Annotated in this window: 53 protein-coding genes (1 of these 53 cut by a window edge); 22 read left to right on the top strand and 31 right to left on the bottom strand. The window is 65.6% G+C overall.

Translation table 11 applies throughout. The features are described 5' to 3' along the window. The 5 genes from QO033_RS19100 to QO033_RS19080 form a co-directional block, all read right to left on the bottom strand. Positions 1-465: the 5' portion of an alpha/beta fold hydrolase gene (locus tag QO033_RS19100; protein ID WP_284482567.1), read on the bottom strand. It extends 1425 nt beyond the left edge of the window; 465 of the gene's 1890 nt are visible here — the first part of the coding sequence; its start codon is at positions 463-465; its stop codon lies beyond the left edge, outside the window. Then, positions 465-1352 (bottom strand): branched-chain amino acid ABC transporter permease, encoded by an 888-nt coding sequence (locus QO033_RS19095; RefSeq protein ID WP_284482566.1) that lies wholly within the window; start codon positions 1350-1352, stop codon positions 465-467. Before QO033_RS19095 ends, QO033_RS19100 begins: the two co-directional genes overlap by 1 nt. Beyond that, positions 1352-2131, bottom strand: a complete 780-nt coding sequence (locus QO033_RS19090) for an ABC transporter ATP-binding protein (RefSeq protein ID WP_284482565.1) — start codon at positions 2129-2131, stop codon at positions 1352-1354. The genes QO033_RS19095 and QO033_RS19090 overlap by 1 nt, the downstream gene beginning before the upstream one ends. Continuing rightward, positions 2124-2861: an ABC transporter ATP-binding protein gene (locus QO033_RS19085; protein WP_284482564.1), complete on the bottom strand. Its 738-nt coding sequence runs from the start codon at positions 2859-2861 to the stop codon at positions 2124-2126. Before QO033_RS19085 ends, QO033_RS19090 begins: the two co-directional genes overlap by 8 nt. Before the next feature lie 100 nt (positions 2862-2961). Beyond that, positions 2962-4194, bottom strand: a complete 1233-nt coding sequence (locus tag QO033_RS19080; RefSeq protein ID WP_284482563.1) for an ABC transporter substrate-binding protein — start codon at positions 4192-4194, stop codon at positions 2962-2964. Between the two features lie 135 nt (positions 4195-4329). Here QO033_RS19080 and QO033_RS19075 point away from each other — a divergent pair, with 135 nt between their 5' ends. Beyond that, positions 4330-5055: a helix-turn-helix transcriptional regulator gene (locus QO033_RS19075; protein ID WP_284482562.1), complete on the top strand. Its 726-nt coding sequence runs from the start codon at positions 4330-4332 to the stop codon at positions 5053-5055. Between the two features lie 25 nt (positions 5056-5080). Here the strand turns inward: QO033_RS19075 and QO033_RS19070 are convergent, their stop codons facing one another. The 12 genes from QO033_RS19070 to QO033_RS19015 all read right to left on the bottom strand — a co-directional run bounded on the left by QO033_RS19070 (position 5081) and on the right by QO033_RS19015 (position 19666). Next, the gene (locus tag QO033_RS19070) at positions 5081-5899 is read right to left on the bottom strand and encodes an ABC transporter ATP-binding protein (protein WP_284482561.1); all 819 of its coding nucleotides are present in this window, start codon (positions 5897-5899) and stop codon (positions 5081-5083) included. Further along, positions 5892-6866 (bottom strand): ABC transporter ATP-binding protein, encoded by a 975-nt coding sequence (locus QO033_RS19065; protein ID WP_284482560.1) that lies wholly within the window; start codon positions 6864-6866, stop codon positions 5892-5894. The genes QO033_RS19070 and QO033_RS19065 overlap by 8 nt, the downstream gene beginning before the upstream one ends. Beyond that, a complete protein-coding gene (locus QO033_RS19060) occupies positions 6866-7705 on the bottom strand; it encodes an ABC transporter permease (RefSeq protein WP_284482559.1) in 840 nt (279 codons plus the stop codon). Before QO033_RS19060 ends, QO033_RS19065 begins: the two co-directional genes overlap by 1 nt. A 4-nt stretch (positions 7706-7709) precedes the next feature. Continuing rightward, complete coding sequence (locus QO033_RS19055) at positions 7710-8738, bottom strand: ABC transporter permease (protein ID WP_284482558.1); 1029 nt, start codon at positions 8736-8738, stop codon at positions 7710-7712. Between the two features lie 68 nt (positions 8739-8806). Beyond that, the gene (locus QO033_RS19050) at positions 8807-10417 is read right to left on the bottom strand and encodes an ABC transporter substrate-binding protein (RefSeq protein ID WP_284482557.1); all 1611 of its coding nucleotides are present in this window, start codon (positions 10415-10417) and stop codon (positions 8807-8809) included. Positions 10418-10468: 51 nt separating this feature from the next. Next, positions 10469-12049 carry a hydantoinase B/oxoprolinase family protein gene (locus tag QO033_RS19045; RefSeq protein WP_284482556.1) on the bottom strand — a complete coding sequence of 527 codons (1581 nt, stop codon included), beginning with the start codon at positions 12047-12049 and terminating at the stop codon, positions 10469-10471. Positions 12050-12060: 11 nt separating this feature from the next. Beyond that, positions 12061-14073, bottom strand: a complete 2013-nt coding sequence (locus QO033_RS19040; RefSeq protein WP_284482555.1) for a hydantoinase/oxoprolinase family protein — start codon at positions 14071-14073, stop codon at positions 12061-12063. Positions 14074-14393: 320 nt separating this feature from the next. Beyond that, the gene (locus QO033_RS19035; RefSeq protein ID WP_284482554.1) at positions 14394-15152 is read right to left on the bottom strand and encodes an IclR family transcriptional regulator; all 759 of its coding nucleotides are present in this window, start codon (positions 15150-15152) and stop codon (positions 14394-14396) included. A gap of 163 nt (positions 15153-15315) precedes the next feature. Next, positions 15316-15696: a nuclear transport factor 2 family protein gene (locus tag QO033_RS19030; protein WP_284482553.1), complete on the bottom strand. Its 381-nt coding sequence runs from the start codon at positions 15694-15696 to the stop codon at positions 15316-15318. Between the two features lie 14 nt (positions 15697-15710). Continuing rightward, entirely contained in the window at positions 15711-17015 is a 1305-nt protein-coding gene (locus QO033_RS19025) for an aminotransferase class III-fold pyridoxal phosphate-dependent enzyme (RefSeq protein WP_284482552.1), read from the bottom strand. A 5-nt stretch (positions 17016-17020) separates the two neighbouring features. Further along, entirely contained in the window at positions 17021-18448 is a 1428-nt protein-coding gene (locus QO033_RS19020; protein WP_284482551.1) for an enoyl-CoA hydratase-related protein, read from the bottom strand. A gap of 3 nt (positions 18449-18451) precedes the next feature. After that, on the bottom strand, positions 18452-19666 hold the full coding sequence (locus QO033_RS19015) for an acetyl-CoA C-acetyltransferase (RefSeq protein ID WP_284482550.1): 1215 nt from the start codon (positions 19664-19666) through the stop codon (positions 18452-18454). A gap of 172 nt (positions 19667-19838) precedes the next feature. On the opposite strand from QO033_RS19015, the gene QO033_RS19010 reads away from it, so the two are divergent. From QO033_RS19010 to QO033_RS19000, 3 genes are all read left to right on the top strand, one after another. Next, positions 19839-21491, top strand: coding sequence for an AMP-binding protein (locus QO033_RS19010; protein WP_284482549.1), 1653 nt, complete (start codon positions 19839-19841; stop codon positions 21489-21491). 288 nt (positions 21492-21779) lie between these two features. After that, complete coding sequence (locus QO033_RS19005) at positions 21780-22574, top strand: HAD-IIB family hydrolase (RefSeq protein WP_284482548.1); 795 nt, start codon at positions 21780-21782, stop codon at positions 22572-22574. Beyond that, positions 22567-23796: a glycosyltransferase family protein gene (locus QO033_RS19000; RefSeq protein ID WP_284482547.1), complete on the top strand. Its 1230-nt coding sequence runs from the start codon at positions 22567-22569 to the stop codon at positions 23794-23796. The genes QO033_RS19005 and QO033_RS19000 overlap by 8 nt, the downstream gene beginning before the upstream one ends. A 19-nt stretch (positions 23797-23815) precedes the next feature. Here the strand turns inward: QO033_RS19000 and QO033_RS18995 are convergent, their stop codons facing one another. Beyond that, positions 23816-25555: a sugar phosphorylase gene (locus QO033_RS18995; RefSeq protein ID WP_284482546.1), complete on the bottom strand. Its 1740-nt coding sequence runs from the start codon at positions 25553-25555 to the stop codon at positions 23816-23818. A gap of 176 nt (positions 25556-25731) precedes the next feature. Continuing rightward, complete coding sequence (locus QO033_RS18990; RefSeq protein ID WP_284482545.1) at positions 25732-26658, bottom strand: LysR family transcriptional regulator; 927 nt, start codon at positions 26656-26658, stop codon at positions 25732-25734. Between the two features lie 90 nt (positions 26659-26748). On the opposite strand from QO033_RS18990, the gene QO033_RS18985 reads away from it, so the two are divergent. The 4 genes from QO033_RS18985 to QO033_RS18970 are packed head-to-tail and all read left to right on the top strand — an operon-like array spanning position 26749 to position 30318. Then, positions 26749-27735: a TIGR03571 family LLM class oxidoreductase gene (locus tag QO033_RS18985; RefSeq protein WP_284482544.1), complete on the top strand. Its 987-nt coding sequence runs from the start codon at positions 26749-26751 to the stop codon at positions 27733-27735. Positions 27736-27750: 15 nt separating this feature from the next. Continuing rightward, positions 27751-28869: an alkene reductase gene (locus QO033_RS18980; protein WP_284482543.1), complete on the top strand. Its 1119-nt coding sequence runs from the start codon at positions 27751-27753 to the stop codon at positions 28867-28869. Further along, a complete protein-coding gene (locus QO033_RS18975; RefSeq protein WP_284482542.1) occupies positions 28862-29353 on the top strand; it encodes a nuclear transport factor 2 family protein in 492 nt (163 codons plus the stop codon). The genes QO033_RS18980 and QO033_RS18975 overlap by 8 nt, the downstream gene beginning before the upstream one ends. 11 nt (positions 29354-29364) lie before the next feature. Then, positions 29365-30318 (top strand): TIGR03571 family LLM class oxidoreductase, encoded by a 954-nt coding sequence (locus tag QO033_RS18970; protein ID WP_284482541.1) that lies wholly within the window; start codon positions 29365-29367, stop codon positions 30316-30318. A 12-nt stretch (positions 30319-30330) separates the two neighbouring features. Here the strand turns inward: QO033_RS18970 and QO033_RS18965 are convergent, their stop codons facing one another. Then, positions 30331-30969 carry a DsbA family protein gene (locus tag QO033_RS18965; protein WP_284482540.1) on the bottom strand — a complete coding sequence of 213 codons (639 nt, stop codon included), beginning with the start codon at positions 30967-30969 and terminating at the stop codon, positions 30331-30333. Positions 30970-31472: 503 nt separating this feature from the next. On the opposite strand from QO033_RS18965, the gene hpaR reads away from it, so the two are divergent. Then, positions 31473-31931 carry a homoprotocatechuate degradation operon regulator HpaR gene (hpaR, locus tag QO033_RS18960; protein WP_284482539.1) on the top strand — a complete coding sequence of 153 codons (459 nt, stop codon included), beginning with the start codon at positions 31473-31475 and terminating at the stop codon, positions 31929-31931. Positions 31932-32002: 71 nt separating this feature from the next. Here hpaR and QO033_RS18955 read toward each other — a convergent pair whose 3' ends face one another. Together QO033_RS18955 and QO033_RS18950 are read right to left on the bottom strand one after the other, a co-directional pair. Beyond that, complete coding sequence (locus tag QO033_RS18955; RefSeq protein ID WP_284482538.1) at positions 32003-33601, bottom strand: GMC family oxidoreductase; 1599 nt, start codon at positions 33599-33601, stop codon at positions 32003-32005. Between the two features lie 22 nt (positions 33602-33623). Then, entirely contained in the window at positions 33624-35024 is a 1401-nt protein-coding gene (locus QO033_RS18950) for an aldehyde dehydrogenase family protein (RefSeq protein ID WP_284482537.1), read from the bottom strand. Between the two features lie 117 nt (positions 35025-35141). On the opposite strand from QO033_RS18950, the gene QO033_RS18945 reads away from it, so the two are divergent. The 10 genes from QO033_RS18945 to QO033_RS18900 all read left to right on the top strand — a co-directional run bounded on the left by QO033_RS18945 (position 35142) and on the right by QO033_RS18900 (position 44318). Beyond that, a complete protein-coding gene (locus tag QO033_RS18945) occupies positions 35142-36104 on the top strand; it encodes a helix-turn-helix domain-containing protein (RefSeq protein WP_284482536.1) in 963 nt (320 codons plus the stop codon). Between the two features lie 418 nt (positions 36105-36522). Next, entirely contained in the window at positions 36523-37266 is a 744-nt protein-coding gene (locus QO033_RS18940; RefSeq protein ID WP_284482535.1) for a GntR family transcriptional regulator, read from the top strand. 15 nt (positions 37267-37281) lie between these two features. Further along, positions 37282-37815 carry a 2,4'-dihydroxyacetophenone dioxygenase family protein gene (locus tag QO033_RS18935; RefSeq protein ID WP_284482534.1) on the top strand — a complete coding sequence of 178 codons (534 nt, stop codon included), beginning with the start codon at positions 37282-37284 and terminating at the stop codon, positions 37813-37815. After that, complete coding sequence (locus QO033_RS18930; protein WP_284482533.1) at positions 37815-38870, top strand: 2,3-butanediol dehydrogenase; 1056 nt, start codon at positions 37815-37817, stop codon at positions 38868-38870. Before QO033_RS18935 ends, QO033_RS18930 begins: the two co-directional genes overlap by 1 nt. Next, positions 38867-39634: an SDR family NAD(P)-dependent oxidoreductase gene (locus QO033_RS18925; RefSeq protein WP_284482532.1), complete on the top strand. Its 768-nt coding sequence runs from the start codon at positions 38867-38869 to the stop codon at positions 39632-39634. The genes QO033_RS18930 and QO033_RS18925 overlap by 4 nt, the downstream gene beginning before the upstream one ends. Before the next feature lie 50 nt (positions 39635-39684). Next, entirely contained in the window at positions 39685-40965 is a 1281-nt protein-coding gene (locus tag QO033_RS18920) for an ABC transporter substrate-binding protein (RefSeq protein WP_284482531.1), read from the top strand. 87 nt (positions 40966-41052) lie between these two features. Further along, on the top strand, positions 41053-41781 hold the full coding sequence (locus QO033_RS18915) for an ABC transporter ATP-binding protein (protein ID WP_284482530.1): 729 nt from the start codon (positions 41053-41055) through the stop codon (positions 41779-41781). Then, the gene (locus QO033_RS18910; RefSeq protein ID WP_284482529.1) at positions 41778-42488 is read left to right on the top strand and encodes an ABC transporter ATP-binding protein; all 711 of its coding nucleotides are present in this window, start codon (positions 41778-41780) and stop codon (positions 42486-42488) included. Before QO033_RS18915 ends, QO033_RS18910 begins: the two co-directional genes overlap by 4 nt. Before the next feature lie 2 nt (positions 42489-42490). Continuing rightward, complete coding sequence (locus QO033_RS18905) at positions 42491-43357, top strand: branched-chain amino acid ABC transporter permease (protein ID WP_284482528.1); 867 nt, start codon at positions 42491-42493, stop codon at positions 43355-43357. Positions 43358-43361: 4 nt separating this feature from the next. Continuing rightward, a complete protein-coding gene (locus QO033_RS18900; protein ID WP_284482527.1) occupies positions 43362-44318 on the top strand; it encodes a branched-chain amino acid ABC transporter permease in 957 nt (318 codons plus the stop codon). Between the two features lie 172 nt (positions 44319-44490). Here QO033_RS18900 and QO033_RS18895 read toward each other — a convergent pair whose 3' ends face one another. The 9 genes from QO033_RS18895 to QO033_RS18855 are packed head-to-tail and all read right to left on the bottom strand — an operon-like array spanning position 44491 to position 53623. Continuing rightward, positions 44491-45165, bottom strand: coding sequence for a GntR family transcriptional regulator (locus QO033_RS18895; RefSeq protein ID WP_284482526.1), 675 nt, complete (start codon positions 45163-45165; stop codon positions 44491-44493). A gap of 37 nt (positions 45166-45202) precedes the next feature. Then, entirely contained in the window at positions 45203-45748 is a 546-nt protein-coding gene (locus QO033_RS18890) for a VOC family protein (protein ID WP_284482525.1), read from the bottom strand. Further along, positions 45745-47385, bottom strand: coding sequence for a dipeptide ABC transporter ATP-binding protein (locus QO033_RS18885; protein WP_284482524.1), 1641 nt, complete (start codon positions 47383-47385; stop codon positions 45745-45747). The genes QO033_RS18890 and QO033_RS18885 overlap by 4 nt, the downstream gene beginning before the upstream one ends. Continuing rightward, positions 47382-48212: an ABC transporter permease gene (locus QO033_RS18880; RefSeq protein WP_284482523.1), complete on the bottom strand. Its 831-nt coding sequence runs from the start codon at positions 48210-48212 to the stop codon at positions 47382-47384. Before QO033_RS18880 ends, QO033_RS18885 begins: the two co-directional genes overlap by 4 nt. A gap of 5 nt (positions 48213-48217) precedes the next feature. Then, entirely contained in the window at positions 48218-49198 is a 981-nt protein-coding gene (locus QO033_RS18875; RefSeq protein WP_284482522.1) for an ABC transporter permease, read from the bottom strand. Positions 49199-49253: 55 nt separating this feature from the next. Further along, positions 49254-50846, bottom strand: coding sequence for an ABC transporter substrate-binding protein (locus tag QO033_RS18870; RefSeq protein WP_284482521.1), 1593 nt, complete (start codon positions 50844-50846; stop codon positions 49254-49256). Positions 50847-50889: 43 nt separating this feature from the next. Then, on the bottom strand, positions 50890-51645 hold the full coding sequence (locus QO033_RS18865) for an SDR family NAD(P)-dependent oxidoreductase (protein WP_284482520.1): 756 nt from the start codon (positions 51643-51645) through the stop codon (positions 50890-50892). Further along, positions 51642-52574, bottom strand: coding sequence for an aminotransferase class IV (locus tag QO033_RS18860; protein ID WP_284482519.1), 933 nt, complete (start codon positions 52572-52574; stop codon positions 51642-51644). The genes QO033_RS18865 and QO033_RS18860 overlap by 4 nt, the downstream gene beginning before the upstream one ends. A gap of 23 nt (positions 52575-52597) precedes the next feature. Continuing rightward, positions 52598-53623, bottom strand: a complete 1026-nt coding sequence (locus tag QO033_RS18855) for a histone deacetylase family protein (protein ID WP_284482518.1) — start codon at positions 53621-53623, stop codon at positions 52598-52600. Between the two features lie 552 nt (positions 53624-54175). Here QO033_RS18855 and QO033_RS18850 point away from each other — a divergent pair. The 3 genes from QO033_RS18850 to QO033_RS18840 are packed head-to-tail and all read left to right on the top strand — an operon-like array spanning position 54176 to position 56802. Further along, on the top strand, positions 54176-54580 hold the full coding sequence (locus tag QO033_RS18850; protein ID WP_284482517.1) for a RidA family protein: 405 nt from the start codon (positions 54176-54178) through the stop codon (positions 54578-54580). Further along, positions 54577-55995, top strand: a complete 1419-nt coding sequence (locus QO033_RS18845) for an amidase (RefSeq protein WP_284482516.1) — start codon at positions 54577-54579, stop codon at positions 55993-55995. The genes QO033_RS18850 and QO033_RS18845 overlap by 4 nt, the downstream gene beginning before the upstream one ends. Positions 55996-55998: 3 nt before the next feature. Next, positions 55999-56802, top strand: a complete 804-nt coding sequence (locus QO033_RS18840) for a shikimate dehydrogenase family protein (RefSeq protein WP_284482515.1) — start codon at positions 55999-56001, stop codon at positions 56800-56802. The last annotated feature ends 277 nt before the right edge of the window (positions 56803-57079 follow it).

Here is a 57079-nt window from a genome sequence, read left to right as displayed (position 1 = left end):
GCCGATTTTCAGCGTCGGCAGTGTCACCATGCCGGATGTGCCGCCGGTGACGTCGGACCAGGAGATCACCACCAGATAGATCAGCTGGCTGAGCGCGATGGTGACGAGGATCACATATATCCCGTCGAGCCGGAGCACCGGCAGCGCGATCAGCAGCGCCACGATCGCGGCGGTGCCGCCGCCGGCGAGGATCGCCAGCCAGGGCGATACCCCCAGCGTCTTGGCCAGGATCGCATAGGTGTAGATACCCACCGCGAACAGCGCCACATGGCCGAAGTTGAAGAGACCAGCATAGCCCAGCGACAGATCCCAGTTGGTCGCGACGATGGCGAAGATGAAGGCCAGGATCATCACATGGCGGAAGTAGGTGGCCTCGAAGACCAGCGGGTAGACCAACAGCGCCACCGCGGCGAGGATCAGCGGCAAGAGGCCTTGGGTCTTGTGAAGGGGAGGATCGTAACGCATCACAGGGTCCTCTGATATTTGCCGAAGAGACCCTCGGGCTTGATCAGAAGCACGACGATCATGGTGAAGAAGAGCACCGCCGGCGCCCAGTAGAGGCCGACGAAATAGACCGAGAAGGCCTCGATCTGGCCGATGATCAGCGCCGCGTAGATCGGCGAGGAGAACCGCGCCACGCCGCCGAAGATCACTACGATCAGCGCTTTCATCAGCGGCTCCGACCCCATCGAGGGGCTCATGAAGCGGATGGTGCCGACAAAGACGCCGGCCAGCCCGGCGGTCAGGGCGGCAATGCCGAAGACCATGGAGAAATAGAGCGGCACGTTCAGCCCCAGCAGTGCTGCTGCGTCCTGGTTCTGCGCCACCGCGCGCATCGACCGGCCGGGTCTGGAGTAGCGCAGGAACAGCCCGACGCAGAGCAGGATCGCCAGGACCAGCCCCATCAGGATCAACTCGGAATTGCGAAGCGACAGGGCGCCGAACTCGACCGCGCCCTCGGCGAGCGGCGGGATCTGCTTGGAGCGGGCGCCCCAGATCAGCTGCAGGCCGTTTTCCAGGATCACCGCGCCGGCCAGCGTGGTGATGACCGAGATCAGCACGATGTCCTGGCGCCGCTCAAAGGGTTTGACCAGCAGGAAATGCAGCAGCGCGCCGATGGCGAACATCACCGCACAGCTGAGCAGGATGGCCGGAACCATCGGCAACCCCCAGGCATCGGCCGAGGAAAACTGCCAGGCCAGATAGGCGCCGAGCGCGATGAAGGCGCCATGGGCGAAGTTGAAAATGCCAAGCGTGGTCCAGACCAGCGACAGGCCGGTCGCCATCAGCGCATAGAGCGCGCCCAGAACCAGGCCGGATTTGACGATATCGATCAGAATGGCCGTATCCATCAGTGTGCCTCTCCGAAAAGCATGTCCATCAGGGTTTGATGATCGGGCATCTCCTCTTTTCCCATGCGGCCGGAGAAGCGGCCGTGGTCGAAGAGGTAGAGGGTGTCGATGATCTGTTCGAGAAAGGCGACGTCCTGGTCGATCAGCACCACCGGCAGCCCCAGCCTGCGGACGCTCAGGATCGCGTCGCAGAGCTCCTGACGCACCTTGGGTGACAGTCCCAGCGTCGGCTCGTCGAGGATCAGCAGCTTCGGCGCCGCCATCAGCCCGGCGGCCATGGAGACCATCTGCCGTTCGCCGCCCGACAGGAAGCGGATCTTGTGGCTGCCGCGTTCGCCCAGCCGCGGGAACAGCTCGCGCACCTCCGCCAGGGTCCAGCCCTTGCGGCCGCGCGCGGCGGTGGAGGCGATCGACAGGGTTTCGTCGACGGTCAGTTCCGGGAACAGCAGGTTGCCCTGCTGCACATGGATCAGCCCGGCGCGGGCCACCGCCTTGGGGTCGATCCGCCTCCGGGTGACCGCACCGTAGTTGAAGTTGCGCATCTTGCGGCTGCCGCGCTCGCCTTCGCGGTTCATGCGCTGGCCGCAGAAGAAGATGTCGCCCGACCAGGGATCGATCAGCCCGGACAGCGTTTTCAGAAAGGTCGTCTTGCCATGGCCGTTGGGGCCGAAGATGCCGATGCTCTCGCCCTCGGCGATCTGCAGGCTGATGTCGGAGAAGATCTGGGTGGTGTCATAGCCGCCAGACAGCCCCCGCACGTCGAGAATGAGATCACTCATGGGCCACCCCCAGATAGGCTTCGATGACGATGGGATCGCGGGTCACCGCCACCGGGTCGCCGCTGGCGATCATGGTGCCCTGATCCAGCACCATCAGCTGGTCGGAGACCTCCATCAGCAGGCCCAGCACATGTTCGATCAGGATCACGGTCATGCCGTTGTCGCGGACCCGCAGGATGATCTGTTTCATCCGCTCGATTTCCGGCCCGGTGAGGGAGGAGGCCGGTTCGTCCAGCAGCAGCACCTTGGGTTGCAGCGCCAGGGCCGAGGCGATCATCAGCTGCTTGCGGTAGAAGATCGGCACGCTGCCGGCGGGGGAGTTGTGCATATTGGCGGGAAAGCCCACCAGGTTCAGCGCCTCTTCGGCGCGTTCGATCTGTTCGGCGAAGGGGGCGGTGGGCAGATAGCTTTCGACCGCCACCAGCACGTTGTCGATGGCCGAGAGCGAGGCGAAGACATTCTCGCGCTGGAAGGTGCGGGCGACGCCGGACAGGGCGATCCTGTGGGCGGACAGCCCCTGGATCGGCCGGCCGTTCAGCAGCACGTCGCCATGGGTGGGGCCGAAGGGCACCTTGGTGATCACGTTGAACAGGGTGGATTTGCCGCTGCCGTTGGGTCCGGCAATGCCGAAGATCTGCTGCGGCAGGACGTCGAAACTCACATCGTTGACGGCCTTGAGCCCGCCAAAATGCTTCGCCACGCCCCGGGCGGACAGGATGGGGTCGACCATGCGCTGGCTCCGGAAAAAGGGGCCTCTCCGCCGGTGCCGGCACCTGCGCTGGGGCGGGTGCCGGTCCGGTGCGGAGAGGCAGTTGGGGGAGGTGTCGCGGTTATTTCTTGAGCCAGGGCGGCGTCTGGAAATCGGCGTCGGCGAAGGTCTCGGGCGCGATCATGTAGCGCTGACCATCCCAGATCTGCCAGAAGGTGGTCGGCGAGCGGTCATCGCCCTGGGTCGCCACATGGGTGGCCGGATCGAATTCCAGAAAGCCCGAGGCGACCTCTTTGCTGGTCCGGCCGATGGCGGCGCCGATGGCGGCGTGATCGGTGGGATCGCCGACTTCGCGCAGGGCGTCGAAATAGACGTTGGCCTCTTCATAGAGCCCGACGCCGTATGCGCCCGAGTCGATGCCGTAGCGGGCCTTGTATTCGGCCATCAGCTTCTGACCGCGCGGCCATTTCGAGGTGTTGAGCGGTGCCGAGATCAGGTTGTAGAGCACCCCGGTCGAGGCCTCGCCGGTCAGCTCCAGGAATTCGGGAACCGAGGGGGCGTATTGCAGGAACACCAGGCTGTCGGTCGGCTCTTCGAGGAACTGCTTCATGAACAGCGCCGAGTTGCCGGGGATATAGTCGGTGTTGACCACCAGGTCGGGGTTGGTTTCCTTCACCTTGGTCAGGATCACGGTCCAGTCGCTGACCTCGCCGAAGGGGACGAGTTCATCCACCACCACGTCCCAGCCACCCTCGGCGAAGCTTTTCTTCATGCCTTCGGAGATGGTCTTCGAATAAGGGTTGTCGGAGGAGATGATCGCCACCGTCTTGCTGTCGACGGTGATCTTGTCCGCGGCGGCGAGCCCGTCGACCAGCGGCAGGAGATCGGTTTCATAGCCCTTGAAGCTGGCGGTATAGGACCAGCAGCAATTGTAGTATTCCGGATCCTGCGACACGATGGCGGCAAAGGCGGGCGAGGGGCCGGCGGCGATATAGGGCATGTTCTCCTCGGCCATCAGGTCGACCTCGAACATCGACAGGCTGGCATAGCCGGTCAGGATCACCCCGACGCCATCGGTGCCCAGCAGCCGTTCCACCGCGCTCGACACATTGGCGGCGGAATGGTCTTTGACGTCGGCCACCTCCAGTTCGAACGTATGGCCGGCGATACCGCCGTTGGCATTGGCCTCTTCGACCGCCCATTTGGCGCCGCGCACGAATTCCTCACCATCCGAGGCGGTGGCCCCGGTCAGCGGGGCGAGCACGCCGATCTTGACCACATCGGCCAGCGCCGAGCTGCCCATCAGGGCGGCGGCCAGGCTGAGCGCGGCCCCCAAAGTCTTGTGTTTCGTCATGATGACCTCCTTGTTGTGGCCTGAAACCTGCCAGAGCGGGAGGTGGGCTGTGTACTGGTAAATCTTGCAAAAGGAGCGCCGTTTCGGCAGGATTTGTCGGGTTTCAGGACTGCCAGCAAGCAAGGGGATCGAGTCGTGTCACTGGGGGACATCGACTATTTGCCACAAGGCCCGGTGCAGGATCGCGACGGGTTTCTCGGGGAGGTTGAGCGCTTTCTCGAACCGATCGGCCTGAAGCGGTTTTCCTATGCGGCCTTCAGCGGCGCCGGCGAGGCGGCCAGCGAGAATTTCTTCAAGCTGGAGACCAATTATCACATCGACTGGGCGACCCGCTATCAGGGGCTGCACTACGACCAGATCGACCCGGTGATCGAAGTGGCCCGCGCCTCCCGCGCGCCGTTTCTCTGGGGGGCGGGCAGCTTCCTGAAACAGTTCCGCAAACGCCAGCGTCAGGTGTTCCACGAGGCCAGCGAATTCGGCATCGCCCATGGGGTGTCGATCCCGATCAACGGGCGGCTCGGGCTGGAACTGGTGACCTTCACCGCCGAGAACCGTGGCGTGGTGCGCCAGGCCTTCGCCGAACATGGCGGCAAGCTGATCGTGGCGGGCTATCACATCGCCGATGCGCTGAACGCGCTGGACCCGGTGCCAGAGGCGGCGGGGGAGAAGACGCCGCTGACCCCGCGTGAGAGGGAGAGCCTGATCTGGGTGGCCGAGGGGCTGACCAGCCAGGAAATCGCCGAAAAAATGAACATCTCCGCCTCGGCGGTGAATTATCATCTGAACAACGCCGGCCAGAAGCTTTCGGCCCGCAATCGCCATCACGCGGCATTGCTGGCGCTGAAGAAACAGTGGATCTGAAACCGCCGCGCCGGTGCCCCGGTGCTCAGACGGGGGTGCGTCCGGTCCGGTCGATGCGGCGCTGGCCCAGCTGCGGGATCGCGGCGATCAGCTCGCGGGTATAGGCCTCTTTCGGGGTGTCGAAGATCTGCCGTGCCGGCCCCTGTTCGACCAGTCTGCCCTTCTGCATCACCAGGATGCGATCCGCGATCAGTCGCACCAGGTTCAGGTCGTGGGTGACGAAGATATAGGTCAGATCCAGATCGGCGCGCAGCTGCATCAGCGTCTGCACCACATGCGCCTGCAGCGAGGCATCGAGCGCCGAGGTCGGCTCGTCCAGGATCAACAGCTTCGGCCTGAGCACGATGGCGCGGGCGATATCGACCCGTGCGCGCTGCCCGCCGGAAAGCTGATGTGGAAAGCTGTTCAGCAGCGCCGCCGGCAGGCCGGAGCGTTCCGCCGCCTCCGCCACCAGCGCGGGGCGTTTCTGCTTCTCCTCCGCCGTACCCAGCCGGCGGATCGGGTCGCCGATGATCTGCCCGGCGCGCCAGCGCGGATTGAGGCTGGCGAGGGGATCCTGAAACACCATCTGGATGTCGCGTCGTTCCGCCATCCGCGCGAACCGCGGTCCGCTGAACGAGGCGAGGCTGGCCTTGTCGAACCAGATCGCCCCTTCGGTCTGCGGCAGCAGTCGGGCGAGGATGCGGGCCAGCGTTGATTTCCCGGAGCCGCTTTCGCCGACCAGCCCGAGGATTTCGCCGGTCCGCAGCTTGAACGAGACCTGATCGACCGCGCGCAGCACCTTGCCGCGCCCGAGGGGGAAATCTTTGACGATGGCGCCGGCTTCCAGAAGAATCTCAGTCATGGGGGAAAAAGCACCTCACGGTATGATCGTCACGGAGGGCGGTCTGCGGCACCGCCGCCGTGCGGCAGCAGGGCTGGACACGTGGGCAGCGGTCGGCGAAGCGGCAGCTGGGCAGGTCGTCGCGGCGCAGGTCGGGCAGGTTGCCCCCCATTGGTTTCAGTTCCTCGGCTGCGTCCTTGCCGTAGGGCATCGAGTCGAGCAGCATCCGCGAATAGGGGTGGCGCGGCCGGACGAAGACCTCATCCGCCGGTCCGTCCTCCAGCATCTGGCCGGCATGCATCACCACCGCCCGGTCGCAATAGGCCGAGGCCAGCGCCAGATCGTGGGTGATGAACAGGACCGCGACGCCACGGGTGCGGCAGGCCGACATCAGCAGATCCATCACCTTCGCCTGCGTCGTCACGTCGAGCGCGGAGGTCGGTTCGTCGGCGATGATCAGCTCCGGTTCGCAGACCAGCGCGGCGGCGATCATGATCCGCTGGCACATGCCGCCCGACAGCTCTGCCGGATAGGCCAGCATGCGATCCTCGGCCTGGTGGATGCCGATCTGTTCCAGGACCTCCTGCACCCGGGCGCGGGCGGCTCGGCGTGTGAGCTTCTCTGGCGCATGGGCGCGCAGGATGTCGGTCAGCGTGTCGCCGACCTTGCGCAGCGGGTTCAGCGCCGATTTGGCGTTCTGGAAGATCATCGCGATGCGGCGGCCGCGCACGGTCTGGAACGCCCGGTCGCTCAGCCCCTGCAGGTCGCCGCCGTCCAGCGCGATCTGGTCTGCCGCGATGCGCGCATTGGCGCCGTTCAGCCGCAGGATCGACATGCCGGTGATCGACTTGCCCGAGCCGCTCTCGCCGACCAGGGCCACGCATTCGCCGCGCTCCACCGACAGGTTGACCCGGTCCAGCGCATGGACCAGCCCGCCCGGGGTCTCGAATTCCAGCGTCAGGTCGCGGATATCCAGCATGGCATTCATCAGCTGCGTCTCCTCGGATCGGCGATGTCGCGCAGCCCGTCGCCCAGCAGGCTGAAACAGAAGACCGACAGCACCAGCGCCAGCCCGGGAAACAGCACGGTCCACCATTCGCCCGACATCATCATCGAGGCGCCCTCCTGGATCATGATGCCCCATTCCGGCGTCGGCGGCGCCACCCCGAGCCCGATGAAGGCGAGACCGGAGGTGTTCAGGATCGCCCAGCCGAGGTTGAGCGAGATTTGCACGATCACCGGCGGCAGCGAGTTCGGCAGCAGGAAGCGGAAGATCACCGAGCCGGTGGAATTGCCGTTGATGATCGCCGCCTCGACATAGCCGATCTCGCGCCGGGCGGCGGCCTCGATCCGGGCGAGGCGGAAGTAGAAGGGAAAGTTGATGATCGAGGTGGCCAGCACCACCGACTGCACCGAATTGCCGAAGACCGCGACCAGCGCCATGGCGGCGACGAAGAGCGGGAAGGCCATCATCACGTCGACCACGCGGCTCATCACCCCGTCGAACCAGCCACCGACATAGCCCGACATCGCCCCCACGGTGATGCCGGCCAGGGCGGAGATCGCAACGGCGGCGACGGCGATGGCGAAGTCCAGCCGGGTCGCCACGATCACCCGGCTGAAGATGTCCCGGCCCAGCTGGTCGGTGCCGAACCAGTGCGCGGCCGAGGGCGGGGCAAGGACATTCTGCATCTCGGTCGCCAGCGGGTCGTAGGGTACCAACGCCGGCCCCAGCAGGGCGACCAGGAACAGGCCGACGATGATCACCGCCGCCAGCGCCGTCGCGGTGTTGCGGCGCAGATGATAGAGGAGCAGGGAGCCGGTCATGATCTCAGCCCTTCAGCTTGTAGCGCGGGTCGATCGCGGCGGAGAGGATGTCGATCGCCAGTGTCATCAGCACGAAGAGTACGGCGACGATCAGGACGAAGGCCTGCACCGGCGCGTAATCCACCCCGATCAGCGCATTGACCGAATAGGAACCGATGCCGGGCCAGGCGAAGAGCTTCTCGATCATGATATTGGCGCCGAGCATGGTCGACAGCACCATGCCCATGGTCGCCAACACCGGCAGCATGGCGTTGGGCAGCGCGTATTGCAGCAGGATCTTCCAGCCCGGCACGCCATAGGCACGGGCCGCCTTGATGTAATCGCTGTCGAGCGCGTCGATCATGCCGCCGCGCATCATCCGCATCAGCGGCGCCACCGCGAAGATCGCCATCGAGGCCGCCGGCATCAGCATCTTGACGATGGCCTCGCGGACCACTTCCCAATCGCCGATCAGGGCGGCGTCGATGGTCATGAAACCGGTGACGGTGGGCGGCGCGATGGTCCAGCCCGACAGCCGGCCGATGGGCTCGGGCGCCAGGCTCAGCACGAAATAGAAGATGAAGATCAGGATCAGCCCGAAGAAGAACCCCGGCATCGCCGCCGAGATCGAGGTGATCACGCGGGAGAGCTGATCGATCCAGCTGTCGCGATAGACGGCGGCCAGCACCCCCACCGGCAGCGCCACGATCAGCGACATCGCAAAGGCGACGATGGCCAGTTCGATGGTCGCCGGCAGCCGTTCGGCGAAATCCTGCAGCACCGGCTGGCCGGTGATCATCGAGGTGCCGAAATTCAGATGGGCGATATTGGACAGGTAGATCAGGAATTGCTGAAAGACGGATTTATCCAGCCCCATCGCCCGGCGGATCGCCTCGATATCTTCCTGATCCATGCTGGGGCCCGAGGCATAGGCGATGGCCGGATCGCCCGGCAGCGCCCGGATCAGCACGAAGGTGACGACGATCACCCCGAAGAGGATCGGCAGCGCCATCAGCAAGCGCCAGAGGATCAGGCGAAGGGTGCGGTACTTCATGAAAGGCTCCGGGCCGCGGGCAGGGAGGGGGCCGGCGCACCGGCCCCGCAGAAGGCAGTCGGTCAGGCTCAGGCCTTGTAGAGCGGCCGCATCTCCAGCTGACCGTGGAACATGTAGGTGTAGCCGTGGATCGCATCGCTCAGCACGGTGTCCTGATAGGGCGACCACAGTGCGATCAGCGGCACGTCGTCCTTGGCCAGTTCGATCATCCGCAGCACCTTGGCCTTGTAGACCGCCGGATCGCTCTCAAACCGGGTCTCTTCTACCAGCTGTGCCATCTCCGGGTTCTGGTAGTTGCCGTAGTTCCAGCGGCGGGCGGAGTTGTAGAAGATGCGGAAGAAGTAATCCGGGTCGGCCAGCCAGGCGCCGCCCATGGCGATGAACATCGGCAGGGCCCGGTCGGTCTGCAGCTGCCCCATCTGGCCGGAGGGCACCTTTTCGATCTTCACCCTGATGCCGATCTTGCCCAGTGCCTCCTGCATCAGGATCGCCACCGGTTCGCTGGTCGCGGTATAGGAGCTGTCGATGGTGAAGGTCGTGTCGAACCCGTCGGCGAGGCCGGCCTCGGCCAGCAGTGCCTTGGCCTTCTCCAGATCCTGGGTGTAGGGCAGGGGCTGCGGATAGATCGCCTCGGTCGTCTCGGCGGTGCCTCCGAAGAGCGGTGTGCCGCGGCCATAGAGCACCGACTGGAACATCTCCTCATAGGGCACCGAATAGGCCACCGCCTGCCGCACCCGCTTGTCGTTGAAGGGCGGCATTTCCGAGTTCATGGCGATCGCCACCATCCGTGCCGGGTTGGAGATGCCCAGCACCCGGCGCTGGCCCTCGTCCATCACGTCCTTGATGTCGCGGCCCGACAGGGCGCGGACCAGATCGGCCTCGCCCTTCTCGGCGGTGGCGCGGCGCGAGGAGGCGACCGGCACGATCTGTGCCAGCACACGCGCCTGGCCCGGCACCTCGCCGTTCTTCCAGTCGTCGAAGCGTTCCAGCACGAATTGCTGATCGGCGACATAGCGGCTCATCACGAAGGGGCCGCCGCCGGCTTCGTTGGTCTTCAGCCAGTTCAGCGCCCAGGGGTCGTCCTCGGTCGCGTGCTCCTTGGCCAGTTCCGAATTGATGATGGCGGGGAACAGGATGCAGAGGTTCGGCAGGGTGAAGCGGTCGGCCTGCGGCACGGTGATCTGCAGCGTCATGTCGTCGAGGACGACGAACTGATCCGGGCTGGTCAGCGAGCCGGTGGACAGCTGCGCCTTGGAGGTCGGCACCGACACGGCGCGGTCCAGCGACCATTTGGCGTCATGCGCGGTGACCGGGCGGCCATCGTGAAAGGTGGCGCCTTCGCGCATCTTGAAGGTCAGGACGGTGCCGTCCTCGGAGACCTCATAGCTCTCTGCCGCCTGGCCGACGATGGTGTCGTAATCGTAGATGAAGGCATCGTCTTCGCCCGCCACCGGCTTGGAGGCATAGGTCACCAGCCGGTCGTAGACGTTCCATGAGATATTGCAGGAGGCCGGGTTATAGCCGGTGCCGGAGGGGTCGAAGGTATTGGGGCTGTCTTCCAGCAGAATGCGGATGACATCGTTGCGCCCGGCGGCCGCCGCCGGTCCGGCGCCGAGCTTGAGGCCCAGAAGCGAAACGCCGGAGAGCGCGGCCGCGTTCAGAAAATCACGTCTTTTCATTCTTCCGTCTACCTTTTCCTGTTGGGATATTATGATGATCTTGGGGGCGCCTCAGACGGGCTTGACCCCGTAGCCGCCGCCGCCGCAGGTCAGAACGGTGACCCGGTCGTCCCTGTCGATGGTGACATTGTGTTTTCCGGGCAGCTTTTCCTGCGTGCCTTCTTTCCTTGTCAGGGTCACTTCGAAGAGCGCCCCGTCGTCGCCGCCTTCCAGCCCGTAGGCGGGAACCACGGCGCGTTCGAACATGGTGGTGAGCGAGACGCGATCGGCCATCATCCGATAGACCCGGTGCAGGCCGTCGCCGCCGCGATGGGCGCCGTCCCCGCCCGAGTGCGGCCGCAGCGCCTGGCGTTCGACCATGATCGGATATTCCGTCTCGATCACCTCGGCCGGGGTGCTCATCACATTGGCCAGATGCACCCGGGTCACGGCCATGCCGTCGCGGTCGATCCGGGCGCCCTCGCCACCTCCGTGGACTTCGTAGAAGGTTGAATAATCCCCCTCGTCGTTGCGGGCGGAGAAGATCAGCAGCCCCGCCGTGGTCGGGCCGCCGGCGGAAAGCTTCTCGGCCGCGACCGGGACCAGCGCCTTGAAGATCGCATCGGCGACCCGCTGGCAGGTCTCGTGGTTGCCGCCGACCACCGGCACGTTGCTGCGCGGATCGAGCAGTGACCCCGGCCGGGTGATCACCGACAGCGGCCGGTAGCAGCCGGCAGAGGGCTGGATATCCGGGCCGTAGAGCGCCTTCATCACATAGAAGACCCCGGCGGCGGCGATGAAGGGGGTGGTGTTCAGTGCGCCCGGCACCGCATCGTCGGTCCCGGTGAAGTCGAAACTGGCGGTTTCCCCCGAGATGGTGACCCTGACCCTGAGCGCCACCGGCGCCCCGCCGTGGCCATCGTCATCGAGAAAATCCTCGCCGGCGTAGGTGCCATCCGGGATCGCCGCGATCGCCTCGCGCATCTGCCGTTCCGCGCGGTCGTGGATGGCCTCGAAGGCGGCCGTCAGGAAATCGACGCCATAGGTCTGGCGCAGCTCCTCCAGCCGGCGTCCGGCGACCGTGGTGGCCGAGATCTGCGCCAGGATATCGCCGCGCCGTTCCGCCGGGCCGCGCACGTTGGCGAGGATCAGGCCCATCTTCTCCTCGTCGATCTCGTCACCCGCGACCAGGCGGACCGGCGGGATGCGTAGCCCCTCCTGCCAGCAGTCGAAGGCGGCGGCGTAATAGCTGCCGGGCATGGCGCCGCCGACATCGGCCCAATGCGCCAGGCTGATCGAGAAGGCATAGAGCGCGCCGTCGTGAAAGACCGGGCGGATCAGCTTGACGTCGGGCAGGTGGTTGCCGCCGACATCGGGCAGGTTGAGGATCCAGACATCGCCCGGTTTCAGCGCCGCGCGGCCGACCACGCGGATGAATTCCCGCACGGTGAAGCTGAGCACGCCCAGATGAACCGGCACATCGCGCCCCTGCGCCACCAGATAGCCATCGGTATCGGTCAGGGCGGAGGAATGATCGCCGGCCTCGCGCAGGAGCGGCGAGCGCGCGGCGCGCATCACCACGCTCGACATCTCTTCCGCCACCGCGCTCAGGGCGTTGCGGATCACTTCGAGGGACACGGGGTCGAGTTTCACAGGCACGTCCTTCATTGCGGCAGCTCCACCTCGATATGCAGGTTGCCGGTGGCGTCGCGGCGCAGGCTGTCCCGCGGCGGGATGACCACGGTGGACCAGTCGTCCTCGACGATCAGCGGCCCCGGCATCACCGCATCGACCACCAGTGCGTCGCGGGCATAGACCGGGGTCCGGGCGCTTTCGCCGGTCTCGAAGGTCACCTCGCGCCAGCCCACCGGGGCGGGGGTGGCCAGACCGCCGGCGATCTTGGCCGCGTCGCCGCCCCGGGCGGGGCCGGTCACTTCGGTCCGTACTGTCATCAGCTCCCAGGTCTCGCCGGTGGCATAGCCATAGACCGCGCGGTGGGCGGCATCGAACTGGGCCCCCAACTGCTCGGGATCGGTGAAGGCGGGGCCATGGATCGGCGTCTCGTAGCTCTGGCCGGAATAGCGGATGCCGGCGGTATGGCTGATCCGCAGGCTGTCCCAGTCGTGGCCGGCCTCGATCAGCGCCTTCGACAGGGTGTCGATCTCTTCTTTCAGAAGCGCGTCCAGCCGCGTCTGGTCCCAGTCTCGCGACTTCATGTTCACGGTGAACTGACGCGAATAGCTCATCGCCGCATCGACACAGCCGAGCGCCGAGAAGCCAGAGGAGAACATCGGCACCACGATCCGCCGAATGCCGCAGATGCGGGCGACCTCGACCGCGTGCATCGGGCCGGCGCCGCCGAAGGCGACCAGATCGAAGCTGCGGATATCGAGCCCGCGTTCCACCGTCGCCTTGCGCAGCGCACGTGCCATGGTGGCATGTACGACGCGGGTGATGCCGACGGCAGCCTCTCTGACGTCGAAACCCATCTCGGCGCCGAGCGCGCCGATCACCTCTTCGGCCAGCTGCGGTTGCAGGGGCACCGACCCGCCCAGCGTGCGCGCGGGGTTGAGATAGCCCAGCACCATATCGGCGTCGGACACCGTCGGTAGGCTGCCGCCCTTGCCATAGCAGGCCGGCCCCGGGGTGGCGCCGGCGCTGCGCGGGCCGACCTCCAGCGCGCCGGAGACCAGCCGGGCGATGGAGCCGCCACCGGCGCCGATGGAATCCACCGCCACCATCGGCAGCCGGATCCGCTGGCCGCCGAGCTCGCGGTTCGCCGCCACTTCGGCGCGGCCGTCGACGATCAGGCAGACATCGGTGGTGGTGCCACCCATGTCGAAGGTCAGCGCGTTGCCGATCCCCAGCGCGCGGGCCATCTCTGTGGTGGCGAGCGCGCCGGCGGCGGGGCCGGACATCGCCAGCATCAGCGGGCGTTCCGCGATCAGCTCCGGTGTCGCCATGCCGGAGGCCGAGTGCATCAGGTGCACCCGGCTGTTGGGCGCCTTGGTCTCCTCGATCCGCTGCAGATGGGCGCGGATCTTGCCCATCATCATCGCGTTCAGCACCGTCGTGCTCATCCGTTCGAATTCGCGAATCTCGGGGGAAATATCGTGGCTGAGGGAGACATTGGGAAAATGCTGCGCCAGCCGTTCGCCCAGCTTGATCTCATGCGCCGGGTTCTGGAAGGCGTGCAGCAGGCAGACGGCCACGGTATCGACACCGGACTGCCTGATTGCGGCGATCACCCGGTCGATCTCGCTGTCGGCCAGTTCGGTCAGAACCGTGCCATCGGCCAACAAACGCTCCTCAACCTCGAACCTGAGGTCCGCGGGCACCAGCGGTGTCACCTTGGGCGGCAGATCCAGCCGGTAAAGCGCCCGGCGCGAAGTGCGGCCGATCTCGATACTGTCGGAAAACCCGGTTGTGGCGATCAGGGCGCAGGGGCGAAAGTTATGCTCGACAATATCGTTTGTGACGAGGGTGGTGCCATGGACGATCTCGCTGACCTCGTCCCAGGCCAGATCCACCGCCGCGATCGCCTCGACGATGGCCTGCACCGGCTCGGCGGGTTTGCTGGGGACCTTGGCAGACCGCCGGTTCGTGCCGTCGGGGGAAACGGCGATCACATCCGTGAAGGTGCCCCCGATATCAATTCCTAGACGCCAGTCCGACACAGGCTGCCCTCACTTTCGGTATTCGATAAGTTTTCTCGTTTTTTCGAATGATCGGGCTGTGAGGGATTCTGTCAATGGATCGGCAGGGGGGAGGGGGCGGAAACCGCCACAAACCCCTGCCGCACGGCAGGGATGCCCAAAGAAGAAGCGAATTTTTCGAGGAACGAGAGCGAATTTCCGAAAATCGGAAATCCGTGGCGCTGCCCTGAGATGCGGTCAGGGGCCGGTCATGTGGATGATTGCCAGAGGTCTCAGGTCAATGCACCCATCCATCGGGCTTGAGGGGGCGGCTCGTTTTCCGAAATCCGGAAAAGACGTGGTCAGCCGATCCCGCGCAGGGACAGCGACAGCCGATGTGCGGCGTTCAGCAACTGGGTCTCGACGGTGCCACGGTCGATGGTGGAAAACCGGTCGGCCAGCCCGAAGACGGCCAGCGCATAGGTGATGCCGGTGCGCCTGTCCTCCACCGCCGCGGCATAGGACAGGATGCCGGGGTCGAATTCATTGTTGCAGACGGCAACCTGACGGCTGCGGATATCGCCGATCTCGGCGCGGATATCGGCCTCCTCCACCTTGGTGTTCGCGGTGAAGGCCTTGCGGGGCAGGGTCAGGTAATCGTCGATGAAACTGTCGGAGCTCTGGGCCAGGAGGATCTTGCCGGTGGCCGCCGCATAGAGCGGCATGCCGCGGCCGGGCTGGACAAAGGACTGGCCGAAGGCGGTGGGGGTGCAGGTCGACATTACCTCAACCGTCTGGCCGACCAGCCGCGCCAGAAAGGCGGTCTCGCCAAAGCGGTCGGCAAGGTCCTTCAGCACCGGCGCGGCGGAATGGGTGATATCGGCGCCATTGGTCATCTGGCTCGCCATCATCCACATGCGTTCGCCCAGCACGAAGGCCTTGGTGTTCAGCTTGCGCACGGCGCCGACGCTGATCAGCGTGTTGAGTTGGCGGTGCACCGTCGCGACCACCAGATCGGTCGCGGCGGCGATCTCGGAGAGAGTCAGCCCGTCGGGGTGGGCGGAAAGGGTTTCCATAATCCGGAAAGCGCGACCAAAGGGGCTATCGTCTGCGTTACTCACTTTTCGTCCCTCCGTCGGCGCGTTTCCGAAGAAACCCGGCTCAAAAACATAACGCTTGATGGCGATTCCTTGGGTGACGCTAAATAGCGCCAACTGGGCTAACTAGGTCCCCCTGCGGCGTTCTGTCAATGATATATTCCGGATTTCGAAAGGATCGCGCGGCTCAGGACAGCACGTGCCAGGCCTTGACGATCACCCACCAGCGGCCGTCTTCCTTCATGAAAGTCAGCTCGTTCACGAAGCGATGCGGGGCATAGATATCCTTGACCCGGGCGGAGGCAGTGGTCGGGCTGGCAAGGCTGAGCGTGACGATCTGATCGTCGCGTGCATCCCCGCGCGACGCGCCGGAGGGCCGGCCGGCGACACGTTCCATGTAGGGATCGTGATCGAAGGCAGTGATCTTGCCCTCGATCACCGCAAACAGCCGGCAGAGCGGGTGAAACACCTGCCGCACGCGGGCGATGTCGCCCTCGTATATGGCATCGAAATACTCCTGGATCAGGTCTTTCAGCTGCTCTTCGTCGCTTTTGACGGGGGTGGTCATGACAGGTCCTTTCCTTAACCCGCGGTGCGGGCGAATTCCTCGTCCGCGGCGGTCAGCGCGTGGTCGAGCACTTGCAGCAGCTGGTCCAGCTCTGCGTCGGAGATGATCAGCGGCGGCGCCAGGAACAGCGAGGTCTGCTCTCCGCTGGTGCCGATGGAGACGCCCTGGGCCATGGCGGCGGCTACCACCTTTGAGGCGATCGGGGTCTCCCGGGTGGCGGCGGTCCAGTCGGCCCAGTGCGGGCCGTGGAACTCCACCGTCCAGTGCAGGCCACGGCCATCGACGCGCGACACGCTGGGGTGACGCTGAGCGATCTCGACCAGCCGCTTGCCGATCACCGGTTCCAGCGCCGCCACCCGGTCGAGGAGCCCGTCGCGTCGGAGCACCCTGAGATAGGTGGAGACGCCGGCCATGGCGGTGGGGTGGCCGCGATAGGTGGAGTAGTTCTGCCAGGCGGCATCCTTCAGCTCGTCGCAGATGTCGCGCGACAGGATCACCGCCCCGATCGGACCGGCGCCGCCGGCCAGCGCCTTGCCCATGGTGACGATATCGGGGCGCGACTGGCCGCCCTGGAAGGCGAACCAGCGGCCGGAGCGGCCGGCGCCGGTCACCACCTCATCCGCGATCCACAGGGCGCCGGCCCGTTTCGCGGCGGCGGCGACCTGATCCTGATAACCGGCCTCGTGATAGATGCCGCCCTGGGTGTAATCGACGATGACAGAGGCCGCATCGGAGAGCACCGCGGTCATCTCCTCCGGGCTCATCTGCGGGTGCTGCACCACCCGCTGACCGTAGAGCGAGCTGTCAGGGGCGGAGATCACCCGAACCTCGCAATTGGGCGCCGCCGGGCTGACACTGCCATCGCCGCGCGACAGGCCGCCATGCCATTGCGGCTGGGTGGTGACCTCACGCGACAGGCCGGTCAGCCCGTGATAGGCGCGTTCGCGGGTGCCGATGGCGGCGCGCCCGGTCAGCGCCTGGCTCAGCGACAGCGCCATATCGTTGATTTCCGAGCCCGACAGGCCGAAGCGCACCGCACCGACCCAGTCGCCTTCGCCGTCGAAGGCGATATCGATCAGATCCTCGGCGGCCTGGGTGCGTCCCTTCCAGGCCCAGCCCTCCGAGATCGCGGGATATTCGGCGGCCTTGCGGATCGTTTCCACCATATCGGGGTGGCGATGGCCGAGCGCGCCGGCGGAGTTCGAGCCGTCGAGCACCCGGCGCCCGTCGGAAAGCTCGTACCAGCAGCCCTCGCCGCCGACGACATAGACCGGCGCCTCGTCATTGGTGGTCAGGCTGGTGTTCAGAAGTCGCGACATGTCTTTCATCCCCGTTGTTCGGTCTCTGGTTCGGTGTCGAAGTCCCGCGCCCGGTCGAGCGCGGCCTGAAGTGCGGCGGCGGTCGCGAAGGGCGGGGTGAAATGGTCTGCCCCCGGGGAGGCTTCCGCGGCCCACTGGCGGCACTGGGCGAGGACGGCGGCAGGCCCCCGGGCGGTGATCCAGCGCAGCGGGCCACCGGTCCAGGCGGGAAAACCCGCCGCGTTCACCGGACCGCTGTTGGCCAGCGCGGCGGAGTGGAGGCGGCCGGCCACCAGATCGCGCAGGACCGGCAGGCTCTGCGCCGTCAGCAGGCGGTCCCCAATCTCGGCAAGGTCGAGCGTGGCTGCGTCGGGCCGCGCGGTGGCGGTGTCCGGGGCCAGGTCCAGTACCTCGGGATCATATCCGGCCTGTCGGGCGGCCTTGCCGATCCGCGCGGCGGAGAGACCCCGGGCCCGCAGCGCGGCCGCCTCGTCCCGCAGGCTCTGACGCAGGCGCTGCAGGAGGTCCTGATCCAGCGCCTGGCCGCTGCGCTTGAGGACGGAGCGGTCCTTCAGTCGCAGGCCGATCCGGGCCTCGGCCTCGGCGCTGATCGCCTGCCGGGCGAAGAGGCGGCTTTCGATCACCTCGCCATCGGCAAAGCCGCAGGCGGCCACCTCGCAAATCCCCGACAGGGCGGTGCGTTCGGCGCAGGGCCGGCCGCCGCCCGTCGCAATCAGCCCGGCGGTTTTGGCCTGCAGCGACAGATAGCGGTCGCGCCGGTCGAACAACCCGCCGCCCGGCACTCGGTGGCCTTTGCGGTCCCAGGGCTGATGCGGGGCCGGATGCGCGGCGATCCAGTCCCGCGCTGCCGCCAGCAGCGCCGCCCGGTCGGGTCCGAGCCCGGTGATCAGCCCCAGTTCCGCCGCGCGGGCGGGCGGGATCAGGCGCGCCTCGACGATCAGTGGGATCGAGGCCTCAAGGCCCAGCCGATGCACGCAGCGCACCAGCCCGCCGGCGCCGGGGATCAGCCCGACAGCGCATTCGGGGAACCCCAGCCGGATCGCATCGTCGTCGCGGGCGAAGCAGGCATGGCTGGCCAGCGCCAGTTCGAAATGACCGCCAACGGCGAGGCCTTCGATCAGGCTGACCACCGGCAGGCCCAGCCGCTCGATCCGGCGAAAGAGCGCCTTGATCCGCTGGCTGTCGGCGAAGATCCCGGCGGGGCCGGTGGCGGCGAGCGCGGCGATCTGGTCGACATCGCCGCCGACACCGAAGGTGGGCCGGTCGCTGAGAAAGATGACGCCTCTGACCGGGGCCGCCTCCAGCCGGTCCAGCAGCGCGCTCAGCTCGGCCTTGAACCGGTCGGTGGTGCGGTTCACCGGGCCGGAGGGATCGGCCAGCGCCACCGTCAGGAGGCCGTCATCGTTGAGGGTTTCGGTGAAGTAGGATTGCATGGCTCAGATCCGCTCGATCACCAGGGCGGTGCCCATGCCGGCGCCGATGCACATGGCGACCAGCCCGCGCCGGCCGCCGGTGCGCTCCAGCGCGTCGATCAGCGTGCCGGTCAGCATCGCCCCGGTGGCGCCCAGCGGATGGCCCATGGCGATGGCGCCGCCGTCGATATTGATCCTGTCCAGCGGCACGTCGGTTGCCGCCATGAAATGCAGCGGCACCGCGGCGAAGGCCTCGTTCACCTCGAATAGATCGATATCGTCAAAGCCGAGGCCGGCGGTGCGGAGCGCCCGGCGCGCGGCCTCGACCGGGCCGGTCAGCATGATCACCGGGTCCGAGGCACAGAGACCGCTTGCCAGGATCCGCGCCCGGGGGCGGAGCCCCTGCCGCGCCGCCATCGCGGCGGAGGCGACCAGCAGCAGGGCGGCGCCATCGACGATGGCGGAAGAATTGCCAGCGGTGTGATCGTGGCGGAGCGTTGCTAGGTCGGGGGCGTGTCGCAGGGCGGTGACGTCGTGGCCATCGGCGCCGAGATCGGCGAAGGCCGGTGGCAGCGCGGCCAGGGTTTCGGGGGTGGTGTCGGGGCGGATGGTCTCGTCCCGCGCCAGAAGGCTCTGCCCCAGATCGTCCCGCACCGGCACCACGGAGCGGTCGAAATGCCCGTTGTCCCAGGCGGCGGCGGCCTGCCGGTGCGACCGGGCGGCGAAGCCATCGAGCATGGCGCGATCCATGCCGCCGAGACTGGCGATCAGATCGGCGCTGATCCCCTGGGGCAGGTACTCGCAGGCGCCGGAAATCTCCGGGTCGAACTGCCAGGCGCCGCCGTCCGAAAACATCGGCACCCGCGACATCGATTCGACACCGCCGGCGATCACCAGATGTTCCCAGCCGGAGCGGATTTTCTGCGCCGCCAGAGTGATCGCCTCCAGTCCGGAGGCACAGAAGCGGTTCACCTGCAGTCCCGGCCCGGCCATCTGCCAGCCGTTCAGCAGGGCGGCGGTGCGCCCGATCGGCCCGCCCTGTTCGCCGGTGGGAGAGACGCAGCCAAGAACGATGTCGTCGACCGTCTCCGGCGCGAGACCGCTGCGCCGCTGTAGCTCGGCCAGCAGGTCGGCCACCAGCCGCACCGGTTTGACCGTCGCCAGCCCGCCGCCGGCGCGGCCCTTGCCGCGCGGGGTGCGAATGCTGTCGCAGATAAAGGCGTCTGGTTGGCCGGTCACCGGGGGACTCCGCTGGGAATTTGTTCAATTGGAAAGCAGGTGTTTCGAATATTCGCAAGGTTTTTCCGATTTTCGTATTTGGCTACGGGTCGAGGTGCTAGCAATTAGGCAGAAAGCCCGGGGATGCGCGCAGGCGGCCCCGCCGGTGAACCGTGAAAGAGGAGTGCCGCCGATGTCGCTGTCGCAACCGCATCTGGGGCCGGATTGCAGCATCCTGCGGAATCTGGCGCATCAGGCCGAGACCCGGCCGCAGGCCATGGCCATCGGCTATTACGGTGCCGATCTCAGCTACGGGACGCTGTGGGATCAGGTGCGCAGGCTGGCGGCGGCGCTACTGGGTCTGGGGGTGCGGCCGGGCGACCGGGTGGCGGTCGATCTGCAGAACAGCCCGCAGTATGTGATCGCCTATTACGCGGTGCTGGCGGTGCGCGGGGTGGTGGTGCCGCTGAACCCGATGTACCGCGCCGAAGAGGTGGCGGCGATCCTGTCGGACGCCGGGGCGCAGGTGGCGCTGGTGGCGGAAGATTTGCTGGACCGGTTCACCGGCTGGGACGGGGCAGAGGCGCTGACCCTGGTGGTGGCGCGCTATGCCGACATGCTGCCCGCCGCGCCGGTGGCGCCGCCGCCGGCCCTGACACAGGCGCCGGCTGTGGGGCTGGATCACGATCCCCGGCTGATCGGCTGGTCTGTGGCGCTGGACCGGCCGGCGCCGGACCTCGTGCCCGGGTTGACCGCTCCGGCCGGCGACCCGGCGGTGTTGCCCTATACCTCGGGCAGCACGGGGCGGCCCAAAGGCTGCCTGCACGATCATCGCAGCGTGATGCATACCGCCGTGCTGCAGGCCGAGTGGTACGCTATGCGCGCCGACAGCGTGATCACCGCCGTGCAGCCGCTGTTTCACGTCGCCGGCATGCAGGGCTCGATGAACGCGGCGATCCACGCCGGGGCGATGCTGATGATCATGACCCGCTGGGATGCCGATACCGCCATTTCCTTGTTCGGCCATTACCGGGTGAGCTTCTGGAACGCGCCGCCGACCATGGTGGTGGACATGATGTCGCGTGGGGCGTCGGTGGAGCCGGCGCTGCGCCGGGTGGAGATCCTCACCGGCGGCGGCGCGGCGATGCCGGTGCCGGTGGCGGCGCGGCTGCGGGCGGAGTTCGGGCTGGAGTATATCGAGGCCTTCGGCATGTCCGAAACCATGTCGCCGACCCATCTGAACCCGGTGCGGGCGCCACAGGCGGGTACCGTCGGCATCCCGGCGCAGATGACCGACGCGATGATCGTCGACCCCGAGACCCTGGCGCCGCTGCCCGATGGCGAGGTGGGGGAGCTGGTGGTCTCCGGCCCGCAGCTGATGCGGGGCTACTGGAACCGGCCCGACGCGGATGCAGAGACGTTTTTCGACCACGCCGGTCGCCGCTTTCTGCGCACCGGCGATCTCGCCCTGCGCCAGCCCGATGGGTATTATCGTATCGTCGACCGGCTGAAGCGGATGATCAACGCCTCCGGCTTCAAGGTCTGGCCGACCGAGGTGGAACATGTGATCTTCGGCCATCCGGCGGTGGAGGGGGTCTGCGTCATTGCCGCTCCCGATCCCTATCGCGGCGAGACAGTCAAGGCGCTGGTGCAGCTGCGCCGGGGCGAGGCGCTGACGGCCGAGGCGCTGATCGGCTGGCTCGGCCCGCATCTGGCCCGATTCAAGCTGCCGCGGCAGGTGGAATTCGTCGACAGCCTGCCGCGAACCGCCTCGCACAAGGTGGACTGGCGCCTGCTGCAGGAGCGCGAGGCTGCCCGGGCGACGGACCGGGCGCCGCGGACCTGAGACCGGGCCGCCCGGCGGTTTTGACGCAGATCGCGGTTCCTGTGCGACATTGAATGTCGTATTCCTGTCGTATCGCCACGGCAGAAGGGGCAGGACGGCCATCGCCCGACACGGATACAACCTTTTCCCGAAACGGGTGCCGGTTTTGCCGGCTGCCCCTGCGGCAAGCGGATGCAGGCGGCGCGGCGCGGTAGACAGCGGGCGTTCTGGCATGTTCTCTGGGTCCGGTGACGGACCGGTGGGGCCCTCGGGCCGGGTTTTCGGAATTCTGCGCGATAGGAACCTGCGGTGACGGACCAGACCGATCTGATCGTTTTCTCGGACCTCGACGGCACCCTGCTGGATCATGACAGCTATAGCTGGGCGCCGGCGGCGTCGGCACTGCGGGCGCTGCGGCGGATCGGGGCCGGGGTGGTTCTGGCCAGCAGCAAGACCGCGGCGGAGATCGCGCCGCTGCGCCAGGCCATCGGATTTGCCGACTGGCCTGCCATCGTCGAGAATGGCGGAGGCCTGCTGGCGCCGGGGCAGGGGGCGGAGACGGCTGCCGGGGATTACCCGGCCCTGCGCGCCCGGCTGGCGGCGCTGCCGCCGGGGTTTCGCGGCTTCGGCGACATGAGCGCGACAGAAATTGCGGCCGCCACCGGTCTCAGCCGGGACGCCGCGCTGCTGGCGCAGGCGCGGCAGTTCAGCGAGCCGGGTCGCTGGACCGGGCCGGAGGCGGAGCTGCCGGGATTTCTGCAGGCGGCGGCGGAGGCCGGGCTGACGGCGCAGCAGGGCGGGCGGTTCCTGACGCTGTCCTTCGGCGGCACCAAGGCCGACCGGGTGGCCGGGATCCTCGCCGAACGCAGGCCGCGGCATTCGCTGGCCCTGGGCGATGCGCCCAACGATGTCGCGATGCTGCAGCGTACCGAATTCGGCGTCATCGTGCGCAACGATCACGCCCCGCCGCTGCCGACCCTGCCGGGAGAGGCCAGCGGCCATATCCGGCGCACCGGGGCCGCCGGACCTGAAGGCTGGGCAGAGGCCGTCCTGGCCCTGCTGGACGAACTGAAACTGACCAAGGAGCCGACCTCGCATGGCTGATTTCCACCAGAACGGCAATATCGCGACGCTGCACAACCTGCGCACCCGCGATCTGGACGATCTGAGCTATGAGCTCTCGGCCTTTGCGGAATCCCGCAAGATCAGCCTGATCCTGCCCTCGCTCTATTCCGAGCTGGAGGGCGAGGCGCTGCCGCATATCCTCGATGAACTCTCCGCGGTGCCCTATCTGCACCGGATCATCATCGGGCTGGATCAGGCGGACGAGGCGCAGTATCGCCATGCCCAGGCCTTCTTCGGCCGGCTGCCGCAAAACCATGTGGTGATCTGGAACGACAGCCCGCGGATGACCGCGCTGATGCAGCGGCTGGAGGATCTGGGGCTGGCGCCGCAGGAGCCCGGCAAGGGCAAGAACGTCTGGACCGCGATGGGCTATCTGATCGCCTGCGCCGACAGTTCGGTGCTGGCGCTGCACGATTGCGATATCCTCACCTATGATCGCGATATGCTGGCGCGGCTGATCTATCCGGTCGCCAACCCGGCCTTCCCCTATCAGATGGCCAAGGGCTATTACCCCCGGATCGGCGACGGCAAGTTGAACGGCCGGGTGACCCGGCTGCTGGTCAGCCCGCTGCTGATCGCGCTGAAACGGGTGGTGGGGGACCGCGATTACCTCGATTACCTGCGCAGCTTCCGCTATCCGCTGTCGGGCGAATTCGCCATGCGCACGCCCACGCTGCCCGACCTGCGCATCCCCTCGGACTGGGGGCTGGAGATCGGCGTGCTGTCCGAGGCCTGGCGCAATCTGGCGCCGCAGTCGGTCTGTCAGGTGGAGATCTCGGACGCCTACGATCACAAGCACCAGGAGCTGTCCGAAGAGGATGCCAGCCGCGGTCTCAGCCGGATGTCTACCGATATCTGCAAGGCGATCTTCCGCAAGCTGGCGGCCGATGGCACCGTCTTCACCCCCAATGTGTTCCGCACGCTGAAGGCGACCTATTACCGTTGCGCGCTGGATCTTCTCGACAGCTATTACAACGATGCGCGGATGAACGGCCTGGCGGTGGATCGCCACAAGGAAGAGAAATCCATCGAGCTTTTTGCCGAGAACATCATTCGCGCCGGACAGGTGTTCATCGACAACCCGCATGAAAGCCCCTTCATCCCGACCTGGAACCGGGTGCATGCGGCCGATCCGGAGTTTCTGAGCGATATGCGCCGGGCCGTTGCCGGCGATCTGGAGGAATTCGCCCCCGAGACCTGAGGCCGGACCCGCGCCGCGTTCAGCTGCGGTTGGAGATCCAGCGGCACTGATAGGGGGCGAAGGGGATGCTGGGGCCGGTGGCCACCACATCCTCCTGCGACAGCAGATCGACCCAGTGGTCGTCCTCGATCAGGTTTATGGTCGAGGGGCTCAGCAGCACCGGCTCGCTGCTGACGTTGTGGATCGCGAAGATCGACTGGTTGCGGTCCAGGCTCTGTCGCCAGACGCCGAACAGCCGGTCCTCAAGCCGCAGGGTGAATTGCGTCGCGTTGGGATGAAAGGCGGGCTGACGGGCCCGGATGCGCAGCCGCGCCGACATCGCCCCCAGCACATGCGACTGGTCCGACGACGGGTCGGCCAGCTTTTCCAGCAGATCGGGATAATGCCAGCGATGGCGGTTGATCGCGCGGTTCATGCCGCGCCGCTCCACCGCCTCATGATCGTTGGGGGTGGCCAGCAGCGAATGGATATAGAAGGCCGGGATCCCCTCCAGCGACATCACGATGGTCTGCGAACACAGGAACCTGGCCAGGTGATGGTCATCCTCGCCGGCGAAGGTGCGCCGCATCGCATCGAACAGCGAACAGTTCAGCTCATAGGGTTCCTCGCCGCCCTGCGGCAGCGCCCGCATCGAGACCAGACCGCCGGCCTCCCGGACGGTCTCGATCATCCGCGCCTTTTCCTCGGCCGGCAGCACCCCTTCGGCGGGGCGCATGCCGATCCCGTCATGGCTGGCGGTGAAGTTCAGATAGGCGCACCCCATCTGCGCCGGCGGCATCGCCGATTGCCATTTGTGCAGGTAATAGGCGGTGCCCGACTGCATCGCATGCAGGATCAGCGGCGGCAGCGGGAAGTTGTAGACCGCATGTGCCTCGTTGCGGTTGCCGAAATAGCTGAGGTTCTCGGTCCGTGGTACGTTGGTCTCGGTCAGCAACACCACCGGCTCGGTGGCATAGTCGCACAGCAGCCGCATCAGCTGGACGATGGCATGGGTCTGCGGCAGGTGAATGCAGCTGGTGCCGACCTCCTTCCACAGGAAGGCCACAGCGTCGAGCCGCAGGATGCGCACCCCCTTGTCGATATGCAGCCGGATGATACGCAGCATCTCCAGCAGCACTTCGGGATTGCGGAAGTTCAGGTCCACCTGATCGTGGCTGAAGGTGCACCAGACATGGCGGGGGCCGGATTTGGTCTCCACCTCCTGCAGCAGCGGCGTGGTGCGCGGCCGCACCACCTGCGACAGGTCGTCTTCCGGGTCGGCCTCGAAGAAGAAGTGATCGTAGGGGGCCAGCCCCTGACGGTAGGCGTTGAACCAGGTGCCCTGGCTGGAGACATGGTTCAGCACCAGATCCGACATCAGGTGGAACCGCTCGGCGATGCGGCCGATATCGGACCATTCCCCCAGCTGCGGGTTCACCGCCCGGTAATCGGTCACCGCGAAACCGTCGTCCGAGGTGAAGGGGAAGAAGGGCAGGATATGGACCCCGTTGGTCACCCCGGAGAGGTAGCGGGTCAGGAAGTCGTGCAGCAGGTCCAGCGGTTTGTGCGAGCCGTCGGTGATCGAATTGCCGTAGGTGATCAGCAGTGCGTCCTTCTCCGACCAGAGCCGGTTGCTGGGTGAGCGTGCCCGGTGCCGCCGATGGCTGCCCTCCGGCCAGAAGGCGTCGATGATCTGACTGACCACGATATGGGCGTCGTATTCGGGATAGATCCGGCGGACCAGATCCGTCAGCCGCGCGTGGAAAGCATTGATCGTCATCGTCACCGGAAACAGTTGTCAGGTCAGGAGGGGTCCCACCTGTTTTCCGGGTTTTGCCTGATGTGTCAAACCCTACGTCCCGCGCCGGCGGGACTTCGGCGCGGGCCGGGACCCTCGTGCAACGCTCTGCGACGGGCCACGGGCCTATCCCGGGCGGCGAGGGCAAACCGGACCGTCTAAAGCCAGTAGCCTGCCTCGGGGCGGGCCGCATCCGCCACCAGCGCATCGATCAGCGCCCGTTGTCCGGGCTTGAGATAGCGTGAGCGGGGCCAGACCGCGTGGATCGGCATCTCGGCGCCGGAGAAGGGTTCCAGCACCGGAACCAGCGCGCCCGAGGCCAGCGCGCTGCCGACCAGCCAGGTCGGTAGCTGGGCGAGCCCGGCGCCGGCGAGCGCAGCGTTCAGCATGGCGTCGCCGTCACTGAACTCGTGCCGGGCGCGGATCTGCTGGGAGGTCGTCGTTCCGTCGGCCAGCCGCAGCAACCAGGCCGGAGGGACCGAGACGCGGCGGCTGCCGATGATGCAGTCATGGCCGGTCAGGTCGGCCGGTGCCGACAGCGGGCCATGCGCCGCAAGGTAGTCGGGGCTGGCGCAGATCACCAGCCGCTGCCGCCCCAGCTTGCGCGCCACCAGATCCGGATCGTCCGACAGCGCGCCGATCCGCACCACCAGGTCCACGCCGTCCTCGATCATGTTCACCCGCCGTTCGGTGAAGGTGATGGAGAGGTCCAGCGCCGGATGCACCGCCGCCAGCCGTATCAGCACCGGCATCACGTGGCGGCGTCCGAAGGCGGCCGGCAGGTGGACATGGAGCCGTCCGGCGATCTGCCCGCTGCCGGCGGTAACCGATTTTTCCAGTCCCTCGACATCTGACAGGATCGCCACCCAGCCATCGAAATACCGTTGCCCTTCGGGGGTCAGCGACAGCCGCCGGGTGGTGCGGTGCAGCAGTTTGGTGCCCAGCCGCGCTTCCAGCCGGGTAACGCTCTTGCCGACGGCCGAGCCGGTCAGGCCGAGGATGGCCCCCGCCGCCGTGAAAGAGCCGGTGCGAACGGCCCCGACAAACTCTCGAACCCCGGAGAAGGGGTCTTCTGTATCTGGCATTATGGAATTCAAAGACGGAATGAAGGGAATTCAAAGCATATTATCTTTTCTGGCCGGATCAATAGATTGCGGTTCTGAAAGGATCGTCCGATGACCCGCAACCGTGCGCCTGATGCAGAGCTCTCCACCGCCGTCACCCGCCACGCGGGCTTTCGGCGCCTCTTTGCGCCGGGGGAGATGACACTCGGGCTGATCCTGCCGCTGGAGACCTATCCGACCGGCGACGGCATCCCGACGATGCAGGGCCATATCGACGCCGCGCGGCAGGCGGAGGCGATCGGCATCAGCGGGTTGTGGCTGCGCGACATTCCCTTCTTCGATCCGCAATACGGCGATGCGGGGCAGGTGTTCGAGCCGCTGACCTATATCGCCGCGCTGTCCACCGCGACCCGGAAGATCGCCCTTGGCACCGCGGGGATCGTCCTGCCGTTCCGCGACCCGAACCTGCTGGCCCGCCAGGTCGCCACTCTCGACCAGTTGTCGGGAGGCAGGATGCTGGCGGGGTTCTCCTCGGGCGACCGGCCCCGGGAATACCCGCTCTTCGACATCGACTTCGATACCCGCGCCGGGCGGTTCCGCGCGATATTTGACCTCTATCGCCGGTTCTCCGAAACCCAGGCGCCCGCCTATGACACTCCGCATTTCGGCGCCTCGCCCGGCGGGTTCGACGTGCTGCCGAAGCCGCCGCAGGGGCGCACGCCGGCGCTCGCCATCGGCCGCGCCGGGCAGGACATCGCCTGGATCGGCGCCAGGATGGAGGGTGTCATCGTTCCCGCTCCGGCCGGGCCGGACCTGCCGCAGGCGGTTGCCGACTGGCGCGCCGCCACTGGCGGGATCTTCAAGCCCTATGGCATCGCCGGGTTCCTGCACCTGTCGCGGGATCGCGACCGGCCGTTCGAACGCGGGCGTGCGGGCTTCAAGACCGGCAGCAGGAGCCTCGCCGATTTCATGGAGCGGGCGCGCGACGCCGGGGTGAACCATATCGCGCTGAACCCGCGCTTCACCACCCGCCCGATGGCGGATGTGCTTGCCGATCTCGAACGCGACGTGCTGCCGCGCTTTCCCTCTCTCTCCTGACCGAAGGACCTTCCCATGTCCCGTCTCTTCACCCCTTACGATCTTGCGGGCCTGTCCCTGCCGAACCGCGTCGTGATGGCGCCGATGACCCGGTCGCGCGCCGAGACCGGCGTGCCGGACGACCAGACCGCACTCTACTATGCGCAGCGGGCCGACGCTGGGCTGCTGATCACCGAAGGTGCGCCGGTCAGTCCGGAGGGCAACGGCTATCTCTACACCCCGGGCATCTACACCGACGCGCAGGAGGCGGGCTGGGCGCAAGTCACGCAGGCGGTACACGACCGTGGCGGGCGCATCTTCGTGCAGCTCTGGCATGTGGGCCGCGTCTCGCATACCTCGCTGCAACCGGGCGGCGGCGCGCCGGTCTCGGCCAGTGCGCAACGTGGTGCGGGGGCGTTCTCCTTCGCTCTTGGCCCCGACGGTCAGCCCGCTCAGCTCCCTGCCTCCGCGCCCCGGGCGCTTGAGACGGAGGAGGTCGCCCGTGTCACCGCCGATTTCGTCAGTGCCGCCCGGCGCGCCCTGCGCGCGGGCTTCGACGGGGTCGAGATTCACGGCGCCAACGGCTATCTCTTCGAGCAATTCATCAACGCCGGTTCCAACCGGCGGACCGATCGCTACGGCGGCAGCATCGGGAACCGCCTGCGCTTCCTGATGGAGACCATCGATGCGGTGGCGGCCGAGATCGGGACGGAGCGCACCGGGGTGCGTATCTCGCCTTTCGGGCGCCTGTCGGGCATGGCCGGCTACGACGACGAGGCCGAAACCTGGCTGGCCGTGGCCGCGGCGCTGGAGGTGCGCCGGCCCGCCTATGTCCATCTCAGCGACCAGCTGACCATCGGCGGCGCGGCCATGCCCGACAGGTTCCCGGCGCAGTTTCGCAAGACCTTCACCGGCACGCTGATCGCCGCGGGCGGCTTCACGCCTGAGACCGCCGAACAGGCGCTGAAGGACGGCGCGCTGGATCTGGTCGCCTTCGGCCGACCGTTTATCGCCAACCCCGATCTGGTGGCGCGGATGCGGAACGGCTGGTCGATCAACACCGCCCCGCGTGAGGCCTTCTACGGCGGCGCTGGCGCTGCCGGATACACCGATTTCCCCACCTGGGAAGAACAGAAAGACAGGACCGATGACTGACATGACGCAACTGTCCCAGAAGGACACCGCCCGCGAAGATCGCATCACCGCGCTGCTCGACCGTGAGGAGATCCGCGCCCTGCGCAGGCATTACAGCGCCCTGCTGGATGGCAATCAGGCCAGCCGTATGGGAGAAGTCTTTACCGGGGATGCGGAGGTGATCGTCACCGTTGGGGCGATGAAGGGGCTGGACGAGATCAAGGCGAGCCTTTCCAGCGCCTACCACATGTTCGACAGCCGCAAGGCCGGGCATTTCCCCTTCGTCCATGCCATTGCCAATCACGAGATCACCCTGACCGGCCCCGATACCGCGACGGGCAGCTGCTATCTGCTGGATTTCGTTACCGACCGGCCCGGGGCGCAGCACCCGTTCCTGCTGCTGGGCCGCTATGTCGACGAGTATGCCCGGGTGGACGGAGAATGGCGGATCCGACGGTCCGAGCTCGATGTGCTCTGGCCGCATGATGGCGAAGCGGAAGACTGACGGAGGTTCCGATGCTTGAGACCACTGCGATGCCCCGGAGCTTTTGCCGCGCCTTCTCCGAAAACCGCCTGTCGGTCGGCCTGATCACACCGTTGGAGGCCTATCCCGACAGCCCCTTTCCGACGCTGAAGGATCACCAGACAGTCGCGAAACAGGCGGAGGATGCGGGCTTCGGCAGCATCTGGCTGCGCGATGTGCCCTTCTACGACCCGAACTTCGGGGATGCGGCGCAGATGCTCGATCCGTTCGTCTATGCGGGGTATCTGTCCGCCGTCACGTCGACGATCACGCTTGGCACCACTGGCGTCGTGCTGCCGCTGCGCGAACCGGTCTCTGTCGCGAAGCAGGCGCTTTCTGTAGACCGGCTGACGGAGGGGCGCTTCCTCCTCGGGCTCTCCACCGGCGACCGTCCCGTGGAATATCCCGCCTTCAACATCGACTTCGAGGACCGTGGCGCACGCTACCGCGAGGCGGTCGAGGTCATCCGCACGCTGTCGGAAAACCGTTTCCCGCGCGCCGAGACGATGCGCTTCGGCACCTTCTCGGGCAACCTCGACATGCATCCGAAACCCGTCCATGGCCGCCTGCCGATCATGGCCGTGGGCCGGTCCCGTCAACCGATCGAGTGGCTGGCGCGGAACGTCGATGCCTGGATCTGGGCCGTGGATGACGACGCCGCGATCCGTGAGATCCTTGCCGCGCTGAAATCTGCCGCCGGAGATGGCACGCCTCCGGCCTATGGCTACTCCTCCTTCTTCGACCTCGATCCGAACCCCGAGGCGCCCTACCAGCGCTTTTACAACGTGGTGCGGATCGGCCGGAAGGCGCTGACCGAGCGGCTGCTGCAGCATCGCGACCTGGGCGTGCGCCATGTTGCGCTGAACCTCAAACCCTCGCGCCGGTCGGCGCAATCGGTGATCGAGGAAATGGGGGCCCATGTCCTGCCCGCGCTGGAGGCGGCCTGATCGTTTCCCGCCCTAGGCAAGCCCGAGTGCGCGCAACCGTGTCAGGGCATCGTCACTGTCAAAGGCGTCAAGGAGGCTCAGGCGGCCTTGGTGCTCCAGTATCAAGGTCGGCGTTCCCCGGGCGCCGACCCTCGCAAGGAGGGCATGCGCCATTCGTGCCGTTTCAAGCTGGCGTTTCTCGGTTTCAGGATCCGCCAACGCCCGTTCCATCGCGTCGGGGGCGCCGCCAACGGCTGTCCAGTTGGTCAGGACCACCTGCGGATCCCGGAAATCCGCGCCCTGTTCAAAAACCGCGCCCTGCAGGGCCATCTCGAAGTCGTAGGCGCGCGCCGGATCCAGACTGTCCGCCGCCGCCGCCGCGCGGGCACTGAGCCCGGATTCATGGACCAGCCCCGGCGTCTGAAGCAGCGAGACGTAGGCCTCGGACATCCTTGCTCCGGTCTTTTCGGGGCCGACCTTCCATCCGACCTCTTTCACCATCGCGAGCGTCGCATCATTGATCGGAAAGGGATGGTCATGCGTGAAGAGGTGGGCATGAAGCGTCCGGAATTCAAAATCCGGCGGCAGGGCAGCGTGGAGCTTGCTGATTTCGGGCCGGGCAACAAAGCACCAGCCGCACAAGGTGTCGTACACATAGATCAATCGCGTCATGGCCCTGAAATTCCTTCGATGCTTTCCACAAGCGCTGAGTGGCATTGCAGTGGCACGGAAGCCGTCGCGCCACGCTCCTTGCCGGTGTTCCCCGGGGCGGGACCTGCCGCCCGTTCATCCCAAATACCTGCCCGAACGGCGCGGGGGCCTGCGCCCCTCGTCATCCTGGCTGAGAGCGAAACTCCCGGATATGCACATAGACTGCCGCCGCGTCATGCGAAAGGAGGCAGAATTTCGATACCAGGTTCCCGAAATGTCACCCCCTTGGACACATCCTGATCGCGGGGAGGGTCATCCCGAGGGGGGCGGGCCGGCGTCCTCTGTGGCCTGTCGGGGTGCCCGCGGAACGTGGCCGATGCGCCACGCGTGCCTAGAAAACATAATCCACCGCCACAGCGGCAACCATTCGGGCCGCGTCGCATCTTTTTAAGCCGCGCCCCCCGGTATAGGGAGGAGATCGAGACCCCGTCGGAGCAGGGAAGGGGAACCGCCACGGAGTGACAATGGACACAGGTCAGGAAAAACGGCTTCGGGATTTTCAGCGCGCTTTGCCGATTTCGCTTCTGCGCGCCCGAGAAGCGACCATGCGCCCCTTCAAGGATCATGTCGAAAGCTATGGCCTGACCTTGCAGCAATGGCGGGTGCTGCGCGCCCTGGCCGATGACTCGCCGCTGGATTCCAAGACCCTGTCGGAGCGGTGTGTGATCCTCGCGCCGTCGTTGTCGCGGATTTTCAGGACGCTGTTGGACCGGGGGCTGATCCACACGGTGAAATCCAAGGACGCGCGGCGCCATTCGGTGATCCTGTCGCGCGAAGGGGCGGCGTTGTTCGAGGAGGCCTCGCGCCGATCCGAGGAGATCTACCGCCGGCTTGAGGCCGCATATGGTACGGAGAAGATGTCGCAGCTGCTGACCCTTCTGGGCGAATTGCGCGAAGTGGCCGAAGCGACGGATTTCGACTGAGACCGCGGAGGTCCACAACAGGACAACTCCGCGATCACGGGCTCTGCACGCCCGGTTGCCCGGACGGCCATTCAGGTCAGCAGGCTCTCCTTGCCGGTGACGAAGCGTGCGCAACGCTCTGCAATCATCATGACCGGCGCATTGGTGTTGCCGGAGACGAGGCGCGGCATGACGGAGGCATCGGCCACGCGCAGCCCCTGCACGCCGCGAACCCGCAGCTCGCTGTCGACCACGCCCATCGGGTCGGTGTCGGGTGCCATCTTCGCGGTGCCGGACGGGTGGTAGACCGTCTTCGCGGTTTGCCGGATGAAGTCGCGCAGCGCGTCGTCATCGTTGACCGCCTGGGGCGAGGGCAGGGCGAAGTCGTTGCACAGTGACGCCAGCGCCGGGGCGCGGTAGATGTCGATGGTCTTCTTCGTGGCGCGCAGCATGACCTCGAGATCCTCGGGCGCGGAAAAGCTGCCCGCGTCGAACAGCGGCTTGTCCTTGGGGTTACCGGACCGCAGCTTGAGCGTGCCACGCGATTGCGGCCGCAGCACGCAGGGGTTCACCGACATGCCATGCGCCTCGATCGGGTCGCGGTCGACAAAGCCGACCATGACCGGGATGACGTGGAACTGAACGTCGGGGATGTCGCCGCCGGACACATTCACAAACCCGCCGGATTCCACCACGTTCGAGGACAGAATGCCTGTGCGGAAGGCCAGGTATTGCGCCATGTGCTTGGCCGCCGCGATCCCCTTGTCCTCGCGGTAGAGCGAGACCGGGTCCTTGGTGGTGCACTGCACGTTGACCTCCAGGTGGTCCTGGAAATTCTCTCCCACACCCGGCACATCCGCGACGATGTCGATGCCGTGAGCCTTCAGCTCCTCGGCGTTGCCGATGCCCGACAATTGCAGCAGGCGCGGGGTTTCCAGCGCACCGGCGCAGAGGATGACCTCGCCCGCGGCACCGAATTTCCGGCCGTCCTCCAGTTCGACACCGGTGGCGCGGGTGCCCTCGAACGTCAGGCGGGCGACGCGGGCCTCGGTCATGATGTTCAGGTTCTGACGCTTCTCCGCATCGCGCAGAAAGGCTATCGCCGCAGACCAGCGGCGGCCGTCATGGGTGGTGGTCTGGAAAAAGCCCACGCCCTCTTGCTGGCCACCGTTGAAATCGGGGTTGTAGGGTACGCCGGTTTGCTGTGCGGCGCGGATGAAGGCGCGCGACAGCGGATGATGATAGTTTGTCTCGGACACATGCAGCGGGCCGGTGGTGCCGTGGAAATCATCCGCGATTTCCATGTTGTTCTCCAAGTCGCGGAATACCGGCAGTACGTCGGCATAGCTCCAGCCGCGATTGCCCATCTGCGCCCAGTTGTCATAGTCGTGCGACTGGCCGCGAATGTAGATCATGGCGTTCACGGAGGAACCGCCGCCCAGAACGTTGCCTTGCAGAACGAAGCTTTCCCGCCCGTTCACCAGGTCGGATTTCTCTCCCACATAGGCGACGATGTCGCGCCCCTTTTCCACCACCTTGAAGAAAGTGGCCGGGATGTGGATGAAACGGTCGCTGTCTTTGCGGCCGCTTTCGATGAGCAGCACGCGCACGCCCGGATCCTCCGAGAGGCGGGCGGCCATGACGCAGCCGGACGAGCCGCCGCCGACGACGATATAGTCGTATTGTTCCATCATCTCTCTCCCTGATGCGACGTTAGACGAGCAGCGTCTGGATGTCTGTATATTCGGACAGACCCTCGTCGCCGAACTCGACGCCGAAGCCCGACTGCTTCACGCCGCCGAAGGGCGCGTTCGGCTGGATCGCACCGTGTTTGTTGATCCAGGCAGAGCCGCATTCGAGCCGCAGGGCGATCTCTTTCGCCTTTTCGATATCCTTGGACCAGACCGAGCCGCCCAGACCGTTTTCACTGTCGTTGGCGCGGGCGACGGCGTCGTCGATATCGCTGTAGCGCAGGATCGGCAGGACCGGGCCGAACTGTTCTTCGGTCACGAGCGGATCGTCGTCGTCGAGATCGGCGATCAGGGTCGGGCCGTAATACATGCCCTCGCCGGGCTCGCCCCCCAGAAGGACGCGGCCCTTGGTCTTGGCACCCTCGATCAGGCGCGCGACCTTGTCGAATTGCATCTTGTTGGCGATGGGGCCGAGCACGGCCTCCTCGTCCGGGCCGGCCTTGACCGTGCGGGCGTAGTCGGTGAGCGCCTCGCACACGGCGTCATAGATGTCATCATGGACATAGAGGCGTTTCATCGCGGCGCAGGTCTGGCCGTTGTTGATGAACGCGCCCCAGAACAGGCCCTCGGCAATTTCCGTGGGATCGGCATCGGGCAGGACGATGCCCGCATCGTTGCCCCCCAGTTCCAATGTCAGGCGTTTCATCGTCTCGGCCGCACTGGCGAAGACCTTGCGGCCAGTGGGTGTCGAGCCGGTGAAGACCATCTTGCGGATCCCGGGGTGCGAGGACATGGCCGCACCCAGATTGACGGTCACGTCATCGCAGGTCACCACGTTCAGCACGCCCCTGGGGAGAAATTCGTTGAACAGCTCGACCATGCGCAGCGTCGAGAGCGGCGTGTAGGGCGAGGGCTTGATCACGACGGTGTTTCCCGTGCGCAGCGCGGGCACGATGTGCCAGATCGCGATCATCAGGGGCCAGTTCCACGGCGTGATGGAGCCGACGACGCCGATCGGCTTGCGGTGCAGCTCGACCCGCCCCTCGTTGTCGTCCTGCAGGACTTTCGGATCCAGCGACAGGGAGGCGGTATGGCCGGCCCAGGCCTGAGCGCCGCCCAGCTCGAAACGTGACCCCATGCCGTTGAGCGGTTTGCCCTGTTCGGCGGTCAGAAGCTGGGCCAGCTCCTCGGCATGTTCTGCCAGCTTGGCCGCCACCTGTTCGCAGGCTGCCCGGCGCTCGTCGTCCGGGGTCTTGGACCATGTCTTGAATGCCGCGTTGGCGGCGGCGACCGCACGGTCGAGATGCTCGGGGGTGCCTTGCGGCGCTTGCCCCACGACGCTTCCGTCGCGCGGGCTGACCACGTCAAAATGGGTGTCGGTGTCGACGGTCTGTCCATCGATGATCATGCTGAAGCGACGCATGAGGCTCCTCCCTCGTAGAAATCTTTCGCTGAACATGTTAATTGAACGGAGCGAGTCGTTCTTGGAGGGATGCGACGCCGCTTTAAGACGAACGCGACCGTGCGGAGGAGGGACGGGATGCTGACGCAATTGAAACCCGAAGTGATGCCGTTTGACCAGTTTGCAGCGAGCCTGCAATCGGTCTGCGGTGCGTTTGAAATGTTCCCCGCGGACGGCCGTGAGACGGTGCGAGGCCATATCAGCCGCGAGACCTATGCCGGACTGGAAATGGCGATGATCGGCAAGGACGTGCAGCGCGTGCGCCGCACCGAGGCCGACATCCAGGCAAAACCCGGAGAGCATGTGTTTCTCATCATACAGGAGGAGGGGCAGGCGCTGATGCAGCAGGCCGGCACCTCGACCCTGATGGGGCCGGGCGACATGATCCTGATCGACAGCACCGTGCCGTCGGAGTTCACCTTCTTCGGCAAGTATATGCGGCACCTGTCGATCCATCTGGATCGTTGTGAAATGCTCGATCGGTTTGGCGGGATGGATTTCTCCGGGCGCTCGATTCGGCAGGAAAGCCTGTCTGCGCGGGCGCTGTCGGCGCTGATCGCCAGCGCATTTGAGGAGGGGGCTTCGGAGCGTCGGTCGTCTTTCCTGAAAGACGCGATCTTCGGCGTGCTCGGCGCCGTGCTGTGTGAAGCGCCGGTGCGCCCGGAGGGGCAGCCGGCCGATGCGGATCTGTTCAACCGGCAACTGCTGGAAATGGCGATGGCCTCGATCGACCACGGGTTTGCCAACAGCGCCATGTCGCCCGGTCATCTGGCCGAAGAGCTTGGCGTTCCGATCCGCACGCTGCAGCGGGCGTTCGCCTGTGCCGGCATGACCCCCACCGATTACCTTCTGCGCCGGCGTCTGGAACGGGCCTGCCAGTTGCTGATCGAACGCTGCCGCGCCGGATCGAAGCGGCTGGTCTCCACCATCGCCTATGAATGCGGGTTCAACGACGTTTCCTATTTCAACCGGCAGTTCCGCCGCGCCTTCGGCTGTTCGCCAGGGCAGTATCCGCAGGGCAGTGCTGACGCAAATGCTTAACGTGTTTAAGATTTAGATTGACACGCGACAGTATACTTAACATGTTCACATGTGGCGAGAGGAGCAGTTGCCGCATCTGAAGGTCCAATAGTCTGCCAGGCGCAAAGAGGCGCGCGATATGCGGGTACTTGCGGCAGGGCAGGACGGCTGCGGCGGACAGGGCTCCTGAGCTTCGGAAGCGCCCTGTCAAAGGGGCGGCGAGCAGGGGCGGAGGCGCGTGCCCTCGGTTCGGACGCGGGGCGCCCGGAGGCGCGCTATCGGCCCTTCGCGGCCGATGTGATCAAGCGCCGTTCATGGAAAAATTGTATACAAAATCTGAAGGCTGAATAGGAAAGATGCGCGAAAGTCGCATCTTTTTGTCGTTTATGTCCAAGCCAACTCTCTTATCCGAAAGAGATCGCCCGGGTATTGTATACAAATGAGCCAGGAACAGACAGTCTACACCAAGCTGCGAAGCATGTTGCTGAACGGGGAATTCGAGCCCGAGCAGCGACTGACCGAGAAGCATATTTGCGATATTCTCGAAGTGTCGCGCACGCCGGTCCGGGCCGCGCTGTTGCGGCTGGAGGCGCAAAATCTCGTGGTGGGTCAGAGTAACCGTGGCTACACTGTCCGCGGCATTCGCGTGCGGGATGTCTGGGACGCCAATGTGGTGCGCGCGGTACTCGAAGGCTCTGCCGCCGGTGCGCTGGCACGACAGGGGCTGAGCGACGAAACCCGTGACACGCTGGAACAAAGCCTGCGCGAGTACGGCGAACTGGCCGAGAATGTCGAACTCACGGATCGCTTCCTCACGCTGCATTCTTCCGCGAACTGGACGTTTCACGAAACGCTGGTGTCGGCGACAGGCAATGAAAGCCTGACCCGGTCGATCGAAACGCTGGCCTATATGCCGGTGCAGATCAATCGCACGGTCTTCGCATCGGACCGCGCCTATGCGGTGCAGACCGTGCGGTCGGGCCTGGCCGAGCATCATGGCGTCGTGGCCGCGATCCTCTCGGGTGATGCAACCGCGGCAGAGATGCTGATGCGCACCCACAGCCAAAAGGCGCTGCGCGGCATCGAGGCCGTGCGTGACCGCCAGAAGCTGGGACCGGACTACCTGGATATGCCCTTTACCCAATTCATCGGTGGCGTCGGTACATCCGTCGCTGCTGCTTAAGACCTGGAGGACCCTATGGCCGAAGCTGCGACAAACGAATTCTGGAAAGACATCCAGCCCATTCCCGACGTCTTCAAACCCGATGCCGGGCGCGACGTGTATATGAGCAAGGTCGCTGACAGCGATGAAAAGTATTTCGTGCCGTTCACCGAGACGGTTTCCTCGCGGCCGCTTTGGATCTCGCCCAGCCAGAACAAATGGTGCGATATCCTGCGCGCCAAGGAAGCGGGGCTGGTGAACCGTCACTACCATCCGCATGAGGTCTTCGCCTACACCATCAGCGGCAAGTGGGGCTATCTGGAGCACGACTGGACCGCCACCGCGGGCGACTTCATCTACGAGTCGCCGGGGGAGGGCCATACCCTTGTGGCCTATGACCACCCTGAGCCGATGCGCGCGTTCTTCATCGTGAAGGGGCCGCTGATCTGGCTCGACCAGAACGGTGAGACCGAAGGGTACATGGACGTCCATGACTACCTGAAAATGTGCCGCGACCACTATGAGGCGGTCGGGATCGGCGCCGATTACGTCGATACGTTGCTGCGCTGATGACACGGGCGGTCTTCTGGCATGCTCGGCGCGACCTCCGGGTGGAGGCGCGCGCGCCGCAGGCGCTGAGGCCGGGCGAGGTCCGGCTGCAGGTGGCCTTGTGCGGCATCTGCGGCAGTGACCTGCACGAGTATGCCATGGGACCGCTCGCGATTCCGACCGAGGCCCCGCATGCGCTGAGCGGCGTCAAGGCGCCGCTGGTGATCGGGCACGAGTTCTGCGGAACTGTGCGCGAGGTCGGTGCCGAGGTTCAGGGGCTCGCCCGCGGTGACCGCGTCGCGGTGGAGCCGGAATATCGCTGCGGGCGTTGCGCCGCCTGCGCGCGGGGTGACTATCATCTCTGCGATCAATGGGGTTTCGCCGGGCTGATGGGGCATGGCGGCATGGCCGAAGAGGCGATCCTGCCAGCCTATATGCTGCACAAGCTGCCCGACGCGGTGACTTTCGAGGATGCCGCGCTGCTGGAACCCGCCGCAGTTGCCCAGCACGCGATCAACCGGGCGGGCAGCGTCAAGGGCGCGCGCTGTGCCGTGATCGGGGCGGGGCCCATCGGGCTGTTGCTGGTCCAGCTTCTGAAGCTGGCTGGGGCGGCCGAGATCACGGCGACGGACTTGTCGGCGCCGCGCCGCGATATGGCGCTGAGCCTTGGGGCCGATCACGCGACCTCGCCCGCTCAGTCGCCGTTGCCCGAGGGAGCCTTCGACCTGGCGTTTGAGGCGGTCGGGGTTCAGGCCGCGCTCGACGAGGCATTGCGCGCCACGCGCAAGGGGGGCTCTGTGATCCTCGCCGGGCTGTTTACCGCGCCCGCCACGCTCGATCTGTTCGATATGGTCAATCGCGAGGTCAGCCTGATCACGACGCTGGGCTATCGCGATGTCTTTCCGGCGCTGATCGAAATGATTGCGGAGGGCCGGTTTCACCCGTCCCGGATCGTCACCCGTACCGTGCCGATGGAGCGTGTCGTGCCTGACGGCTTCGCGCCGCTTCTGTCCAGCCCCGCAGAATTCAAAATCCTTGTGGACCCCGGACTGTCCCTCGAAGGAGACCTTGCATGACCTCTGACCTTTTTGACCTGACGGGCCGCGTGGCCCTGGTGACCGGTGGCGCCTCTGGTATCGGGCTCGGGATCGCGCGGGCGCTGTCCGGCGCCGGGGCCAGCGTCGTGATTGGCGACCTGAGCGGGGAGGCCGCCACCAGGGTCGCAGCCGAGCTGACGGCCGATAGCGGCAACCCGACGCTGGGGCTTGAGGCCGATGTGACTGTCGCGGAGGAGGCCGAGGCGTTGGTCGCGCGCTGCGTGTCGACGTTCGGCGGCCTCGATATCCTGGTGAACAACGCGGGGATCGGCATTCATGTCCGCCCCGAAGAGATGACGATGGAGCAGTGGGACAAGAACGTCTCGGTCAACCTGCGCGCTGTCTTCCATTTGTCGAAAATCGCCTATGCACATCTTTGTGCGGGAGGCGGCAAGATCATCAATATCGGGTCGATGTATTCGATTTTCGGGGCCGGTGAAGTGCCGGCCTATGCCGCCAGCAAGGGCGGCGTGGTGCAGCTGACCAAGAGCCTCGCCATCGCCTGGGCTGAGCAGAACATTCAGGTCAACGCCATCCTGCCCGGCTGGATCAACACCGGTCTCGGCGCGCAGGGGCGTCGGGAGATGGAGGGGCTGAATGAACGTGTGCTGGCGCGCACGCCCGCAAACCGCTGGGGGGAGCCGGAGGACCTTGCTGGCACGGCAATCTTTCTGGCGTCGGGGGCCTCGTCCTATGTCACCGGCGTCAGCATCCCCGTCGATGGCGGGTACAGCGTCACCTAAAGCCGAGCCTTCGCTGTTTGCGGTTCGGAAGATCAACTGAGGAGGAAAACATGACGAATACCCCGCTGACCGGAGGCCGCTTTGATCGCCGCGGCTTCCTGAAAACCGGCGCCGCCGCATTGGCTGCAACGGGTCTTGCCCGCCCGGCCCTGGCCCAAAGCCGCACCATCAAGATCGGCATGGTGATGCCGCAGACCGGCCCACTCGCCTTTTTCTCGGAGCATGTCGAGTTCGTTCTGAACCAGATGCAAAAAGCCACGGGCGGTGTGCTCAACATCGACGGCCGTCAGATCGCCTATGAGATTCTGCTGCGTGACAGCCAGTCGAACCCGAACCGGGCGTCCGAAGTCGCCTCCGAGCTCATCCTCGACCAGGAGGTCGATCTGATCATCGCCGCCGCGACGCCTGAAACCACGGTGCCGGTGTCGGACATGTGCGAGCTGAACGGTATTCCCTGTGTGACCAACGACACCCCGATCGAGCCCTATTTCTTTGCCCGCGGCGGCGACCCGGACGTGGGCTTTGAATGGACCAACCACTATTTCTTCTCCGGCCAGCAATCGGCCGGGACCCTGCTGAAGATGTTCGGTCAGATCGAGTCGAACAAGATGGTCGGCGCGCTGTGGCCGAACGATGGCGACGGCAACGCTTTCGCCGAAGCCTACCCGCCGCTGTTCGACAGCCTCGGTTACGGGCTGTCCGATCCGGGCCGCTTCGACATGCCGCTCAGCTCCTACGCAGCGGCAGTGTCGCAGTTCAAGGCCGATGAGGTCGAGCTGATCTACGGGGTGATCCCGCCGCCGGAATTCACCACCTTCTGGAACGAAGCGGCGCAACAGAAATTCCAGCCCAAGGCCGTTTACGCCGGCAAGACCGTGCAATTCCCGGCCGCGCTGGAGCCGTTTGGCGCGCGCGCCGAGGGGCTGGTCACCGAGGTGTGGTGGGCGCCCGTCTATCCCTACGCCTCCACGATCACCGGTCAGACCGCCAAGGAGCTGGCGGACGAATACGAAGCCGTCTCGGGGCGGCAATGGTCGATGCCGCTGGGCTTCCGCCACTCGATCTTCGAGGTGATCTTCGACGGTCTGAAGCGGGCGCAGGACCTCGACGATCCGGCGTCGATCCAGGAGGCGTTCAACACCACCGACCTGACCACGGTCTGCGGTCCGATCGATTTCCGCACCGGGCCCTTCCCGAACACCTGCACGACCCCGACCGCCGGCGGCCAGTGGGTCAAGGGCGAGAAGTACCCGCTGGACCTGGTGATCTGTGACAACCTCACCGCGCCGGAAGTCGAAATCGAGCGTCAGGTTCAGCCGCTCACCTACTAAGCATTGAACGCGCGCGCGCCGGGGCGGTCCCCTGGCGCGCGTATGCGCGGTTTTGCGCAAACCGCTCAGCGCAGAGGGAGGGTTTCATTGCAACCACTTCTTGAACTCCGGGAAGTCTCGAAGTCCTTTGGCGGGATCGAGGTCTTTACCGATATCAGTCTCGAACTCGCGGCCGGGACGCGACTTGGTGTGCTCGGCCCGAACGGGGCCGGCAAGAGTACGATGTTCAATCTGATTTCCGGTCTGCATCGTCCGAGCGGTGGCAAGATGATCTATCAGGGGCAGGACCTGACGACCATGAAACCCTGGACGGTGTGCCGGGCGGGGATCGGCCGGACCTTCCAGATCCCGCAGCCCTTCGTGGACATGACGGTGCTCGACAATATCATCGTCGGCTGCACCGCGGGTGCGGGCCTGAACCTGCACGAGGCACGCGACCGGGCGACGGAAATCCTCGACCTAACGGGGCTTGGGGATCACGCGGGCAAGCTTGCCAGGGACCTCGGCCTGCTCGATCTGAAACGGCTGGAGCTGGCCAAGGCTGCCGCGATGAAGCCGAAGCTCTTGCTGCTCGACGAGATTGCCGGCGGGCTGACCGAAGCCGAATGCGGCACGCTCCTCGATATCCTGAACCATGTCACCGGCCGGGACACGGCGGTGATCTGGATCGAGCATGTGGTGCACGCGCTGACGCAATTCGTCGATGAAATCGCGGTGCTGGCCGACAAACGCATCATCACGCGCGGCGAGATCGACACGGTGCTCGCCAACGACGAGGTGCGACAGCTCTATTTCGGCGCGGAGGAAGAAGTATGACGACGCTGCTCGAAATTCGCGATCTGCGTCTGCAATACGGTCAGTTCAAGGCGCTGCACGGTCTCGATGTCGAGATCGCCGAGGGCGAGATCGTGGCGGTCATCGGCGCCAACGGTGCCGGCAAGAGCTCTCTGATCAAGGGGATTTGCTGCACCGAAGGTCAGACCAGCGGCAGCGTGAAACTGGACGGGCGGGAGCTCCTGGGGCTCACTCCGCCGCAGATCGCCCGCGCGGGCATCGGGTTGGTGCCGGAGGGGCGGCGGATTTTCCCCTCGCTCAGCGTCGAGGAAAACATCCTGCTGGGCGGGCAGCTCGGTCAGGACCATGGCGGCACCCCGTGGACGCTGGAGCGCATCTATGAGCTGTTTCCCGATCTCACGGCGAAAAGGCACTTGTCGGGCACCATGCTGTCGGGCGGTCAGCAGCAGATGATCGCCATTGGCCGCGCCCTGATGACCAACCCGCGCGTGCTGCTCTGCGACGAGATCAGCCTGGGTCTCGCGCCGACGATCATCAACCGGCTTTACGAGCAACTGATCGCGCTCGCCTCCGAAGGGCTTGCGGTGCTGGTGGTGGAGCAGGCGATGCGCAAGGCGCTGGAAATCTCCGACCGCTACTATTGCATCCTCGAAGGCCGCGTCTCGCTGTCGGGGATCTCGGCGGACGCCGATGAAGACCGCATCGCGCAAGCCTATTTCGGGAGATAGACATGGAACTTGTAAACACGATCTCGCAGGGCGTGTTGCTCGGGGGCTTGTTCGCACTCTATGCGCTGGGTCTGAGCCTGGTCTTTGGCGTCATGCGCATCGTCAACATCGCGCATGGCGACCTGATCGTCGTGCTGGCCTATATCGGCCTGACGGTCACGGAATTCCTTGGGGTCTCGGTGATCGTGGCGGCCCCGCTGATCCTGGTCGTCGCCGGGGGCCTGGGGTGGGTTCTGCAGCGGGGGCTTTTCGAATTCGTCCCCCGGCACGATCCCCTTATCCCACTTCTGGTGGCGTTCGGACTGTCGATCATCCTTCAGAACCTCCTGCTGATGGGCTACGGCGCCGATCCGCAAAAGCTGTCGCTGGGGAGGCTTGAACAGGCCAGCGTCGAAATCCTGCCCAACCTGCATATCGGCGTCTTCTCGTTGATCATCTTCGGGCTGGCCGTCGCGATGATCGGGGGGCTGCAGTTGATGATCTATCGCACCGGGTTCGGCCGCGCATTGCGCGCTGTGTCCGACAACGAAGCCAACGCGGCGATGCTGGGTCTGGATACGCGGGCCATCTTCCGCAAGGCCTTCGTCATCGTGATGCTGACCGTGGCCGTGGCGGCGCTGCTCATGGCGATCCGCGGCAATTTCGATCCGGCGAGCGGGTCCACGCGGCTGTTGACCGCCTTCGAGGCAATCGTGATCGGCGGGCTGGGGTCGATGTGGGGGACGCTCGCGGGCGGCGTCATCATCGGCATCGCCCAGATGGTCGGCGCGCAGATCGATGCGTCCTGGCAGGTGCTTGCGGGCCATCTGGTCTTTCTGGTCCTGCTGTTCCTCCGCCCCAGCGGCCTCTTCCCCAAGAATGACGGGTGATGTGATGAAACGCTCTCCTCTTTTCCTCGCCCTGGCAGCCCTGGCCGTTTCGGTGATCGTGGTCGCGCCGCTGCCGTTCGTCGTCGGCAATGGCACCATGCGCTACATGACCGACCTGTTCATCATGATCGCGGTGGCGCAGCTCTGGAACCTGCTCGCGGGCTTTGGCGGGGTCGTCTCCATCGGGCAGCATGCCTTTATCGGGGCCGGGGCCTATTCGTTTTTCGGCTTCACCACATTGCTGGGGCTGCACCCGTTCACCGCCATGGCGCTGACCGTGCCCTTCGGCGCGCTCCTGTCGCTGCCGGTCTTCACCATCCTCAGTCGCATGCGCGTGGCCTATTTCGCCATCGGCAGCTGGGTGCTGGCCGAGGTGTTCCTGCTGACCGCAGGCAAGTTGCCCGGCTTTGGCGGCGGATCGGGGCTGAGCCTGCGTCCGCAGATCGTCAAGGCCTTCGGTGCGCGCACCGGGGCGCGGATCGAAAACATCTACTGGCTGAGTTTCGCCATTCTGGTGCTGATCGTGCTGATGATCATCCTCGTGATGCATTCGCGCAAAGGCTATGCGCTGCGGGCGATGCGCGACAATGAAAACGCGGCGATGGCGCTGGGGGTCAATCCGAACGCGATCAAGATGATGCTGTTCGTGGTCTCGGGGGGGCTGTTGTCGCTTCTTGGCGCGCTCAACACCTTGCAGAAGCTGCGGGTGAATCCGGCCGGCTCGTTCAGCCTGATCGACTGGACCGTTTTCATCATCTTCATCGTGGTGATCGGGGGCATGGGCCGGATCATCGGCCCGATCATCGGCGCGGTCCTGTTCGTGCTCCTGCGCGAGAACCTCGCCAATTACGGCCCGGTCTACATGATCGTCCTGGGTGCGGCCGCGATCGCGATGATGCTGTACGAACCCGGCGGCCTGGCGGCCCTGCCAGCGCGATGGCGCAAGCGCCGCAGTGCTTGAGGCGGCTATGTCCTGACCGTCCTCTGACCCGGGCGGTCAGGTCATCGGCATGGCGGATGCCAGCGGTTCCCGAACCCCCAGGCCTTTTCCCAGGTGGCGAGCGGCGAGGAGGGGGCCGATGTCGCCGGGCTGCAAGCAACCGCTGGCACGTCCCTATGATGTGCCCCGAGCGTTACTGGCCGTCGATCGAACAATACGCCTCTTCGAGCTTCGTGCGGGTCTTGCGGATATGCGCGCGAAGGAGGTTCTCGGCTTCTTCGCAGTCCTTGCGGCTGATCGCCGAGAGCAGGAGCCCGTGCTCGGCATGAATGATCCACTGTCCCTGTTCGCCGAGAATGCCGGAATAGGTGCGGCGGTAGTGCTGCGTCGTGCTCCAGAAGCGTTCGATCATGCCGAGCAGCATCGGCGCCTTCGCACATGAATACGTCAGCAGGTGAAATTCCCGGTCCAGCCGCAGGAAGGTTTCGGTGTCGGGGGCGGCCTCGCAGTCCTTGTAAAGCTTTTCGAGCTGCGCCAGCGTCTCGGGGGTCATCCTCGGGATGCTTTCGGAGAGCGCCAGCGGTTCGAGCCGCTCGCGGATCTTGTAGATCTCGACGCATTCGGCCATGTCGACCTCCGCGATCCAGGCGCCGTTGTTCGGCACGAAGACGACCAGCCCGTCGCGTTCGAGGATCCTGAGCGCCTCGCGCACCGGAATGCGGCTGGTGCCATAGCGCTCGGCAAGCTGTTCCTGGCGTATCCGTTGCCCTGGTGTAAGCTCTCCGGCGAGGACCGCGGCCCTGATGTCGGAGGCGATCGACATGCTCATCGTCGTCGATGCATCGGTCTTTTGCTTGCGCTCACTCATCCCGGACCTCTCTCGGCTCATTCATCGCGACCCTCCCTCATAATGGCTGTGGCTGCCACAAGAGCCGATCGCTTGAACGCTCATAGGCCTTGCCTGCCGGGAAACTTACCAGTTCGCAAGTCAGGCCCCAAGGTGTTCGGAAATAGATCCAGGTCTGGCCGCCGCTTGGGCCCTGATCACGGACCACGGGGGTTCCCAAAACATCGACGCCATGACGGTAGAGGCTGGCAAGGGCAGCATCGAAATCATCGACATAGAACGCCAGGTGATGGCCGCCAACATCGCTGTTGGCCGGGGGCGTGCGCGCCTGATCCGGAGTGGAATACTGGAAAAGTTCGAGATTGGCGCCGTTGGCGCAACGCATGAAGGCGAGCCGTTCCATCACGGTTCCCGGCGGCACGGCGAGCTGGCGCTCGGCCCAGCTGTCGTCTGAGACGAAGGGACCGAGCTCGTAGATCTTTTCCCACCCGAAAACGGATGAGAAAAAGGCGACCGACTGATCGAGATCCGGGACGGTGAGCCCGATATGCTCGATGCCGCGGCACCCGGGAAGGAAATCGAGCGGCTCGGCCTCCTCCTTCATGCCCGGTGCCCCGCCGCCATCGCCGCCTCACGCCGTTTTTCCCAGGCCTGGCCGGGCAGGGCGGCGACAAGCGCCCGGGTGTAGGGGTCTTTGGGCTGAAGCAGGACGTCATGCGCGGTGCCGCGCTCGACGATCCGCCCGCGAAGCATGACGACCAGATTGTCCGAGATCTGGCAGGCGACCCGAAGGTCGTGGGTGATGAAGATCATCCCCAGATCGTATTCGCGCTGCAGGTCTGCCAGCAGATCCAGCACCTTGGCCTGCACCGACACATCCAGCGCCGAGACGCTTTCGTCGGCGACGAGGACGCGCGGCGACATGGCCAGCGCCCGCGCGATGCCGATCCTCTGCCGCTGACCGCCGGAGAATTCATGCGGGAACCGGTTCAGTGCGCTTTCGTCCAGCCCGACGCGGGAGATCAGGCGGCGGGCATCCTCCATCGCCCTGTCCTGGGGGACGCCGGCGGCCAAGGGGCCCGCGGTGATGCTGCGCGCCACCGTGTGCTGTGGGTTCAGGGAGGAAAAGGGGTCCTGGAAGATCATCTGGATGACGCGCCGCTTCGGTCGGAAGGCACGGACCGACAGATGCGTGACGTCCTCGCCGTCGAGTTCGTATTGCCCGCTGTCCGGCTCTTCCAGCTTGACCAGCAGCTTCGCGATCGTCGATTTCCCCGATCCGGATTCCCCGACGACGGAGAGGGTTTCGCCGGCCCGGAGATCGAAGGAGACATCGTTCACCGCGTGCACCGCTCGGGTCTTGCCGCCGGGCTTGCCATAGATCTTGTTGAGGTTCCTGACGCTGATCAGCGGCGGCGTGCCGATCTGCCGGGCATCCTTTGGCAGCATCATGGGAACCGCGTCGATCAGTTGCCGGGTATAGGCGTGTTTCGGTGCTTCCAGCACCTCCGCCACCGTGCCCTCTTCCAGCATTTCGCCCTGGCGCATCACGATCACCCGGTCGGCGAGTTCGGCCACCACGCCGATGTCATGGGTGATCATCATGATCCCCATGCCCTTTTCGTCGCGGATGCGCTTCATCAGGTCGAGGATCTGGGCCTGGGTGGTGACGTCCAGCGCGGTTGTCGGCTCGTCCGCGATCAGCAGATCGGGTTCGAGCGCAAGGGCGATGGCGATCATCACGCGCTGGCGCTGACCGCCGGACAGGCGGAACGGATAGCTGTGCCGGATGGTCTCGGGCTCGGGCAGGCCGACGAACTCCAGCAGCTGGATCACGCGGGCGCGGACATCGTTGAAATCGCTGCCGGGATGCACCTTCATCACCTCGGCGATCTGGTCACCGATCCGCATCAGCGGGTTCAGAGCCGAGAGCGGCTCCTGAAAGATCATGGCCACCTCGCGCCCGCGCAGGTCGCGCAGGGTCGATCTGGGCTGGCGCAGCAGGTCGCGGTCGTTCAGCCGGATATGATCGGCGCCAAAGCGCAGGCTTTTCGGCAAGAGCCCCATCACCGCGTTGGCGGTCATGGATTTGCCCGACCCGCTTTCGCCGACGACGCAGAGGATTTCGCCCTTTTCGATCTTCAGGTCCATGTCGTGAACGGCAAAGGGCCGGTCGGCGCCATCCGGCAGCCGGACGCTGAGCTTGCCGATGTTGAGGACTTCGGTTGCGTTCTGGGTCATGCCTTGCGCTCCCCATGGGCTTGCGGGTTGAGGGCTTTCTCGAAGCCTTCGCCGATCAGGTTGACGGCGACGACGGTGACGACGATGGCAAGCCCGGGAAAGACGCTCAGCCACCAGGCATCCCGCAGCATCGTGCGCGAGGCGCCGATCATGTATCCCCAGGAGATCATGTTGCGGTCCCCGAGGCCCAGGAAGGACAGCGCGCTTTCGGTCAGGATCGCGGTTGCCACCATGAGCGAGGCCATGACGACGATGGGGGAGACCGCGTTGGGCAGGATATGCCGGAAGATCAGACCGCTTTCGCTTTCGCCCAGAACGATCCCCGCCTTGACGAATTCGCGGGACTTGAGGCTCATCACCTCGCCGCGCACGAGGCGGGCGACAGGCGGCCAGGACACCAGGCTGATCGCCAGCACGATGGTGACCAGAGAGGGTGAGAAGATCGCTACGAAGACCACCGCCATGGCGAATTGCGGCACGGTCTGGAACAGTTCGGTGAAGCGCATGAGGAGGTTGTCCAGCACGCCGCCGTAGAACCCCGCCACGGCGCCGATCGTGACGCCGAGGGTGACCGAGATGATGGTGGAGACAACGCCGACCGTCAGCGAGACCCGCGCGCCATAGGCGATGCCGGCGGCGACGTCGCGCCCCAACATGTCGCTGCCCAGGGGCAGGCCGCTTTGGGAGAACGGTTCCAGCAGAGGCGTGGCCGCGCTCTGCCAGGGCGATACCGGGTAGAAGACATGGGCGAAGACCGCGATCACCAGGATCAGCGCGAGCAGCGCGAGCCCGATGGCGAGAGAGGTGTTTTTCAGGATGTTTTTCATGATCTTCAGTTCCCGGCGGTGTGTTCGATCCGGGGATCGACGATGCGGTAGAGAAGGTCCGTGACGATATTGACCAGAATGACCAGTAGGCCGGTGGTCAGGAACACGCCCAGAATGACGGGGTAGTCGCGCTGGAGGATCGCGTCGAACATGAGCCGGCCGATCCCGGGCCAGGCAAAGACCGTTTCGGTCAGCACGGCGCCGCCGACCAGCTGACCGATATGCACGCTGGCCAGAGAGAAGACCGGCAGGATGGCGTTGCGCAGAACGTGCACGCGCAGGATGCGGCCACCGGGAACGCCCTTGGCGCGGGCGGTCTTGACGAAATCGGCATTGGAGACGTTGATCACCGAGGCCCGAACCAGCCGCGCATAGGTCGCGGCATAGAACAGCCCCAGCGAGAAGGCGGGCAGGACAAGGTGGCGGCCGATATCGAGGAGCCGGTCGAGGGGGGCATCAGGCACCAGCACCGATTGCATCCCGAAGGGGGGGAACCAGCCCAGCCGGACCGAAAACAGCAGCACGAACATCATCGCCAGCCAGAACAGCGGAGTCGCATAGAGCACCAGGGTGACAATCATCAGGCCCCGGTCGAGGAGGGTATTCCGAAACCAGCCGCCCAGCATGCCGAAGACGATGCCGATGATCAGCGCGATCCCAAATGCGGTCATCGTCAGCAGCAGCGTGGCGGGAATGCGTTCGACGATCATGCTGGCGACATCGCGCTGATTGCGAAACGAATAGCCCAGATCGCCGCGCAGCAGATCGCCCGCGTAGATCGCGAACTGGGTCACCAGCGGCTTGTCGAGCCCCATGTCCTGACGGAGCTGTTCGACATAGGTTTCATCGCCGCCGCCGGCCTCGCCGGCGAAGATCATCGCCGGATCGCCGGGCGCCATATGCACCAGCGTGAAATTCATGATGGCAACGCCGAGCAGGACCAGCAGGCCATTGCCCAGCCGGGTCAGGAATATTTTGTAAGTCATGAAGGTGTCTTTCGAGCTGTCGGGAAGCGCGCTTGTGGCGCTTCCCGAGCGACGGTCAGGCGGCCTTCCAGGTCGCTTTCATGGTGTCCATAACGCCGATCGCACTTGTCACGACCTCGTTGGTCGTATCGCGGTAGATCGTCGGTGAGCGCATTTCGAAGATCCAGCCAAGGGCTACGTCGTCCACCAGGCGTTTCTGCGCCTCCGAATAGAGGCGCTGGGTCTCTTCGGTGTCGACGGAGTTGGCGGCCTCGGCGAAGAGCCTGTCCACTTCGGGGTCGGAATAGCCTTCGTTATTTGCCGCAGGCGTGCCCTGAATGATGTTTGAGCTCAGGTAATGCCGCGCCACCCCCAGTGCCGGGTGGGCATATTGGTAGGTGTAGTTCAGGGCCAGATCGAATTCCCATGTCGACAGGGCCTGAGCCCAGCCGGACACGTCCACGCCCCTGATCGACACGTCGAGACCCGCCTGCGTGAGCTGCTGCGCGATATATTCCGCTGTGCGGTCCCATTGCTGGCCATAGGGCAGGGGTGTCAGCGTGACTTTCAGGTCGTCGCCGCTCAGCCCGCTGTCGGCGACGAGGCCGCGCGCCTTTTCGATGTCGAAGGGGTAGGGCGTGACATCGGGTTCGTAGAAGGCGGTGCGAGACGAGACGGGGCCGGTCGCCGGCGAGGCCATACCGAACCAGATGTTGTTCGAAATGAACTCGCGATCGACCGCGTGCATCACCGCCTGGCGGATCTTGAGGTTGTTGAACGGCGGTTTGCGCAGGTTCATCTGAATGAAGGCATGCGGGGCGTAGAATTCCTCGCCCATGGTGGTCATGATCACGTCGTCGGCTTCGGACAGGCGGCGCGCAACGAACCCTTCGACATCGCCCGGCCGCAGAACATCGACGATCTGCTGTTCAAAGGCCGTCTCGCGCGAGGCGGCATCGGGGATCACCAGGAAGGTCACCTGGTCCAGATGTGCCGGCGTTTCGTCCCAGTAATCCTCGTAGCGTTCCAGCTCGATCGACTGGCCGCGGTTCCAGCTGACGAATTTGAACGGCCCGGTGCCGATGGGGGCGTTGTTCGCGGGGTTGGTGCGATAGTCGGTGCCCTCATAGACATGCTTGGCCATGATCGGCAGCGAGCTCAGCTCGAAGGCATAGATGAAGGCCGAGAACGGCTCCTTGAGGGTGAAGACCACGGCGAAATCGCCATCCGCCTCGATGCGCTCCACATAGGTCTCGGCCAGCAGTTTCCAGCGCGGATGCGAACTGCGCATCATGTCGTCGGCGGTAAAGACCACATCCGCCGAGGTAAAGGGGGTGCCGTCGTGCCAGGTCGCGTTCTGCCGCAGCTCGAAGCGATAGGTCAGCCCGTCTTCGGAAATGCTCCAGGATGTCGCGAGCGAGGGCATGGGCGCCAGATCGCTGGAATAGGTCAGCAGGCTTTCGAAGATCTTGCCGCCGACATAGATCGTGGGCGCCTGTAGGTTCAGGCCGAGACCGAGGGTGGCAGGTTCGGGGCGTGCGATCAGAATCAAGCGCCCGCCATCGACCGGTGCCGCCTGTGCCAGGCCGATCCGCGGCAATGTGAGCAGCGCCGTGGCGCCCAACAGCGCCGTGCGGCGCGTGACGGTCAGGGTTTCCTTGCTAAACATGGTCTTCCTCTCTGTTGGTGATTTTTTGATGTCTGCGCGGGTGTCAGGGGTGATGCGCTGGGGGATTTCGAAGCCCGGCGGTCTCGCCGCCGTCGACGGTGAGGACATCGCCGTTCACGAAGGACGATTTCGGGGAGATCAGCCAGAGAACGGCTTCGGCGATGTCCTCCGGGCGGCCAAGGCGGCCACTGGGGATGCGCCCTTCAAGCTGGGCGCGGCGGCCCGGGAGCGACAGGGTGTTCTGCATCATCCGCGTTTCGATCTGTCCGGGGCAGACGGCGTTTATGCGGACCTCGGGCGCGATTTCGAGCGCCAGCGCCTTGGTGAGGCCGATCAGCCCCGCTTTGGACGCGGTATAGAGCGCGATCCCTTCCTCTCCGGTCTTGCCGGCGATGGAGGAGATCATGACAACCGAGCCGTTCGCTGCTTTGAGCGCGGGCAGGCAGAGGGCGGTCAGCAGGCTCGGCACCTTGAGGTTGAGGTCGAAGACCTGATCGCAGAGCTTTTCGGTCGTCTCGATGAAGGCGGTCCGGGCGCTGCGACCGGCATTGTTGACCAGCCCCGCAAGACGGCCGTCGCAGAGTGCCAGCGCACGTTCCGACAGGGCCGTCACTGCGCCGGGCGCGGAAAGATCCGCCTCCAGGAATCGTGCCTGGGGGACCTCGCGGACGAGCGCCGCGCCGGCCTCCGTGTCGCGTCCGGTGAAGATCGGCAGATAGCCTTCCCGGGCGAGCAGGCTGACGCAGGCACGTCCGATGCCATGGGTTCCGCCGGTGATGAGGACGTGCTTGCCTGTCATGTCGCGGCGGCCCCGGTCAGCGGGGTGGAATACTGCGGGTCGCTATGCAGGTCCCAATAGGCTTTGCGCAGCGCCAGCGTGATCGGCCCCGGGCGTCCGGTTCCGACCGGCCGGCCATCGATTTCACGCACCGGCATCACCCCGCCAGCGGTGCTGGTCAGGAAGACCTCATCGGCGTCGTAGAGCTGCTCGGCATTGACCCGGCCCACTTCGACGTCAAGCTGATGGGAGGGCGCCAGCTCGATCACCGTGCGCCGGGTCATGCCCTCGAAAATCCCGGTTGCCGGGGTCGAAAGGGTGCGGCCCTTCAGGCAGAAGACGTTGAACCCCGCGCCTTCGGTCAGCCCGCCATGGATGCTGGGGTGCACCGCCACATCCGCGCCCTGGTCATAGGCCTCGAAGATGCCGCGCGTCAGGTCGAGCCAGTGGAAGTTCTTGATCCGCTGATCGACGGCTTCCGACGGGATGCGCGGGGTCTTCGCCACCACCATCTTCAGCCCGGTTTCCTGCTGCTCCGGGCGCGAGATCCAGACGAAGGGCTGCACGAACAGGCTGAGCTGGTTCTTGCACATGCGCGGGTCGCGGCTGCCTGTGGGCGGCACGCCCCGGGTGCAGGTCATCTGCACATAGGCGTCCTCTAGCCCGCTGTGGCGCGCGGCTTGAAGGATCAGCTCCCGAAGCTCGGCCGGGGATTCGTCGATCTCCATCCGCAGCCCGGCCATCGAGGCGTAGAACCGCGCGATATAATCGTCGAGCCGGAAGAAGTGCCCCTTCCATATATGTGTTACGTCGTAGGTGGCATCGGAGCGCACGAAGCCGCGATCCAGCATCGGGATCTGCGCTTCGGCGAGGGGAATGAAAGCGCCGTTCACATAGGCGCACCCGTGGGCGTCCTGGGGTTCGGGCTGGTGGCTGGCGACGATGGACATGGTGTTCTCCCGTGGAAATTCGGTCAGCTCTGGAAGCCGGTGAGGAAGGCGGAGAGGCAGCGCGGCGCGGCCTCCAGATTGTATCCACCCTCCTGAACCAGCACGGTCGGCAGGCTCAGCGCCGCGAAGCGCTCTCCGATCTGCCTGTAAGCGTCGGTCGTGAGGCGCAGGCCCATGCTCGGGTCATCGACATGCGCATCGAAGCCCATCGAGACGACGAGCGCATCGGGGGCGGTGCGCAGCCCTTCCTGAAGGGCGGTGTCGAGCGCGGCGAGATAGGTGCTGTCCTCGGTATCGCCGGGCAGGGGCACATTGCGGTTGAATCCGGTTCCCGGCCCGGTGCCGCGCTCTTCCGCATGGCCCCAGAAATAAGGGTGGTAATGGGCCGGGTCGCGGTGCAGCGAGACGAAATGCACGTCGTCGCGGTCGTAGAAGACGTCCTGGGTTCCATTGCCGTGATGGACGTCGATATCCACCAGAAGCACCCGCCCGGCCTGTGACAGCAGGGTCTGCGCCGCCACCCCTGCGTTGTTGAGATAGGTCGCGCCACCGCCGCAATCCCGGCCCGCGTGGTGGCCGGAGGGGCGGCACAGCGCATAGGCGGCGCGGTCGCCTTTCAGAACCGCTTTGGCCGCGGTGTCGGCAATCGTCGCCGCTTCGAGCGCGGCGTCGAAGGTGTGTTCGTGGATGGGCGCCAGCTGGTCATGCATGTGCAGACCGACGCGGCCCACAGGGTCCGCGGGATAGCGGTCGCCGCTGCGCATCGTCGGGAAGACGTTCGGGAAGATGCCGTCGGGGGGCGGGCCGTAGGCCGCGACCCAGTCGGCGTAGATCGTGCGCAGGAACGCGACGTAGCGGGCGCTGTGCACGCCTTCCAGGCAGTCCTCTCGCGCCTCCGTGACTTCGATCCGGTGCAATCCGCAGCTTTCGGCTGCGGTGGCCAGCAAGTTCGCGCGCGCCGCGACATCGTTCGAGCGGCGCGGTTGGGAGAGGGAGAATACGGTTGGAAGATGGTGAAGCTCGTGCTTGCACCCGGCAAAATAGCGCATCGGTTCGTCCAGTCTGTGTTTGGGGGAATGGATACGAATTCGTGGCATCCGTCAAGCAAAATGGATACATTTTTTCGGCGCGGCATAGTCTGGGCCGTCGTTTTTCTATCTGTGGCGGTGGTCTTTCTTCGTGGGCGCGCAGGGTCTTCGGGCGAAGGGGGTCTTTAGAAATACATTTATGATCAGTCTATTGAATAAGAGTTGCCGGCGGGTGGAGGGTGTTCTCTTCTATCTGCGGGGATTTTTCACGATGCTTTGAGGTGAGGCGTGCTCGTGCTCAAATACGCAGCTCCCTTCTAAATGGATACATTTTCGGTTGACAGTCCCTGGTAGACCGGTGATGTTCCCGCCCGGAGAGGCGGAGTGACAGAAGCTCTCCTCTGAGACTAGGGTGGCGACCTCCGGCCTTTGATGGCTGTGTCGCGCAAGCTGCCCTCCCACCGGATCGCGGATGGAAGAGAAACCACGGAACAGATGGGCGCCGCGCGTCGGCACAGCGGGCCGGGCCCGCAGATCGCCACAGCATGTTCCGAGTCAAATGAGAGGTGCCGTATGAGGCAAATTCAAAACCGAGACATCGCGCCGCCCTTCGGGCCGTATTGCCACGCGCTGGAGGTTGGCGCCGGCGATTCGCTGCTGGCGTTCTCCGGTCTGGTCGGCTGTGAGCAGGACGGCACGCTCCCTGCGGAGGCGGGCGCGCAGACCTCGCTGATCTTTCAATCGCTGGCGCAGCTGCTGGAAGGCGAGGGGCTTGGGCTGCAGCATGTTGGCAAGCTGAACTTCTTTGTGGCGCGGCGCGAAGATCTCCCGGCGATCCGGGCGGCCCGGGACGCCTGGCTGGGCGATCACCGGCCAGCCATGTCGCTTGTGCTCGTCGCCGGGCTGGGGAGCGAGGAGTGGCTTCTCGAAGTCGATGGCTTCGCCGTTCGCCCGGCGGCATCGGAGGTCGCGGCATGATGGAGGATATCCTGGCGCTCGATGCCATCGGCCAGGCCGAGAAGGTTGCCGCTGGCGACGTCTCGCCGCTGGAGCTGCTGGAGGCGGCGATTGCGCGCTGCGAAGCGTTGAACCCGGTGCTGAACGCGGTCACCGTCCCGCTCTATGATATGGCGCGCGATGCGGTGAAGGCGGGGCATCTGCCCGCCGGTCCGTTCCGTGGTGTGCCCTTCCTGCTGAAGGATTTCTACGCCCACAAGGCGGGCACGCCGACCACGGCGAGCTCCGCTTTGCTCGTCGACGGGGTGATGGATCACGACAGCATCCTGACCGAACGGTTCGAGGCGGCGGGGTTCGTGATCTTCGGCAAGAGCAACGTTCCCGAAATGGTCAGTATCGGCACCACCGAACCTTTGCTCTACGGTCCGTCGCGCAATCCGCTGAATGTGGAGCACACACCCGGCGGGTCGAGCGGTGGCGCCGCGGCGGCGGTGGCCGGCGGCATTGTCGCGGCGGCGCATGCCAATGACGGGGCCGGCTCCACCCGCATCCCCGCCTCCTATTGCGGATTGTTCGGCCTGAAGCCGTCGCGCGCGCGGATCACGCTCGGTCCGGATGTGGGCGAATCCATCGGCGGGATCACCGCCGAACACGTCGTGACCAAAAGCGTTCGCGACAGTGCCGCCATTCTCGATGCGACCCAGGGTGCCGCCCCCGGCGACCCCTATGTCGCCCCGGCGGTCTCCGGCAGCTATCTCGAAGGCCTGGCCATGCCGCTGTCGGGGTTGCGGATCGCGGTCTCGACCGATCCGTTCTTCGACGGATGCATGACCGAGCCCGAGGTCAGTGCCTGGGTGCTGAAGGCGGCGGCGCTCCTCGAATCCATGGGGCACGAGGTGACCGAGACCGCGCCGCCGGTGAACCCCGCTGAGTTTCGCGAGGTGTTCCAACGCTTCTGGCCGATGACCGTGTCGCGGGCGGCCTTCGGCCTGGCTGCGGCGCGCAACTGTCCGGTCGATGACATCGCCGCACAGATGGAACCGATCAACCGCCACATGGTATCGCTCGGAATTGACCTGCCCGCCGTGCAATACGTCACCGATCTGGTCTATTTCCAGGGACTGACGCGGCGCATGGGGCAGTTCCTCGAAGCGGTCGACGTGCTGTTGACGCCGACGGTGATCCACCCGGCGCCAAAGCTCGGCTATTACGATGTCGACCGTATCGGGGCCGAACGCGCCTATGATCGGGTGATGGCTTCTTTCGCCTTCACCTGTCTGGCCAATGTCACCGGTCTTCCGGCGGCCAGCATTCCCTTCGGTGTCACCAAACAGGGGCTGCCCGTCGGCATTCAGATCACCGCGGCGCTCGGGCGGGAAGACCTGCTGTTCCGGCTGGCGGCGTCGATCGAACAACAGATGCAGCAGGAGGCCTGAGCCATGTCCGATACGTCCCTTTCGGTCCCGGGCACGGCGCGTCTTGTCGGCGTCATGGCCGACCCGGTGGCACAGGCCCGCACCCCGCAATTGCTGTCCGAGGCCTTTGCGGAGGCCGCGGTCGAGTCGCTTTGCGTGCCGATGCACGTCGTCGCCGAGAAGCTCGGCGCGGCGCTGGGTGCGGCCCGCACGGTTTCGAATGTCGCCGGTTTTGTCCTCACCATCCCGCATAAGGAGCAGGGCGTCGGGTTCTGCGATGCGGTTTCCGACCGGGTGACCCTCGCGGGCAGCGTCAATGCGATCCGGGTGGAGCCGGACGGCAGCCTGCTGGGCGAGACTTTCGATGGGCGCGGTTTCGTCGGCGGTCTGGAGCAGGCCGGCTACGCCGTCGCGGGCAAGCGGGTGCTGCTGGTGGGCGCGGGCGGCGCGGCGGCGTCGATCGCCGCCGAGCTGCTGAAGGAGGGCATTTCCGAGCTGTTCCTGCTGAACCGTACGCCGACCCGTGCGGAGCATCTGGCCGAGCGGCTTCGCCCGGCCTTCCCGGACTGCCGCATCGGTCTTGCGGGTGAGCCGCCGGCGCCGGTGGACCTGGTGGTGAACGCCACCTCCGTCGGTCTGCGCGATGACGATCCGATGCCGTTGAGCGCGGAGCGTCTGGACGGCGCCGAGATGATCGCCGAGGCGCTGGTGCCGGCGCGGCAGACGGCGCTTGGCCGCGCCGCGCAGGACGCCGGTATCGCCTATCTCGACGGGCGGGCGATGCTTCAGGGGCAGCTGGGGCTGCTGCGGGACTTCTTCTCCGCCTGACGCCCGCCGGTCCGCGTCCATCATTTTCCGTCTTCTTCAGGTCCGGGGCATCGCTCCGGGCCGCCGGCCGCTGCGTGCCGGTCTTTGTAAAGGACAAGAGACATGCCGATTTATGACGATCTGAGACCGCGAACGATGTGGCGGGATATACGGGCCTCGGATGAGGATCGCAGTGCGCTGGACCCGACGGTCGGGCGGACGATGCTGAGCCAGCTGCATCTGATCCGCGCCTTTGAGGAGAAGGTGCTGGAGCTTGCCGGGCAGGGGCTGGTGCATG

Source organism: Pseudodonghicola flavimaris (genome assembly GCF_030164425.1).
Taxonomy (GTDB): Bacteria; Pseudomonadota; Alphaproteobacteria; order Rhodobacterales; family Rhodobacteraceae; genus Pseudodonghicola; species Pseudodonghicola flavimaris.
Note: the sequence above shows the minus strand (reverse complement) of the source record. Positions and strands in the feature narration are given on the sequence as shown.

What these genes read in the sequence shown, in the direction of transcription:
- QO033_RS19065 (WP_284482560.1), bottom strand. Translation starts at nt 6,866, where the DNA reads ATGAATGCCATGCTGGATATCCGCGACCTGACGCTGGAATTCGAGACC.
- QO033_RS18870 (WP_284482521.1), bottom strand. Translation starts at nt 50,846, where the DNA reads ATGTTTAGCAAGGAAACCCTGACCGTCACGCGCCGCACGGCGCTGTTG.
- QO033_RS18840 (WP_284482515.1), top strand. Translation starts at nt 55,999, where the DNA reads ATGTCCGATACGTCCCTTTCGGTCCCGGGCACGGCGCGTCTTGTCGGC.
- QO033_RS18980 (WP_284482543.1), top strand. Translation starts at nt 27,751, where the DNA reads ATGTCCCGTCTCTTCACCCCTTACGATCTTGCGGGCCTGTCCCTGCCG.
- QO033_RS18965 (WP_284482540.1), bottom strand. Translation starts at nt 30,969, where the DNA reads ATGACGCGATTGATCTATGTGTACGACACCTTGTGCGGCTGGTGCTTT.
- QO033_RS18880 (WP_284482523.1), bottom strand. Translation starts at nt 48,212, where the DNA reads ATGAAAAACATCCTGAAAAACACCTCTCTCGCCATCGGGCTCGCGCTG.
- QO033_RS18910 (WP_284482529.1), top strand. Translation starts at nt 41,778, where the DNA reads ATGACGACGCTGCTCGAAATTCGCGATCTGCGTCTGCAATACGGTCAG.
- QO033_RS18995 (WP_284482546.1), bottom strand. Translation starts at nt 25,555, where the DNA reads ATGACGATCAATGCTTTCCACGCGCGGCTGACGGATCTGGTCCGCCGG.
- QO033_RS18865 (WP_284482520.1), bottom strand. Translation starts at nt 51,645, where the DNA reads ATGACAGGCAAGCACGTCCTCATCACCGGCGGAACCCATGGCATCGGA.
- QO033_RS18885 (WP_284482524.1), bottom strand. Translation starts at nt 47,385, where the DNA reads ATGACCCAGAACGCAACCGAAGTCCTCAACATCGGCAAGCTCAGCGTC.
- QO033_RS18940 (WP_284482535.1), top strand. Translation starts at nt 36,523, where the DNA reads ATGAGCCAGGAACAGACAGTCTACACCAAGCTGCGAAGCATGTTGCTG.
- QO033_RS18930 (WP_284482533.1), top strand. Translation starts at nt 37,815, where the DNA reads ATGACACGGGCGGTCTTCTGGCATGCTCGGCGCGACCTCCGGGTGGAG.
- QO033_RS18945 (WP_284482536.1), top strand. Translation starts at nt 35,142, where the DNA reads ATGCTGACGCAATTGAAACCCGAAGTGATGCCGTTTGACCAGTTTGCA.
- QO033_RS19010 (WP_284482549.1), top strand. Translation starts at nt 19,839, where the DNA reads ATGTCGCTGTCGCAACCGCATCTGGGGCCGGATTGCAGCATCCTGCGG.
- QO033_RS18855 (WP_284482518.1), bottom strand. Translation starts at nt 53,623, where the DNA reads ATGCGCTATTTTGCCGGGTGCAAGCACGAGCTTCACCATCTTCCAACC.
- QO033_RS18890 (WP_284482525.1), bottom strand. Translation starts at nt 45,748, where the DNA reads ATGAAGGAGGAGGCCGAGCCGCTCGATTTCCTTCCCGGGTGCCGCGGC.
- QO033_RS18895 (WP_284482526.1), bottom strand. Translation starts at nt 45,165, where the DNA reads ATGAGTGAGCGCAAGCAAAAGACCGATGCATCGACGACGATGAGCATG.
- QO033_RS18900 (WP_284482527.1), top strand. Translation starts at nt 43,362, where the DNA reads ATGAAACGCTCTCCTCTTTTCCTCGCCCTGGCAGCCCTGGCCGTTTCG.
- QO033_RS19090 (WP_284482565.1), bottom strand. Translation starts at nt 2,131, where the DNA reads ATGAGTGATCTCATTCTCGACGTGCGGGGGCTGTCTGGCGGCTATGAC.
- QO033_RS18970 (WP_284482541.1), top strand. Translation starts at nt 29,365, where the DNA reads ATGCTTGAGACCACTGCGATGCCCCGGAGCTTTTGCCGCGCCTTCTCC.
- QO033_RS18935 (WP_284482534.1), top strand. Translation starts at nt 37,282, where the DNA reads ATGGCCGAAGCTGCGACAAACGAATTCTGGAAAGACATCCAGCCCATT.
- QO033_RS19030 (WP_284482553.1), bottom strand. Translation starts at nt 15,696, where the DNA reads ATGACCACCCCCGTCAAAAGCGACGAAGAGCAGCTGAAAGACCTGATC.
- QO033_RS19095 (WP_284482566.1), bottom strand. Translation starts at nt 1,352, where the DNA reads ATGGATACGGCCATTCTGATCGATATCGTCAAATCCGGCCTGGTTCTG.
- QO033_RS19085 (WP_284482564.1), bottom strand. Translation starts at nt 2,861, where the DNA reads ATGGTCGACCCCATCCTGTCCGCCCGGGGCGTGGCGAAGCATTTTGGC.
- QO033_RS18905 (WP_284482528.1), top strand. Translation starts at nt 42,491, where the DNA reads ATGGAACTTGTAAACACGATCTCGCAGGGCGTGTTGCTCGGGGGCTTG.
- QO033_RS18875 (WP_284482522.1), bottom strand. Translation starts at nt 49,198, where the DNA reads ATGACTTACAAAATATTCCTGACCCGGCTGGGCAATGGCCTGCTGGTC.
- QO033_RS19020 (WP_284482551.1), bottom strand. Translation starts at nt 18,448, where the DNA reads ATGCAATCCTACTTCACCGAAACCCTCAACGATGACGGCCTCCTGACG.
- QO033_RS19050 (WP_284482557.1), bottom strand. Translation starts at nt 10,417, where the DNA reads ATGAAAAGACGTGATTTTCTGAACGCGGCCGCGCTCTCCGGCGTTTCG.
- QO033_RS18925 (WP_284482532.1), top strand. Translation starts at nt 38,867, where the DNA reads ATGACCTCTGACCTTTTTGACCTGACGGGCCGCGTGGCCCTGGTGACC.
- QO033_RS18950 (WP_284482537.1), bottom strand. Translation starts at nt 35,024, where the DNA reads ATGCGTCGCTTCAGCATGATCATCGATGGACAGACCGTCGACACCGAC.
- QO033_RS18845 (WP_284482516.1), top strand. Translation starts at nt 54,577, where the DNA reads ATGATGGAGGATATCCTGGCGCTCGATGCCATCGGCCAGGCCGAGAAG.
- QO033_RS19055 (WP_284482558.1), bottom strand. Translation starts at nt 8,738, where the DNA reads ATGAAGTACCGCACCCTTCGCCTGATCCTCTGGCGCTTGCTGATGGCG.
- QO033_RS18990 (WP_284482545.1), bottom strand. Translation starts at nt 26,658, where the DNA reads ATGCCAGATACAGAAGACCCCTTCTCCGGGGTTCGAGAGTTTGTCGGG.
- hpaR (WP_284482539.1), top strand. Translation starts at nt 31,473, where the DNA reads ATGGACACAGGTCAGGAAAAACGGCTTCGGGATTTTCAGCGCGCTTTG.
- QO033_RS18860 (WP_284482519.1), bottom strand. Translation starts at nt 52,574, where the DNA reads ATGTCCATCGTCGCCAGCCACCAGCCCGAACCCCAGGACGCCCACGGG.
- QO033_RS19070 (WP_284482561.1), bottom strand. Translation starts at nt 5,899, where the DNA reads ATGACTGAGATTCTTCTGGAAGCCGGCGCCATCGTCAAAGATTTCCCC.
- QO033_RS19080 (WP_284482563.1), bottom strand. Translation starts at nt 4,194, where the DNA reads ATGACGAAACACAAGACTTTGGGGGCCGCGCTCAGCCTGGCCGCCGCC.
- QO033_RS18975 (WP_284482542.1), top strand. Translation starts at nt 28,862, where the DNA reads ATGACTGACATGACGCAACTGTCCCAGAAGGACACCGCCCGCGAAGAT.
- QO033_RS19000 (WP_284482547.1), top strand. Translation starts at nt 22,567, where the DNA reads ATGGCTGATTTCCACCAGAACGGCAATATCGCGACGCTGCACAACCTG.
- QO033_RS19025 (WP_284482552.1), bottom strand. Translation starts at nt 17,015, where the DNA reads ATGTCGCGACTTCTGAACACCAGCCTGACCACCAATGACGAGGCGCCG.
- QO033_RS18920 (WP_284482531.1), top strand. Translation starts at nt 39,685, where the DNA reads ATGACGAATACCCCGCTGACCGGAGGCCGCTTTGATCGCCGCGGCTTC.
- QO033_RS18955 (WP_284482538.1), bottom strand. Translation starts at nt 33,601, where the DNA reads ATGGAACAATACGACTATATCGTCGTCGGCGGCGGCTCGTCCGGCTGC.
- QO033_RS18985 (WP_284482544.1), top strand. Translation starts at nt 26,749, where the DNA reads ATGACCCGCAACCGTGCGCCTGATGCAGAGCTCTCCACCGCCGTCACC.
- QO033_RS19060 (WP_284482559.1), bottom strand. Translation starts at nt 7,705, where the DNA reads ATGACCGGCTCCCTGCTCCTCTATCATCTGCGCCGCAACACCGCGACG.
- QO033_RS18850 (WP_284482517.1), top strand. Translation starts at nt 54,176, where the DNA reads ATGAGGCAAATTCAAAACCGAGACATCGCGCCGCCCTTCGGGCCGTAT.